The organism is Lachnoclostridium sp. An118 (assembly GCF_002160985.1).
Lineage (GTDB): Bacteria > Bacillota > Clostridia > Lachnospirales > Lachnospiraceae > Claveliimonas > Claveliimonas stercoravium.
Map to the genome: position 1 here is coordinate 54590 of NZ_NFLQ01000008.1, position 57200 is coordinate 111789.

Consider the following 57200-nt stretch of genomic DNA (forward strand, 5'->3'; position numbering starts at 1 on the left):
CATTGAGAAGTATATTCTGCGGGAACTCCGGCAGAATGAGAGACATGACAGAAAACAGAAGGAGATAGATCAATGTTAGATATTATCAAAGTCATAATCCTGGGAATCGTGGAGGGTATCACCGAGTGGCTTCCGGTCAGCAGCACCGGCCACCTGATCCTTGTGGGGGATATCCTGCAGCCAAACCTGAGTGATGCCTTTATGGAGATGTTCAACGTGGTCATCCAGCTTGGCGCCATCATGGCAGTGGTCGTGCTCTATTTCAATAAGCTGAATCCCTTCTCTCCGAAAAAGACACAGAAGCAGAAGCTCCTGACATGGCAGATGTGGATCAAGGTGCTGATCGCGTCCGTGCCCGCGGCTGTGGTGGGGCTTCTGTTCAACGACTACCTGGATGCCATCTTCTATAAGCCTCTTCCGGTGGCGGTCATGCTGATCGTATACGGTGTCCTTTTCATCGTGGTGGAGAACCGGAACAAACACGTTCGCCCGAAGGTGACAAAGATCTCGGAGCTGTCCGTCCAGATGCTGGTCTGGATCGGCGTGTTCCAGATGCTGGCTCTCATTCCCGGGACATCCAGGTCCGGTGCCACGATAGTGGGCGCCCTCATGATCGGGATATCTAGAGGCGTGGCGGCGGAGTTCACCTTCTTCCTTGCCATTCCGGTCATGTTCGGGGCGAGCTTCCTGAAGCTGATCGGATTCGGGCTCTCCTTTACGGCGAAGGAGGCGGGCCTTCTGCTGCTGGGCTGTGTGGTTTCTTTTGGCGTGTCTGTATTGGCGATCAAGTTCCTGATGGGATACATAAAGAATCATGATTTCAAGGTGTTCGGTTACTACAGGATCATTCTTGGAGCGATCATCATTGTCGCGGCTGTTGTACAGATGATCATTGCATAAAAAAATGGTGGTTTTTTCTATAGATTATATAGAAAAAGCCACTTGTTTTTTATTCTGGACATGTTAGAATATTTACTGACATGTATCTTTATGCATTAATTATGAAAAAATATATTCTGGAGGGAAAGGATTATGAAAATGAAAAAAGTTGTAAGCATGCTGCTGGTAGCTGCATGTACAATGGGACTGGCTGCCTGCGGAGGAAGCTCTGACAGCGGCTCTGAGGAGGACAACACACTCGTCATGGCCACAAACGCAGAGTTCCCGCCCTACGAGTACCACGAGGGAGACGAGGTCGTGGGCATTGACGTGGATATCGCCTCTGCCATCGCCGAGGAACTCGGCATGGAGCTGAAGGTGGAGGACATGGCGTTTGACTCCATCATCCCGGCTGTCACAAGCGGCAAGGCAGACATCGGAGCTGCCGGCATGACCGTTACACCTGACCGCGAGGAGAGCGTGGCATTTACAGACACATACGCACACGCCACACAGGTCATCATCGTAAAAGAGGGCAGCGAGATCGCAGGGCCTGACGACCTGGTGGGAAAGACCATCGGCGTACAGCTCGGGACGACAGGCGACCTCTATGCCACAGACATCGAGGATGCCACAGTAGAGCAGTACAACAAGGGCTTTGAGGCTGTGCAGGCTCTGACGCAGGATAAGATCGACGCGGTTGTCATCGACGGTGAGCCGGCCAAGGAGTTCGTGGCAGAGTCCGAGGGCCTGAAGATCCTGGACGAGGCGTTTACAGAGGAGGACTACGCCATCGCAGTGGCAAAGGACAACACAGAGCTGGTTGACAAGATAAACGATGCCCTGGCTACTCTGAAGGAGTCCGGAGAGCTGGATGAGATTATCGCGAAATACATTTCCGCAGACAGCGAAGCTGCTGCTGAGTAGAGAAGAAAAGGTGTAAGAGATGTTGCAGGATTTGCAGTCAAAATTTATCAATAATTTTATCGCAGAGGACAGGTGGAAATATCTGACAGACGGCCTTGTCGTGACCCTGCAGATCACGCTGTGCGCGGTCATCCTGGGTATCGTCCTTGGATTTCTGGTGGCCATCGTGCGCTCCACCCACGACCGCACGGGAAAGCTGAAGATACTGAACGCTCTGTGCAATCTCTATCTGACCGTGATCCGGGGCACCCCGGTGGTGGTACAGCTCCTCATCATCTACTTTGTCATATTCGGAAGTACGGATATCAGCAAGGTCATGGTCGCGGTCCTGGCTTTCGGCATCAACTCCGGTGCCTACGTGGCAGAGATCTTCCGGTCCGGCATCATGTCCATCGACAACGGACAGTTTGAGGCGGGCAGGAGCCTTGGATTTAACTACAGGCAGACCATGTTCTACATTGTCATGCCCCAGGCATTCAAGAATGTGCTGCCGGCCCTTGGAAATGAGTTTATCTCCCTTCTGAAGGAGACTTCTGTGTCCGGCTATATTGCCCTGCAGGATCTCACAAAGGGCGGCGATATCATCCGGAGCAGGACCTATGACGCGTTCATGCCTCTCATCGCGGTGGCGCTGATCTACCTTGTCATGGTGCTGGTATTCAGCAGGCTGGTGGGTCTGCTGGAAAGGAGGCTGAGAAACAGTGATCACTAACGGAGAAGTTCTGATCAGAGTTGAAGACGTACATAAGGTGTTCGGTGGTGCCCTCCATGCGCTGAACGGCGTCACCACAGAGATCCGCAAAGGGGAAGTGGTGGTCATCGTGGGGCCTTCCGGCTCCGGAAAGTCCACCTTCCTGCGCTCCCTGAACCTGCTGGAGGTTCCCTCCAGCGGACATATCTATTTTGAAGGTGTGGACATCACGGACAAGAAGGTTGACATTGACAAGCACCGCCAGAAGATGGGCATGGTGTTCCAGCACTTCAATCTGTTCCCCCACAAGACGATCCTGGAGAACATCACACTGGCGCCCATCAAGGTGCGCAGGAAGAGCAAGGAAGAGGCGGAGAAGCAGGCCATGGAGCTCCTGCAGCTTGTAGGGCTGGAGGAGAAGGCCCACTCTTACCCGTCCCAGCTCTCCGGCGGACAGAAGCAGCGTATTGCCATTGTCCGGTCTCTGGCCATGGAGCCGGATGTGATGCTCTTTGACGAGCCCACCTCCGCCCTGGACCCGGAGATGGTAGGGGAAGTTCTGGACCTGATGAAGCAGCTCGCAAAGGACGGCATGACTATGGTTGTTGTCACCCACGAGATGGGCTTTGCCCGTGAGGTGGGGACGAGAGTGATATTCATGGATGCCGGACAGATCAGGGAAGAGGCGGAGCCGGAAGAGTTCTTTACGGACCCGAAGGAGCCGAGGCTCCGGGAGTTCCTGTCCAAGGTACTCTAAAGAGGCTCTCTGACAGAAAAAAATGCAGCGGATATACATTTCCCGGAGTGTATATCCGCTTTTTTGCAGCTAAACTATTTGACATTGCGCGGAAAAACAGAGACAATGGAATAGATTTTATGGAAGGGAAGACGATAGTATGATAAGAGCAGTCCTGTTTGACATGGATGGTACGCTGATCGATACAGAGAAGTATCTGACCCGCTTCTGGCGCCAGGCCGCCCGGGAGCACGGCGTGGAGATGACGGTGGAGGACTCCTGCATGCTGCGCAGCTTTGCCAGCCGCTACGCCAGCCGGTGGTTTGCGGAGCGCTTCGGGCAGGAGGCGGACTACCGGGGGATCAGGGAGCGGCGCAAAGAGCTGATGAGCCGGCACCTTGCGGAGCACGGAGTGGAGAAAAAGCCTTTTGTGGACGAGACTCTGAAGGTCTTGAAGGAGGCCGGCTACCTGCTGGCTGTGGTGACGGCCACGGATGAGGAGAGGACCCGGCAGTATCTGACGGAGACAGGCATCATAGACTGTTTTGACAGGCTTGTGTGCGCCACTATGGTGGAGAGGGGAAAGCCTTATCCGGACGTGTACGAGTACGCCTGCCGTCAGGTGGGATGCCAGCCGGAGGAATGTCTGGCTGTGGAGGACGCCCCCAACGGCCTTAAGTCCGCCCTGGGTGCCGGCTGCCATGTGGTCATGGTGCCGGACCTGACAGGGGCGGGCGCGGAGCTGGAAGGGCGGATAGACGCAGAGCTGGGAAGCCTCCGGGACCTGCCCGCATTTCTGGAGAGGATGGCGTGACAGAGTATGAGATACGAGAGAATCTATGACGGCAAATTCCTGGAGCGGCCCAACCGGTTCATCGCCTATGTGGAGATAGAGGGTGCAAGGGAGACAGTCCACGTGAAGAACACGGGCCGGTGCGCGGAGCTCCTTGTGCCCGGCGCCAGAGTCTGCGTGCAGAAGTCGGACAATCCCCAGAGGAAGACAAAGTGGGACCTGATCTCCGTGTGGAAGGGGGAGCGCCTCATCAATATGGACTCCCAGATTCCCAACGCCCTTGTGCGGGAGTGGCTGGAGGAGGCGGAGGAGGGACGCGCCTTTCTGCCCGGCCTCACCTTCCTCAAGCCGGAGTATACCTTTGGAAATTCCAGGATCGACCTGTACGCCGAGGCGGGAGAGCGGAAGGTCCTCATAGAGGTGAAGGGAGTCACCCTGGAGGAGGACGGCGTGGTGCGCTTTCCGGACGCCCCCAGCGAGCGGGCGGTGAAGCACATGGAGGAGCTGATCGCCGCGGTGAAGGAGGGCTGGGAGGCTGCTGTCTTCTTCGTGGTGCAGATGGAGGATGTGGACTTTTTCACGCCCAACATGGACACTCACCCTGCCTTTGGTGAGGCTCTTAAAAAGGCGGCGGCAGCAGGCGTCCGGGTGACAGCCTGGGACTGCCACGTGGAGAGAGACGCCATCTCCATCCGAAGGGAAGTGCCTGTGGTGCTGGGTGAGAGGACCCTCTATGAGATACGAAAACCCCTGGTGGACTGGTATCGGGAAAACAAAAGGGACCTTCCCTGGCGGGAGCACCCGGACGCCTACCGGGTGTGGGTGTCTGAGATCATGCTGCAGCAGACCCGGGTGGAGGCGGTGAAGCCCTACTATGAGAGGTTCCTGGCGGCCCTGCCGGACGTGAAGGCGCTGGCGGAGGCGCCGGAGGATGTGCTGCTGAAGCTGTGGGAGGGCCTGGGCTACTACAACCGGGTGCGGAACATGCAGAAGGCGGCCCGGCAGATCATGGAGGAGTACGGGGGCGTGTTCCCGGACAGGTACGAGGATATCCTTTCCCTGGCAGGGATAGGGAGCTACACGGCAGGGGCCATTAGCGCCTTTGCCTTCGGGCTTCCACGGCCGGCGGTGGACGGCAATGTGCTGAGGGTGGTCTCCCGGCTCCTGGCCAGCAGGGAGGACATCATGAGGGCCTCTGTGAAGAGGAAAACAGAGGAGGAGCTGCAGGAGGTGATCCCCGCCGACGCGGCCAGCGACTTTGACCAGGGGCTCATCGAGCTGGGAGCTCTCGTGTGTCTCCCCGGCGGGGAGCCAAGGTGCGGCCAGTGTCCCCTGGCGCACCTGTGCAGGGCAAAGAGGGAGGGAGTGCAGGGAGAGCTGCCGGTGCGGACAAAGGCGAAGAAGAGGCGGGTGGAGAAGAAGACCGTCTTCATCTTCCGGGACGGGGACACGGCGGCCCTCCGAAAGCGCCCGGCAAAGGGCCTCCTGGCAGGGCTTTACGAGCTCCCCAGCGTGGAGGGACACCTGACCCTGGAGGAGGCGGTGGCCTACAGCAAGGGCATCGGCCTTGCCCCTGTCCGGGTGCAGGAGCTGGGGGAGGCCAGGCATATCTTCAGCCATGTGGAGTGGGACATGGTGGGATATCTGGTGCAGGTGGACGAGCTGGAGAAGTCCTGCCGGGAGGAGCTGGTCTTCATCCAGCCCAGGACAGCCCAGGAGGAGTACGCCATCCCCTCCGCCTTTGAGAAGTACGCCGGATATCTGCAGATACGGCTGGGAAATGAGAGGTACAGAGAATAGATATCAGAGAGGTCAGAACATCATTTAGAGGTGCTGGCCGGTAAAAGTTTTGATAAATTATAGGAAAATAAAATCGCTGAGGTCGTAAGACTTCAGCGATTTTACTGATATCAATAAATATAGGGCCCTATACACTTTACTGGATATGCAGCGTGTAGCCGGCTCCATCCTCTGTGACAGGGGCCAGGAGTGTCTCGATCACTGTCTGTGCCTGCTCCTTTGCCTGAGCCAGGATATCGCTCTGACTGGTCTTTGCCTGCGCGTCCTCCATGGCATAGTCCATGGCCTTCACCGTGTCCTCCCTGTCGGTCCAGTTGAAAAGAGCGAACTGCTCATCGTAGAACTCCAGAGAATCCGGGTCAATGGTGATGTCCTGGATGGCAGGCTCAGGAAGAGTGATGCTGATATCGCTGCCGTGCACCTCCACCTGGGCGTTTCCCAGGTCAATGCCAGCGCTGATCTGGGCGTCGTAGATCATGGAGAAGGCCTTCTTGTTGATGAGAGGGATATCGCCCTCCTCGTACTTTACAAGCCCTCTGTACTCCAGGCGGGCGGTGGTGAGGGAACTGCAGCGGGTCAGCCGCTCCTCGATGGAGGTGGCGCTGACTGTCACCTCCGGGCCGCTCTCCAGGAGGCGGGAAGCCAGAAAGCCCACCGCGATCAGGGCAATGGAGGCCACTACAACAAGAATGACCTGTAGCTTTTTCATCTGTACGGCTCCCCCTAGAGACGCTCGTTGTTCTCGCGCATGAACTTATACTCTGCCACAGAGCGGTCAAATCCCTGGATGTGGACATAGAGCCACTCGATGACCTTCTCCTGCACCTTTTGCACAAAGGCTGGTGAGGGACCTTCCTCCTCCTGCAGCATCTCCTGCAGGTCTGAGATGGTCTGCTTGAAGATCTCATGCTGCTCCTTGTGCTTCTGGAAGCCGGGATAGTCGATCTCTCTCTGGAGCTGCTCCTCGGCGGAGAAGTGGTAGTTTGTGTAGTCCTCCAGATAGTCCAGAGTCCTGACAGCAACGGATTTGTCGTTGCTCTGCTCGCAGCTCTCCATCACCGCGTTGATCTTCTCTATGAGCTCCTTGTGCTGAGAGTCGATCATCTCGTTACCTGTTACCAGATTATCTGTAAATTCTGCGTACATGATTTTTCCTCCTTAAAGTAAACATTTATAGCAAAGGCTGCCCTTTGTCTCATTGGGATGCCGGCGTCTATGTCGGCTGATGGGAGAGGCTCGGAGCCTTTTTCCCGGCTGGCACATACACGAACGGATAGATCACGCCCGCCATGACCATGGCTGCAAAAACGTCTGTTACAGAGTGCTGCTTCAGGAACACGGTGGACAGGATGATGAGCCCCGCCAGCACGAAGGCTGCAGGCTGTACCCACCTCTTTTTCCTGAGAGCGTGGCTGTGGCCGATAGCAAAGGCGGCGCCCAGCGAGTTAAAGACATGGATGCTGGGCAGCACATTGGTGGGTGTATCTGTCTGGTACAGCCATCTCACTGCGTCTGTAAATATATTATCCCGCGGAAAGACCTCCGGACGGAGTGCCAGGCCGTTGGGAAAGATGGTGCATATGATAAGAAAGATGGTCATGCCTGAAAACATGAACGTACACAGTCTGTAAAAGCCCCGCCTGTCTGTAAAGAAAAAATAGAGCCCTGTTGCCGCGATAAATACAAACCAGAGAAAATACGGGACGATAAAGTATTCTACAAAGGGTATATAGTCATCCAGCGGAGAGTGGATCAGGTAATAGCCCTGCCGTACATGCTTTTCCAGCCAGATGAACCAGGGCATATAGATAAACCCGTAAAGCAGCACCCAGGCATGACGGTACTTTTTCATGAAGTTTTTTGCCTTTTTCCACATATTGATACGTCCTTCCGATCTAGTGCATGATCTTCATATAAAAGTTATATTTTCAATTCAATCGGATTATAACACGAAAAAAAATATTCAACAAGGCGCTTCACCGTTTCTTAATAAAATTCAGCCTCTTTTTCAAAAATCTGCATTTCATATCCGGAAATGCCCCTTCTCATGGCGTTTTCCGTGTTCAGTGTCCACACTGCTACCGGTGTGCGGAAGAGCACCCGGCACAGCCACACGCCCGGCTCCGGAAGGTCCTTCAGCTTGTAGGAGATGAAGTCCGGTCTGCCCAGGAAATTGGACAGCATGTGCTTCACGAGGAACCTCAGGATATAGGGGGCGGTGTCGTCGTCTGCCGTCAGGTTGGAGGAGAGCTGGCCCCGCAGGATGTGGGGGGCGTGGATGCGGAACCAGCGGAGCCCCAGGGTGTTAAAGGACTGGATCAGACAGGGGCCCCTGTAGTCCTGGAGCAGCTCGTAGGTCTTCTCGCACAGCTTCACGGACCGGCCGGGCAGCTTCAGTTCAATGAGGAGAGGCACCCGTCCGTTTACACAGGAGAGCACGTCGGCCAGAAGAGGGATGCGCTCGGCTGTGTGCTGGAGGAACAGCTTCCGGAGCTCGCTGTAGGTGTGGGACTCCACAGAGCCGGGGACACCGCAGACCCGCTCGAGCGTGTCATCGTGGAAGACTGCTACCTGCCCGTCCTTTGTCAGGTGGACATCCAGCTCTATGCCATAGTGGCAGTCAAGGGCGGCCCTGAAGGCGGCCAGGGAGTTCTCGGGGATCCTCCTCGCCGCGCAGTGGTAGCCCCTGTGGGCAAATTTGGTCTTCATGAACCTGCGCATCTCCCGCAGGCGGGACCTGCGTGGCGATATGGAGAAGAGATACAGGCCTGCGGCGGCAGCCAGCAGGGCAATGAAGATCACAAGATACATAGACATAGTCATGTGCGACTCCTTTCTTTTGTTGTCTTGTCAGGGGCCCCGGGAATGGGGGCGCTGTCCCGGGGGACGATGACCCGCAGGCGCTCCTGGAGCAGGGAGGCATCCATACGCCGCTGCAGGAACACGGGCTCTCCGTCGGTGTGGACAGGGAGGGATGTGTCGCTCTCGATGCGGACCCGCCTGCAGGAGCGGATGAAGATGCCGCGTGCTCCCGTGTGGGCGGCTTTCTGTGACAGGAGCAGGAGAAGGACCGCTTTGAGCCGGGAGATGCCGGACACCACGATGACGTCCAGCCTGTCATCGCAGGGGTCTGCGCCAGGACAGAATTTAAACCCGCCGCCCTCGTAGGGATGGTTCATGGCAGTCACAAAAAGTGTGTCTGTAAAAGAGAGGGAGGTGCGGTCATCAAATGTGACAGTGACCCTTGCGGGCCGCAGGAAATGCAGTCTGTCCAGAGCGATCAGCGCATAGGTCAGCTTGCCCAGGTGCAGTCTGTTCAGGACCGGCTTCAGCCTGGAGATGACCGCCTGATGGCAGATGGCGGCGTCGAATCCCAGCCCGGCGCTCACGGCAAACCGCTTTTCCTGTCCCCTGAATACAAGATTTCCTATATTCATGTCCGCATACGACGGGTGGCAGTCCAGTATGAGTGAAAGGGCCTCTTCCGGGTCAGAGGGGAAGTGGAAAAACCGGGCGAAATCATTTCCCGACCCAACGGGGATATAGCCCAGCGTGGTGCCGGAGAAGCACTGTATCCCATTGACGACTTCGTTTAGTGTGCCGTCCCCTCCGAGGACCACGAGCGTCTGCTCCCTCCCGTCTGCCGTGAGCTCCCGGGCCAGCCGGGTGGCATGGCGCTGGCAGCAGGTCATATACGCTTTGTAGGAAATGCCGCGCCTGTCCAGGACCGGCTCCAGACGCTCCCATACCTGCCGCCCCAGGCCGGAGCGGGAGGCGGGGTTTATGATAAAAGTAAACATGGTTTTCTCCTTTGTGCGGGGACATTTTGTGAAAGGACGTCCCGACATGTAAGATTATACTGCGAAAAAGAGTGGCAGGCAAGAAGTACGCTTCCTTGACATACGTCTGCGGGGGTGCTATATTAAAGGAAATTGTATACATAATAGGAAGGGCGGCAGAGCGTGCTCTGCCAGAGGGGAAAAGGTCATGTTCAGAAGAAAGATACGTCCGGCTCAGGAGGAGATGAGAGGGACGGCTTTTACCGTTGTCTTCGTGCTCATCTGGTATGCGAGCCTGATGAGGGGGATCCTGTATGCCGGATTTCAGAATACCTACCTCCTGTTCCTGGCAGCCGGTCTCCTTCCTGTATTTACCGCGGTGCAGGGAGTCAGGAGAGCCCTGTTCTACCGCAGGCAGGGGCGGGAGATAAAAGGATCCGGAAACGCAGCCAGGGGGAGGATCGTGAATGTCATCATGAAGAGCGAGCCCTACGAGGACAGCCATCACAGGGCCAGGTACCGGCGGTACTATGTGCTGGTGGCGGAGGTGGCGGATCCGGTGACCGGGGTTGTCAACCGGATCGAGAGTCCTGCCTACAGCCGCCCGATACACCGTTTCCTGGCATCGCCGGAGGTGACGGTCTACACGGACCGGACCGGATGGAAGCACTACATGGATGATTTTCAGTGGAAGGAGAGGAAGAGCGACCCCGGGATTTTTGAGGGGGACCAGGTGTTTGATGAATACGGGACAGGAGCCCTGTTCGGCAAAGTCCTTGTCATCCTTGTCATGCTCCTGATGCTCTACAATATATTTTTTCACTAGAATGCGGCGGAGCGTGTAAATAGCAGCATAGAAGAAAGAAGAAGGTTGATCGATGATGGAAAAGAGAAATTTAAGGCCCTGGATGGCCGTCATATTTGTACTTGCATTTGCGCTGGATATCTTTGTAGTGAGCGGTTTTCTGGGGATGTGGTTCGGGGTGTGGGGCACCCTGCTCCACGAGCTGTTGCTGGCTCTCCTGGCAGTCCTGCTGGCGGCCCTGTTCCGGGCGGACCTGCGCAGAGTCTTCCCTTTTAAATGGCCACGGGCGTCCAGGGTGGCGGGCACGCTGATCCTGTGGCTTGGCACCTTCCTTGCGGCCATGGCGGTGACTATGCTTGTGTCCTACTTCTTCCCACAGGAGGTGCTGGGTGCCGGGCAGGGCGTGCAGGATATCGTGGTGAGCATCCCTGTGCTGCTGGCCCTGTTCCTTGTGGCCCTCACTCCGGCCGTCTGTGAGGAGCTGGCCTTCCGGGGCGGCTTCCTTGGCTGTCTGCGGGGCATGAAGAGCAAGTGGGCGGGCATCCTCATCGTGGCAGTGGTGTTCGGCGCCTTCCACGGAAGCGTGTGGAGGATGATCCCCACCGCCATCCTGGGAGTGGCTCTGGGCTATCTTCTGGTGGAGACGGACAACCTGTTTTACAGCATGCTCTTCCACTTTGTCAACAATGCGGTGCCTGTGCTGCTCCTGGGGCTTTTGTCCCTCGTGCCGGTGCAGGAGAGCGCGGGGGACATAGAGGCGGTGCAGACCGCCATGTCGAGCCATCTGCCCCTTTTCACCGTGGCGGTCTACATGCTGTACGCCTGCGGGGCCCCCTTCCTTATCTATATCGGCAACTATCTGATCCACAGGGGACAGCCCGGATATGACCGGGGGCTGTTCCCGAGAGAAAAGAGAAAGACGCTGCTCGCCCTTGTGGGGAGCAGCGCCTATATCCTTGTGATCGGTGTGATCATGTTCCTCGCATCCTTCGGTGCCATCATGCGCGGCCTGATGCCCTACTAGCTCTCCTGCGGTGTCTGCCGGAGGCTGTCTGCAAGGGGCTTAAGGCTCCGCTCCAGGATGCCGTTCATGTGGGCGATGGCGATGCCATAGTTGGTCATGGGGACGCCGGCGTCCCTTGCGCAGGCCATCCGGAATTTCATCTCCCGCTCATTCAGCATGCAGCCGCCGCAGTGGACGACCGCCTGGAACGGGGAGAGGTCTGAGGGAAACTCCGTGCCGCTGGTGAAGGAGAAGCGAAGATTCTCCGGGCCCGCGAGGCCGGTGTGCCGCCGGATGAGGGCGGGCAGTTTGACCGTGCCGATGTCTCCGCACTGTCTGTGGTGGGTGCAGCCCTCGCATATCAGTATATGGTCTCCTTGCTTCAGTGTATCCAGAGCCCTGGCGCCTTCTGCCAGGGCTTTTAGATTGCCCTTATACCGGGCAAAGAGGATGGAGAAGGAGGTGAGGGGGAGCTCCGGGGGCACCACCGAGGAGACGTAGGCGAAGGCCTGGCTGTCGGTGATGACAAGGGCGGGCTTCAGGCCCGGCTTTCCGTCTCTTCCCTCCAGCGTTTCCCTCAGCTCCGTGTCCCGCACCGCCAGGGCAAGGGCCCCGGTGTCCAGGATGTCCCGTATGGTCTGCTGCTGGGGCAGGATGAGCCTGCCCTTGGGAGCGGCCTTGTCGATGGGGATGACGAGACAGACAAGGTCCATGGGGGAGAGAAGGTCTCCCACGATGCGCCGGCTCTCGTCCTCCCTGGGTGCCAGGGCGGCGATGCGCTCCTTCAGCTCCTGTATCCCCTGGCCTGTCTTTGCGCTGACAGGCAGCGCAGGGACAGCGGTTCCTGACGGGGCTTCTGCCTGCCTGGCTATGTTGTTTTTGAGGGCAGCAGAAGCTTCGGCCGTCTCCGGGAGGAGGTCCGCCTTGTTCACGGCGATCAGGCAGGGGATATGCTTCTCCTGTATCCGGGAGAGTATCTGACGGTCCTCCTCCGTCAGCCCGTCAGGGCCGTCCACCACCAGGACGGCGATGTCGGTCTTGTTCAGCATCTGGTAGGCCTTCCGAACACGCAATTCCCCCAGCTCTCCTGTGTCATCCAGGCCCGGCGTGTCGATGAGGACCACCGGACCTAAGGGCAGCAGCTCCATGGCCTTTGTCACCGGGTCGGTGGTGGTGCCCTTGATGTCCGAGACAATGGCCAGGCTCTGGGAGGTGAGGGCGTTGATGAGGCTGGATTTGCCGGCGTTGCGCCGTCCGAAGATGCCAATGTGTGTCCGCTCGGCGGAAGGGGTGTTGTTTAAACTCATAGTGTCCTCCTGTTCATGCTGTGTTCAGTTCATGCGGTGTTCAGTTCGTGATACGTATCAGAGGCTGCGCATCAGAAGCGGAAATCCCGCCGGTTGTTCTCCCGGATGAGACGGAGATTTTCCTCCACCACGGCCCGGGCTTTGGGGTTTGGCACATTCTGGATCTCCCGGTCGATGAGCCGGTCGCCGATGGCCTTTGTCTCCGGGGAGGCGTAGTCCATCAGGTACTCCTCCAGGGTCATGAGGGCGTTGGGGTGGCAGCAGTTCTGGATCTGGCCGCTCTTGCACAGGGACATGAAGCGGTCGCCGGTGCGGCCCTCCCGGTAACAGGCTGTGCAGAAGCTGGGGATGTAGTCCATCTCCATGAGCCAGCGCACCACCTCGTCCAGGGTGCGGCTGTCGATCACGTCGAACTGCTCGGAGCGGGCGTCTTCCGGCTCCGGCTCGCAGTAGCCGCCCACGCTGGTGCGGGAGCCGCCGCTGATCTGGGAGATTCCCAGGTGGAGGACTCTCTCCCGGCATGCTTTGCTCTCCCGGGTAGAGATGATCATGCCGGTGTAGGGGACGGCGATGCGGATGCAGGCCACCAGCTTGGCAAAGGTGTCGTCGTCAATGCCGTTCTTGAAGGAGCTGGAGTCGATGTCGTCCGCGTCACGGAGGCGGGGCACACTGATCGTGTGGGGGCCTACGCCGAAGGCTGCCTCCAGGTGCTCCGCGTGCATGAGGAGCCCGGTGAACTCATACCGGTACTTGTCCAGGCCGAAGAGAACACCGATGCCCACATCGTCGATCCCGCCCTCCATAGCCCGGTCCATAGCTGTGGTGTGGTAGTCGTAGTCGTGCTTTGGACCTGTGGGGTGAAGCTCCAGATAGCTCTGTTTGTGGTAGGTCTCCTGGAAGAGGATGTAGGTGCCGATGCCGGCCTCCTTGAGGAGCCGGTAGTTGTCCACTGTGGTGGCGGCGATGTTGATGTTGACCCGGCGGATGGCACCGTTTTTGTGTTTGATGCTGTAGATGGTGTTGATGCTGTCCAGATAGTAGTCCATGGTGTTGTGCACCGGGTCCTCGCCGGCCTCGAGAGCCAGACGCTTGTGTCCCATGTCCTGGAGGGCGATGACCTCACGCCGGATCTCCTCCTGGGAGAGCTGCTTGCGGGGGATGTGCTTGTTCTTCAGGTGGTAGGGGCAGTAGGTGCAGCCGTTGATGCAGTAGTTGGACAGATAGAGAGGGGCAAACATGACAATGCGGTTGCCGTAGAAGTCCTTCTTTATCTGCTCTGCCAGCCGGTAGATCTCCTGGTTTTTCTCCTCAATGTCGCAGTCCAGCAGGACGGCGGCGTCCCTGTGGGAGAGGCCCTTTCTCTTTCTGGCCTTCTCCAGTATTTCGTCTATGAGCGTTTCGTTGTGCTTGTTCTCCTCCGCAAAGGCCAGAGTTTCCATGATTTCCTCGTGATCGATAAATTCATCCGGGTGTGTGGAATTTACATCATACATTTCTATATCCTCCTTACTGTAAGTCCTTCCCTGTGGGGAAGCAGATCCATTTACGACTGGTCAGGGCAGGGACGCCAGTCTCCCCGGCAGACCGCCACGTGGCAGCCGGTCTGTTCCACGCGCCGGGACAGGTCCGCCAGTCCCTCTGCCGACTCGGCGCCGGTGTTCAGCTTGTTGTCGTAGAGGGAGTAGTCCTTTCTGTGGCCCCTGGGGGACAGATTGGGCATGACCACGTTGGCACCAGCCAGGATGCCCAGCTCCCGCCCGCCTTCGCAGATGGAGCCAAGGGCGGTGGTGGCGGGCAGAAGGACGTCCGGCAGCATGAGCCGCAGAAGACCCAGCATGTACAGAGTCAGCTCCAGGGTACCCGCCTGTTTCCCGGCGAAGGGCGTGTCCCTGTGGGGGATGAAGGGGCCGATGCCTACCATGTGGGGCCGGAGCTCCTTGAGAAAGAGCATATCCTCGGCCAGATGCCGGGTCTCCTGGAAGGGGGAGCCCACCATGAAGCCGGCCCCCACCTGGTAGCCGATGGACTTCAGGTCCAGGAGACAGGCCTTCCTGTGAGCGGCGCTCAAGGACGGCGGATGGAGCTTTCTGTAGTGGTCGCTGCTGCTGGTCTCATGGCGCAGCAGGTAGCGGTCCGCTCCGGCGTCAAAAAAGGCCTGGTAGGAATCGTGCCCCCGCTCGCCGATGGAGAGGGTCAGCGCGCAGTCCGGAAATCCGGCCTTGATGCTCCGGATGAGACAGACCATCCTCTCGTCTGTGAACCAGCCATCCTCCCCGCCCTGGAGCACAAAGGTGCGAAATCCCAGCTCATAGCCCTGGCGGCAGCAGTCCAGGATCTGGTCCTGGGACAGCCGGTAGCGCTGGACGTGAGGGTTGCTCTTTCGGATGCCGCAGTAGTAGCAGTCGTTCCGGCAGTAGTTGGTGAACTCGATGAGTCCCCGGATGTAGACATCCTTCCCGTAGACGGCCTGCCGCACCTCCCGGGCCAGTCTGAAGAGATGCTCCGCCGCCTGCGGGGTGCGCCCGTCAATGACCCGGACCCACTCCTCCCCGGAGAGGGCCCGCTCCCTGTGCAGTTTGTCGATCAGTGTCTTAGTGTCCATAATCCTCCTGTCTGTCCTCTGCGGCATAAAAATAGTCTGCACCCGAAGGCGCAGACTAAAAAAGTATAAAATACTCCCGCTTGTCCATTTGTAAATGCGCCTTTTTGCTCAGGTGTCACCCTTTGCAATCAGTACGTAAATTTTATTTATTATACCATACCTGTAAAAAAATAGAAATACTTTACAGGAACTTAACATTTTTCTGTTTGCAAATTGATATCACGGAGGTATACTTGTAGAGATGTGATTTTATGAGAACAGGGCGGGAACAGGCCGCGCTGTGCAAAAGGAGAGAACGGAAAATGAAGAAATATACTTCCCTGGAAAAGGCGTGGATCCTGTATGACGTGGGCAACTCCGCCTTCACCCTGCTTGTGTCCACCATCATTCCCATCTATTTCAACTATCTGGCAGAGGAGGCAGGGCTGTCCTCTGTTGCATACCTGGCTTACTGGGGGTACGCGGCCTCCGTGGCCACCCTCGCTGTGGCCTTCATCGGTCCTGTGTTCGGCGCTGTGGCGGACACGAAGAACTACAAGAAACCGGTCTTCCTGGCTACCCTTCTGGTGGGGGCGGTCGGATGCGTGGCCATGGGCATCGCCACCACCTGGCTGAGCTTCCTGGTCATCTTCGTGATCGCCAGGATCGGCTATTCCTCCAGTCTTGTGTTCTATGACTCCATGCTCCACGACGTGACAGAGCCGGACAGGCTGGACGAGGTCTCCTCCCAGGGCTATGCCTGGGGCTATATCGGGAGCTGTATCCCCTTCATCGTAAGCCTGGGGATCGTGCTGGGAGCCGGGAGCCTGGGGCTCTCCATGCAGACGGCCATGGGGATTTCCTTCCTCATCGTGGCTGCCTGGTGGCTGCTGGCTTCCACGCCGCTCCTCAAGAAATACCGCCAGATCCACTATGTGGAGAAGGAACCGGGCATGGTCAGCGAGAGCTTTGGCCGGCTGTGGCGCACTCTGAAGGAGCTGGCAAAGGACAGGAAGATCCTTATCTTCCTTGTGGCCTACTTCTTCTACATCGACGGCGTCTACACGATCATCGACATGGCCACAGCCTACGGGACTGCCCTCGGGCTTGACACCACCGGGCTTCTCCTGGCCCTTCTGGTGACCCAGATCGTGGCCTTCCCATCGGCCATTGTCTTTGGAAAGCTGACAAAAAAATATCCCTCCGCCAACCTGATCACAGTCTGTATCCTGGCCTACACCGGCATCGCCATCTTTGCCATGTTCATGGAGAGCCAGTTCCAGTTCTGGATCCTGGCGGTCTGCGTGGGACTCTTCCAGGGCGGCATACAGGCCCTCTCCAGGTCCCACTTTGCCAAGCTGATCCCGCCGGAAAAATCCGGTGAATACTTTGGCCTTCTGGATATCTGCGGCAAGGGGGCGTCCTTTATCGGAACCACCCTCGTGGGCGTGGTGTCCCAGCTCACAGGCAGTACCAACCTGGGTGTGTCCGTGCTGGCGGTGGTGTTTGTGGCAGGACTTTTCCTGTTCCGGCTGTCCGTGAGGAGGATGAGGGCGTAAATAAAAAAGAAAAGAGTGTAAAATATCTGAACAAGGGGCTGTCGGCAAATAGACAGCCCCTTTAGCTTTTTGCTGAGAAATGTTTTTCGACAATATGATCCAGTTCATCTGCAATTTCTTTGAAATCCCTATTTAAATCCAAGGCCTGAACAGAAATTTGATTTCCACTCATTAGATATGAACTATTTGGAACTATTTCTTCATCTGTTTTGGCATATAGAATCATTCCTGATACAGAGTGTTTTTGCTGTCTGAGTTCAAATTCCTTGTTTTTGACATAGGTGAAAATTTGATATAAATTGCCCGAATGTAATGTGTTGCGCCCATACTGCCTCTGGGTCATATCTGCGATGCGTTAACAATGAGCTCGGGATGTTCCTTTCGATAGTATCCGAGAAGGAATTTTTCGTATAAACGAGACATAACATAGATTGGTTTTATTTCTCTCATTGTTGAAGAATAATGAAGTCAGTAAATCTTTGCCAGTGAGAGACATTAATTGTTCAGTCCCAAATTGATTTACGAAATCAGCCTGTAATTGTTTGGCTTTTTTATCAAATTCTACGTATTCACGAGTTTGTGCTATTTCATAAAACCATTCGGGAGAATATTTTTCCGATATAGCCCTTGACTGTTTATCTGACATGATATGCCTCCATGTGTACAATTTAAATTAAACGAAGTATACCATTTAACAATATCATTGTCATATGTTAAATGAGAAGGAGGATGACATATTTAAGAGAAGCTATGAAAATGAAATAAATACATATTTATGTCATATGAGAAAATCAGGAGCTAAAAAGTAGAATTTTGACCCTTGATAACAAAAATGCTCCTGTGTCTTGTTATATGAAAGACACAAGAGCGATTTTTCTTGCAAAATTATCCCCGCAGCCGTCTGACGAACTTCTCCAGCCGTCCGATGGCTTCCTTTAAGTCCGCCAGCGAGTAGGCGTAGGAGATGCGCAGGAACCCTTCGCCGCAGTCGCCAAAGGCAGTCCCCGGCACCACGGCCACCTTCTCCTCCTGGAGGAGGCGGGTGGCAAATTCCTCGGAGGTCATGCCGAACTCCTGGATGGAGGGAAAGGCGTAGAAGGCGCCGTAGGGCTCAAAGCACTGAAGGCCCATCTTCCGGAACTCGTTCATGAGGAAGCGGCGTCTCTGGTTGTAGGACTCCCGCATCTGCTCCACATCCCTGCCGCAGTTTCGCAGAGCCTCCACGGCGGCGTACTGGCTGGTGGTGGGAGCGCACATGATGGCGTACTGGTGGATCTTGGTCATCTGCTCCACGATGGGGGCTGGGCCGCAGATGTATCCCAGGCGCCAGCCGGTCATGGCAAATCCCTTGGAGAAGCCGTTGATGACCAGGGTCCGGTCCCGCATGCCCGGCAGGGAGGCGATGGAGCAGTGCTGTCCGCTGTAGGTCAGCTCAGAGTAGATCTCATCGGAGACCACATAGAGGTCGTGCTCCATGACAGCCTGCGCGATGGGTTCCAGGTCCTCACGGGTCATGACTGCGCCGGTGGGGTTGTTGGGAAAGGGGAGGACCAGGATTTTCGTCCTGGGGGTGATAGCTGCCTCCAGCTCCTCCCTTGTCAGCTTAAAGCTGTTTTCATGCTGCAGGGGGATGGTCACAGGGACTCCGTCTGCCAGCACGGCGCAGGGCAGATAGGATACATAGCTGGGCTGAGGGATGAGCACCTCGTCCCCGGGGTCCAGCATGGCCCGGAAGGCCAGGTCGATGGCCTCGCTCCCGCCCACGGTCACCAGCACCTCCCTGCTGTAGTCGTAATCCACCTGGATGGTCCGCGCCAGATAGCGGCTGATCTCCAGCTTCAGCTCCTTGAGTCCTGCGTTGGAGGTGTAGAAGGTGCGCCCTCTCTCCAGGGAGTAGATGCCCTCTTCCCGGACTCTCCAGGGGGTGTCAAAATCAGGCTCCCCCACGCCCAGGGAGATGGCGTCCTCCATCTCGCTCACGATGTCAAAAAACTTCCGGATGCCGGAGGGGGCCAGGGAAACAGCTTTTTTAGATAATGGATTTCTTGTCATGGCGTGATCAGCATCCTTTCTCCCTTGGAGGGCTTTGTCAGGATGGTCCCGTGGTCCTTATATTTTTTCAGGATAAAATAGGTGGCCGTGCTGATGACCTCGTCGATGGGGGACAGCTTGCCGGAGACAAAATGTGAGATTTCCTGCAGGGTGCGGCCCTCTATGGTCACGAGCAGGTCGTAGCCGCCGGATATGAGATATACGGCGGAGACCTCCGGGTAGTTGTATATGCGCTCTGCCACTTTGTCAAAGCCCTGGTCTCTCTGGGGCGTGACACGCACCTCTATGAGGGCGTTGACGAGAGATTCGCCTGCCCTGTCCCAGTCGATCAGCGTGTGGTAGCCGCAGATGATATGTTCCTTTTCCATAGCTGCCACTTCATTTGCGATGGTCACCTCATCAGTGCCAAGAAGAACAGCCAGTTCATTCAGATCGATCCTGCTGTTGGTCTCAAGAGTCAGCAGGATCTGTTTCCTGATTTTGTCCATGTAGTCTCCTCCTTCAGTCATTTCATGATATACGCACAATTATAAGACAGGTTACCCCCTTTTGTCATTCCTTGATTGAAAAAAATATGCTATAGTAATGCATAAATATGATGAGGAGGCGACAGGTCATGGTCATTTGCGGCATACAGAAGCTGACTCTCCTGGACTATCCGGGCAAGGTGGCGTGCACGATATTTACCGGGGGATGTAATTTTCGGTGTCCCTTCTGCCACAACAGGGACCTGGTGACGGGAGAGGCGGAGGAAAGGCTGGACCCGGAGCAGGTCTTCCGGTTCCTGAAAAAGAGGCAGGGCATACTGGACGGGGTGTGCATAAGCGGGGGCGAGCCCCTCATGCAGCCGGAGCTGGAGGATTTTATCCGGGAGGTGCGCTCCCTGGGGTACTGCGTGAAGCTGGACACCAACGGAAGCCTGCCGGACCGCCTGGAGTATCTGGCGGACCAGGGACTGCTGGACTATGTAGCCATGGACCTGAAGAATTCACCGGAGCACTATGGCCGGACTGTGGGGGAGGCCCTCTGTGATGTGGAGCGGATCGACAGGAGCATCCGGCTCCTCATGGGCGGAGATATCCCCTATGAGTTCCGCACCACGGTGGTGAGGGAGCTCCACCAGAGGGCGGATTTTGAGGCTATGGGGAAATGGATCGAGGGGGCGGACCAGTATTTCCTCCAGCAGTTTGTGGACTCAGGGCATGTGCTTGCGCCCGGCCTCCATGCCTACGACAAAAAAATCCTCCTCCAGGCGCTGGAAATCGTCAAAAGGTACGTGAAAACCGCACAGCTCCGGGGAATATGACAATTACGTAAAGAATACATAATAACAATATATTGTGTGCGATTGAAAAAACGGCACACAATATATTGTTATTTTTGTTGACTGCGCTGTGATGTGATGCTATCATAAAGGAGTACGAACGCAAAAATGAGCAAAAGCCAAGGAGCAAACAGATAAAAAGGGGAGGTTGTCACATGTACCAGGTAGTAAAAAGAGACGGCCAGATCGCGGACTTTGACATAGCCAAGATCAGCGCGGCCATCACAAAGGCCTTTGAGGCGCAGCAGAAGCAGTATCATCCCACCATCATCGACATGATGTCGCTGAAGGTGACGGCGGATTTTGAGCCGAAGATAAGAGAGGACCTTGTCCAGGTGGAGGAGATCCAGGACAGTGTGGAGCGGGTGCTTGTCCAGGCGGGCTATGCGGACGTGGCCAAGGCCTACATCCTCTACCGGAAGAACCGGGAGAAGATACGCAATCTGAATTCCACCATGCTGAACTACAAAGAGATCGTGGATAACTATGTCAATATCAATGACTGGAGGGTAAAGGAGAACTCAACGGTCACCTACTCCGTGGGGGGACTCATCCTCAGCAACTCGGGGGCCATCACAGCCAACTACTGGCTTTCGGAGATTTACGATGAAGAGATAGGGCAGGCCCACAGGAATGCGGACATCCACATCCACGACCTGTCCATGCTGACCGGCTACTGCGCGGGCTGGTCCTTGAAGCAGCTGATCCAGGAGGGACTTGGGGGGATCCCGGGAAAGATTTCCTCCTCTCCCGCAAAGCACTTAAGCGTGCTGTGCAACCAGATGGTGAATTTCCTGGGCATCATGCAGAACGAGTGGGCCGGAGCCCAGGCATTTTCCTCCTTTGACACCTACCTTGCCCCCTTTGTGAAGACCGACCACCTGGACTACGAGGGTGTGAAGAAGTGCATAGAGTCCTTCATCTACGGCGTCAATACGCCTTCCCGCTGGGGGACCCAGGCGCCTTTTTCCAATATCACCCTGGACTGGACCGTGCCCGACGACCTGGCGGACCTGCCGGCCATCGTGGGCGGCAGGGAGATGGATTTCACCTACGGGGACTGCAAAGAGGAGATGGACATGATCAACAAGGCGTTCATCGAGATCATGATCGAGGGGGACGCCCACGGGCGTGGCTTCCAGTACCCCATCCCCACCTACTCCATCACCAGTGATTTTGACTGGTCCGACACAGAGAACAACCGGCTCCTCTTTGAGATGACGTCCAAGTACGGAACGCCTTATTTCTCCAACTACATCAACAGCGATATGGAGCCAAGCGACGTGCGCAGCATGTGCTGCCGTCTGCGCCTGGACCTGCGGGAGCTGCGCAAGAAATCCGGCGGCTTCTTCGGGAGCGGGGAGAGCACGGGCTCCGTGGGCGTGGTCACCATCAACATGCCCCGGCTTGCCTATCAGTCGGCGAACGAGGAGGAGTTCATGGAGCGGTTGGACCATCTGATGGACATCTCCGCCAGGTCCCTCCACGTGAAGAGGACCGTTATCACAAAGCTGCTGGAGGGCGGGCTCTATCCCTACACCAGGAGATATCTGGGGAGCTTTGAGAATCATTTCTCCACCATCGGCCTTGTGGGCATGAACGAGGCGGGGCTGAACGCAAAATGGATAGGAAAAGACATGACCTGTCCGGAGACCCAGGAATTTTCCAAGCGAGTGCTGAACCACATGCGGGAGCGCCTCTCCGGCTACCAGGAGGAGTACGGAGATCTCTACAACCTGGAGGCCACCCCGGCGGAGTCCACGGCCTACCGGTTTGCCAAGCATGATGTGGAGCAGTTCCCGGACATCATCACAGCGGCGGAGGGGGACGGGACTCCTTACTACACCAACAGCTCCCATCTGCCGGTGGGATACACGGAGGATATCTTTGATGCCCTGGACATCCAGGACGAGCTGCAGACGCTGTACACCTCGGGAACCGTCTTCCACGCCTTCCTGGGAGAGAAGCTGCCCTCCTGGAAGTCGGCGGCGGCCCTGGTGAGAAAGATCGCGGAGAACTACAAGCTCCCCTACTATACACTGTCTCCCACCTACTCTATCTGCAAGGACCACGGCTACATCGCAGGCGAGCACTACACCTGCCCGGAGTGCGGCGGGAAGACCGAAGTGTACAGCCGTATCACCGGTTACTACCGCCCGGTGCAGAACTGGAACGATGGAAAGGCTCAGGAGTTCAGGGACAGAAAGGTCTACGACCTGAACCATTCCCATTTCCATGCCCATACCCATGACCAGGGGGATGCCCCGCAGAACAGGACGGAAGAAAAGGAGGCGGCAGCGGGAGAGGATTCTGGAGCGCCGGCAGCTCCCGTGAAGCTGCTCTTTACCACCAAGACCTGCCCCAACTGCGCCATCGCAAAGCAGGCCCTGGAGGAGGCGCACATAGAGTACCGGGTGGTGGATGCCCAGGAGCACAAGGACCTGGCAAAGAAGTACCATATCATGTCCGCTCCCACTCTGGTGGTGATAGGAGAAGGCGGAGTGGAGAAGCTGACCAACGCGTCCAACATCAGGAAGTACGCGGAGGGATAGAAGAGTGCGTACAGAAGCTGAAAAGTGGATTAAAAGATCCGCAGACAGCAGGGCTGTTCCAAGCCTTGCGTCTGCGGATCTTCTGCAGATACCTAAAAATCTTTGCACATCTGATAGTAGGGGAGCTCCCCGTAGCCCAGCCTCTCGTAGAGGGAGATGGCCCGGGTATTTTCCTTCGTGACCTCCAGACGGATACGCTTTACGTCAGGATAGTGCTCCTCGATCCACTGGAAGACCTTTGTCCCGCAGCCCTTTCCTCTGGCGGCGGCCTTCAGATACAGCTCATCGAACCAGATCTGATCCCCCCCGGCCTCATTGTTCCATGAGACGGTGAAATGAGCGTAGCCCAGGGCGGCCGGCTCTGTCTTGGGAGCCGCCTCGTCCCTCTCCTCCAGGATCAGGACTTTGACGCAGGGGTTTCCCACTGCGGCCTCCGACAGGGTGCGCCGGAAGTTCTCCTCCGGGATCGTGTGGAGGCAGGCGGGACTGTTGTAGAAGTCCTTCATCATCTCCAGGATGACTGTCTCGTCTCTTTGTTCCATGTCTCTGATGATCAGCATAATATATAACTCCTTTGCCCGGCACTTCTCGTGTGCTGTGCCGGTCTCTGCCCACATCATAGCATGGGGGAGAGGGGAAAGCAAGCTCAGAAAAGACCGTCCAGGTAGGTGGTGAGAAGACGGCGCATATTGCCCTCAAAGTCGGACCGTCCCATCTTCAGGCACCAGTCAAATACCACGCCTATGACAATGGTGCGGATGTCGCTCGTGACCTCCTCCAGCGGGTACTTCAGATGGACCGCCCCCGCATCCAGGGCCCTCTGCAGATAATTCTGCACGGTGACGATGGGGTAGGGACGCTCGGTCCGGATATCCGGGTTCAGCGACTGGTTTTTTGGCGTGTAGTAGTTGGAGACAAAATCCAGGCCAAGCTCACGGCAGTATTTCACATAGTTCAGATAGACGTGGATGATGGCTGTCTTGGCCTCCTCCGCATTGGCGGGCAGGTCCAGGCAGTCCGCATCCACGCTGGGCTGTTCCTCGATATAGTAGGACAGAAGGTCGTCCTTTGTCTTAAAGTGGTGGTAAAAGCTGCCGTTGGAGACCCCGGCCTCCTCGCATATATTTTTGATGGACAGACCCTCGTAGCCCTTCTTGCGTAGGATGGTCTTTGCAGCCTGGAAGATCCGGTCCTTTGTCTCCTTTGATTTCTGCTGCTGTCTGGATAATTCCTGTGTTTCTCCCATATTAATAAATCCCCTTTTGTGACACTGTTCTTTTTTGTATCATAGCATATTTCCGGTCTGGTTTCAAGAAAACAGAGTGAACTCGGTATTCCGGCTCTCGTTGCGCATCTGCCCCGTTTCCGGTATAATGGACTATACATGCCCGCCCGGGCCGGCCTCCGGTGGAGCCATGCGGCCGGGCGGATCTGATTCAGGATAGGAAATGAGGAATAGCAGGAGAATGGACATTAATCAGAAGATAACAGAGGAACTCGGAGTGAAGAGATGGCAGGTGGACGCCGCTGTAAAGCTGATCGACGAGGGGAACACCATCCCCTTTATCGCCAGATACAGAAAGGAGGCCACCGGAACCCTGGACGACGCCCAGCTTCGGACTCTCCACGAGCGGCTCCAGTATCTGAGAGGACTGGAGGAGAAGAAGGAGCAGGTCCTGTCCACCATAGAAGAGCAGGGCAGGCTGACAGAGGAGCTGAGAAAGCAGATCCTCTTAGCCCAGACCATGGTGGAGGTGGAGGACCTGTACCGCCCTTACCGTCCCAAGAGGAGGACAAGAGCCATCATAGCCAAGGAGAGAGGGCTGGAGCCCCTGGCGGCGTTTATCTGTCTGCAGAGTGCCAGGGAGCCCCTGGAGCGGGAGGCGGAGAAATATGTGGACCCGGAAAAAGAGGTGGCCTCTCCAGAGGACGCCATCGCCGGAGCGAGAGACATTATCGCGGAGAATATCTCTGATGATGCGGACTACAGAAGCCATATCCGGAAGCTGACAAGGCAGAAGGGGAAACTGGTTTCCAGGGCAAAGAATGAGGAGGCGGAGTCTGTGTACGAGATGTACTACGACTTTGAGGAGCCGGTGACAAAGCTGGCGGGCCACCGGGTCCTGGCTCTCAACCGGGGGGAGAAGGAGAAATTCCTCTCTGTGAAGATTGAGGCACCCCAGGAGGACATCCTCCGGTATCTGGAGAAAAAGACTATACACAGGGATGATCCTTTTACCTCGCCGGTGCTTAAGGAGGCCGTGGAGGACAGCTATAAGAGGCTCATCGCCCCGGCTATCGAGAGGGAGATCCGGGGGGAGCTGACAGAGAGTGCGGAGGACGGAGCTATCCGGGTATTTGGAAAGAACCTGCAGCAGCTCCTCATGCAGCCGCCCATCGCAGGACGCACGGTGCTCGGCTGGGACCCGGCCTTTAGGACCGGCTGCAAGCTGGCGGTGGTGGACCCTACAGGCAAGGTCATCGGCACTACAGTCATCTATCCCACGGCTCCCACGACAGCCCAGAAGATACAGGCGTCCAAGGACCTGCTGAAAAAGATCATTCCGAAGTACAACATTTCTCTGATCTCTCTTGGAAACGGAACAGCCTCCAGAGAGTCGGAGCAGTTCATCGTGGAGCTCCTGAGGGAAATCCCCCAGAAGGTAGAGTACGTCATTGTCAGTGAGGCCGGAGCCTCCGTGTACTCGGCCAGCAAGCTGGCCTCCGAGGAGTTTCCCAAGTTCGACGTGGGGCAGAGGAGCGCGGCCTCCATCGCCAGGAGGCTCCAGGACCCGCTGGCGGAGCTGGTGAAGATCGATCCCAAATCCATCGGCGTGGGACAGTACCAGCACGACATGAACCAGAAGAAGCTGAGCGACGCTCTCTGTGGGGTGGTGGAGGACTGTGTGAACAGAGTGGGAGTGGACCTGAACACGGCCTCCGCGCCTCTTCTCTCCTATATATCGGGCATCAGCGGGACCATCGCAAAGAACATTGTGGCTTACCGGGAGGAGAATGGAAGATTTACGGACAGAAAGCAGCTCCTCAAGGTGCGGGGGCTTGGGCCGAAAGCGTTTGAGCAGAGTGCGGGATTTATGCGGATCACGGGAGGGACGAACCCTCTGGACGCCACAAGCGTCCACCCGGAGACATACGAGGCGGCGCAGAGACTTCTTGCGAAGCAGGGATTTACCCCGGAAGATGTATCCCGGGGAAGACTGGCAGGTCTGTCCCTTACCATCAAAAATGAGAAGGAACTGGCACAGGAGCTGGGCATCGGGAAGATCACCCTGCATGACATCGTAAAAGAGCTGGAAAAACCGGCCAGAGACCCGAGAGATGAGATGCCAAGGCCTATCCTCCGCACAGACGTGCTGGAGATGAAAGATCTGAAAGAGGGTATGATCCTGAAAGGGACTGTGCGGAATGTCATTGACTTCGGCGTGTTCGTGGATATCGGAGTACACCAGGACGGGCTCGTGCATATTTCCCAGATCACGGATAAAAAGTTTATCAAACATCCCCTGGAAGTGGTGAGTGTGGGAGATATCGTGGACGTGAAAGTGATGAGCGTGGATCTGAAGAAAAAGCGGATCCAGCTTACCATGAAGGGGATTTCGTAAGAGGAAGAGACAATGAGTGAGAAAACCATCGGGACGCTGTCAAAATTTACCGGTATTCCCGCCCACACGATAAAATATTACGAGAAGATCGGGCTCCTCTCCTCCAACCGGAAGGAGCACTCCAATTATCGGTCTTACGATATGAGGATATGCACGGATATATACGAGTGCGTGAAATACAGGAATATGGGATTCTCCCTGAAGGAGACAAAGGAGCTGGTCAAGGAGGCGGACGACAGGAGGCTGGAGGAGCTTTTGGCTGAGCGGAAGGAAAGGATAGACGAGGAGATCCGCAGCCTCACGGAGCAGAAGAGAAGGCTGGAGATTTTCCGGGGAGAGATAAAGGAGCTGGAGGAGCGCCTGGGGAAATGGTATATAGAGGAGTGCGGTGACTTCTATTTCCGCTCCCAGACAAAAGAGCTGGACTATGACGGCGGAGACTATCTGGAGTCCAACGGCCTCAACCTGTCCGCCCTCCTGCCGGTGAGCAAGACTACCGTGCATATGGAAAAGACCTACCTGAACGGCGGGAGAAAGGGATACTCCTGGGGCATGGGGATCTTCCCGGGGAAGGACAGAGCCTGGATCGAGGGGCGGGCAGGCTACCGCCACGTCCCTGCCGGCAGGGCCTTTGTCTTCTATCTGAAAATTACCGGACCCTATGTGTCGGACGGCTCCATGGCGGAGGAGATAAACGGACATTACCGCCGGTTCCGGTCCGGCACGCCGGAGGAGGCCTTTGGAGTCAGGCTTAAGATCACATGCGATGAGGAGGGGAACGACTGGAATTATTTCAAGATATTCATTCCCCTGGAGGAAAAATAGGAGAATGACTCTCTGGTGAGAGAGGTCAGGCTGCAACCTGGAAGCTGCTTTCAGGTTGCGGCTTTTTTTGTGGGAAAAGAGGCGGACAGAAGGGGGAAATCCGGCAAAACAATAGAAAAGACAAACGAAATCCGGCTTAGGGATTGACAATTCATAGATTACGGGAATGAAAAGGAGATTGACCTGAAAGCGAGAAATAGTTATAAAATTAACAATATCAAGAGATTGGCAATAAAATATGTAGTGAAAGGAATGACAAGAATGACGCGAGAAGAAGTGAAAAGCATGGATCTTGAAACCTTCAGGGCAGCCCTTCCCACTATGGAGGACGTGCATTTCCTTGAGGCGGACGGCACAGAGGTGTACGGCATCTACAAGCATGATGTGTGCTACATGGAGAAGGACGGCATACAGCGCACCCTGCAGATGATCGTGCCGGAGATGAAGCCGGACAAGAGCTACGTCTACCCGGCCATCCTGTACGTGCAGGGCTCTGCCTGGATGAAGCAGGACAATTATAAAAGGCTGGGTGTCATGGCAAGGCTGGCCCAGAGGGGCTATGTGACAGCCATCCTCCAGTACAGGGAGAGCGCCCTTGCCTCCTACCCGGCGCCGGTGGAGGATGCCAAGACAGGCGTGCGCTTCCTCCGCATGCACGCGGAGGAGTACCACATTGACCCGGAGAACATTGTGATCATGGGCGACTCCAGCGGCGGGCACACGGCCCTGGCAGCAGGACTCACTGCGGATGAGGACTGCCTGGACGGGAAGATTTACCCGGAGGTCTCCTGCGGCGTGAAGGCCATCGTGGACCTCTACGGCGTGACCGACATCTGCCAGAAGGGGGATTTCCCCACAACGCCTCATCAGGGAGAGGCGGACAGCCCGGAGGGCATGCTCATCGGCGGCAACAATGTGTACGAGCACCCGGAGCTGTCAGGTCCGGTCATCCTGACAGGCTATGTAAAGGCCGACAGGGCAATCCCTCCTGTCCTGATGATGCACGGCACAGCCGATGACATGGTTTCCTGTAACCAGAGCATCCGCCTGTACAAAAAATTCCTGGAGGAAGGCAAGGATGTGGAATTCTACCTTGTGAAAAACGCATCTCACGGAGACGTTGCGTTCTGGACAGAGAAAAATATGGACATTGTAGACGGATTTATCCGGAAACATATCAGCAGATAGAGGGGAGGAACAGTAGATATGAATACGGTTTTATTAATGGCTATCGTTCTGATCCTGATCGTGGTGGCTACGGTTATCACGAAAAAAGTTCCATTTAACTTTGTGCTCCTCATCGTACCCGTTGTCTGTGCACTGATTTTAGGATACAGCGTGGAGGAGACAAGTACTTTTGTCGTGGAACAGCTATCTTCCATGATGCAGTCGGCAGGCTTTATGCTCCTGTTTGCCTTCCTCTATTTCCAGATGCTGACGGAAGCCGGCGTGTTTGACACCATCGTGACAGCAGTGACAACGAAACTGGGAAACAAGATGAATGTTGTCGTTATCATGGTCCTGACCTCCCTGATCGGCGGCTTCAGTATTCTGACAGGCAACTTCACCCCTGCCTACCTGATCACCTTCCCCATCCTTGTGCCTCTGTACAAGAAATTCGACTTTGACAGGGAGGCGGCCTTCATCATCGCCCAGACAGCCATGTCCGCCCTGTGCTTTATCCCCTGGGGCATCGGTATGGCCTACACGGCTTCCTCTGCAGGACTGGATGCCAATGAGCTGGCTGCGGCTTCCATGCCCTGGGGCCTTTGCTTCATCCCGGCCATCATCCTCCAGTGGGTGTACTTTGGATGGAAGCACAAAAAACGTGTAGGCACCTTCCAGGCTGTGGCAGAGGTGGAGACGGCAGAGGAAAAGAAGGAGGGGAATCCTAATCTGCGGCCAAAACTTTTCTGGGTCAATCTGCTTATCTTTGTGATCGCGCTGGCAGCCCTGGGCGTGTTCGGCGTTGACCCCTACTTCGTGTTTATCGTGGCAACGGTTGTGACCGCCATGCTCAACTACCCGAAGAATTTCGGCGAGATTTTTGCCAAGGTGGGCCCCATGTATCTGAACATCCTTGTCATGCTGATCGCCATCAACGTGTATCAGGCCGTGTTCAACAACACCGGTATGGTGGGAGCCATCTCGGACGCTCTCATGCAGTTCTGCCCCGAGTTCCTGCTCCGCTACATCCATATCATCCTGCTGCTTCTGTGCGTTGTGATCATCTACGTGATCCCCTTCCAGATCTTCAATGCACTGTACCCGATCTTCATTTCCATCGGGGCAGGATTTGGCATTCCGGCCGTGGCAGTCATCGCACCCTTTGTCTGCAACCTGTCACTGGCTACCAGCTCCACGCCGACCAACTCATCCACATACACGGGATGTGCGCTGACGGAGACGGATGTGCAGCACTACTGTAAAAAGGCTGTGCCCATCCAGACCGTGACCAACGCAGTTGTCGTGCTGACAGCGGTGATCTTCGGGGTGCTGCAGCTGTAGCAGAAAATGCGTAAGATACAGTTTTACAATGAATATCATAAGGCCTGTGAAGATCCACGGGGCTCCGTCTGGGAGCGCCGTGGATCTTTTTGTTGAACAAAAATGGCAGTCAGATTATAAAAAGTGACAATTATACTGGAAAGAACAGGTTATGGATTGTATAATATTTACAATACAGCTTATGGTGAAATACAGAAAAACCAGAGGGAGGGAAAATGAGCGGAATCCAGCAGCGGAAAAAGACAGGAGAGTATTGCCGGGACGGGGCAGTGGTTTTTATCAACTGCTCTAATCATCCTTCAGAGGGATGGGGAGAAAGGCAGAGGGAAGAGGCGGAAAAATACGGGGAAATTGTAGATGTTCCGTTCCCGGAGGTGGATCCGGCATGGCCGGAGGAGAGGATAGGCGAAGAGGCTGAGAATATATGCAGGAAAATCTGTCAGTACAATGTGGCGGCAGTCATGTGTCAGGGGGAATTCACCCTCTCCTACGCCATTGTCAGCAGGCTGAAGGAGAGAGGAGTTCCTGTTTTTGCGGCCTGCAGCAGTCGGAAGGCTGTGGAGACTGTGAATCCGGACGGAAGCACGCGAAAGGAGGTGCTCTTTTGCTTTGAAAGATTCAGAAGGTACTGACAGATCCCGGGGAGGAACCGCAATGGAACAAAAGATATCATTTGATATACCATATATCAGGCTTCGCTTTCGGTCGGAAATCCTGGCTGACACAGGTATGCCCGCAGCCAAGACGGCGGCTCTGCGGGGCGGAATGGGGGAGATGCTCCTCAGACAGAATTGCGTGATGGACAGAAAATGCGAGGACTGCCAATTCAGCAAAGCCTGTGTCGTAGGGCACACCTTTTATTCTTATATGGAAAAAAAGCCGGCCTATGTGACAGGGCCGGAAAGCGTGGGGTATCTGATCGAGTGTACAGATAACCGCACGAAATTCAGGAGGGGCAGCTGTTTTGTATTCGACCTGGTCCTGTTTGGAGAGAGCATTGTCTTCTTTAACATATATCTGCAGGCCTTCTGTCAGCTTGGCATGACCGGACTGGGAAGAGAAAAGGCCCGTTTCCATATCAAAGAGGTGCGCAATACCCAGGGAGAGCTGGTCGTAAAGGAGAATGAGGTCGATATGAGCCACTACCGGGTAGGGAAAATCAGCGATTATATCAGAGACAGAAGGAAAGAGCTGCTGGGCGGTGACGGAGAATGGTGGCTGACGTTCACAACGCCGCTGAGTATGAAATATCAGCAGGAATATATGAGCTGCTTTTACAGCGAAGCGCTGGTAAAGGGAGCGGCCAGAAGAGTGCAGATGCTTGACTTCTATATGGGGACAGAGGCAGCCGTGCCGGAGCTTCCACATTATCCGGACATTGTGGGGCAGACAGCTGCCTGGGAGACGGTGAAGCGCTACTCCGCCACAAAGGACATGCATATGACGCTGCGGGGGATTGTCGGAGCAGTGTCATTCCGTGATATGCCGGAGGAATGTCTGGACTATCTGATCGCCGGCGAGCTGACCCACATTGGAAGAAATACGAGCTTTGGATTTGGAAAATATACGATCAGCAGAGAGGGAAAGGAGCACAGAGGACATGAGTAACAGCTATATCCTTGCAATGTATGACATTCGGGGAAAACAGGATTACATTTACAGGAGCAGCAGGATCAAGGAGATTGTCGGGGGATCCTATATTATTAAGGACTGCTTTGACGACTTCCTTTTCCCGGCGGCCAGGGAGGCGTCTGAGGAAGAGCTGGGAAGCGGCCAGGGAAAAGGGATATTCAGCTACAGAAGGACGGGGGATACCGGGGAGCCGGCAGAATTTACCCCTGAGAATTTTGCGGACCGCATCCGCCGAGGCTACATCGGGGAAGTGATCTATGACGGGGGCGGCAATTTCTTTGTACTGTACAGAGACAGGGAGATTTACCGGGAGGTGAACAGGCGCTTCTATCACAGGCTTCTGGATGGAACCTATTCTCTGCGAGTTCTGACTACCTGTATTGATGAAGTCCACTTTGACGATTACCGGTATGATCAGAGGAGCCTGTACGAAAAGCACAGAAGAAGAGAGCAGAGGGAGAGTATGACAGGTCCGGTGAATACGCTGCCCGTCGTCCAGACGGATTACGGGACATCCATGCCCCTGGAGGCTCTCCAGAGGATCGGAGAGCGCATGGAAAAGGTAAGCTATGAGAGCAAGAAGAAATATGAAAAATACGAGAAGGTCAAAAAGGATTCCAGAAGCTATGAGATACAGATCCAGATGGAGGGAAGCGAGATACTGGACAAGCTGATAACAGAGAAAGGGGAGGAGAGTCTCCTGGCGGTCGTCTATATAGACGGCAACAGCATGGGAGCCCGGGTGGAGAGCTGTCTGAAGCAACTCCGGACAGCGGACGGCGAGGAGGACCGATCCTATGTCTCCTGCGTAAGGGCTCTCAGGAAATTCTCGGATGAGATCCAGGAGCACTATATTGACAGGCGGATCCAGGATGTGGACGCTCTTCTGGAGCAGAAGGAGAACGGGAGAAGGCGGTTCGTAGTCTATGCCGGGGACGAGGTGACCTTTATCTGCAATGCGAGAAACGCATATGACGTGGCGGTGGAATACCTGACAAGGCTGGCAGAGGAGGCGCCTGAGGGACAGCCCAGAACCTCCTGCGCCGGAATTGCGATCTTCCACAGCCATGCGCCCTTCCGTGAGGCCTACAGGATCGCGGAGGAGTGCTGTGAGTCGGGCAAGAAGCTGATGAAAGCGGAGGGGATTGAGAACGCGTCCCTGATCGATTTCCACTACTGCCAGGGCGCCTTCGGAACCTCTCTGGAGGAGATCCGGCGCGCGGAAGACACGGAGCAGAGCAGCAGGCCCTGGTTTGTAAACTGTTATGAGGATGGCAGGGAGATAACGGACGACTTCCCTGTAAAAGGAGTCTGTGTTTCCAGCAGGATCGTTGAGATGATGCGTGAGATGCTGAGCCGGGCAGGGAGAAGCAATATAAAAAATCTGGCTCTGAGCGCAAAGAGGAGCCGGGCAGAGTTCAAGTCTGAGGTGGAAAGGATCCGGGCTCACCAGCAGGAGAAGCAGATTGATTTCACGCTGGGGGGAAGGCTGGACGATGAGATGCAGCGGAAGCTGATCTATGACATGGTGCTTGTCTACGACCTGTGGTTTGATGATACGAACGTAAAAGAAAGTACGAAAGAAGGGGGAGAACAGGATGAGCGGCAGAGAGTATGAGCTGGTTATCACATTGAAATCAGACCTGTGTGCCGGGTCCGGCTACGCCTATGCCGGGATTATCGACAGCGATGTCTGCTATGACGCATATGGGTTTCCGTACATTGCGGCAAGACGGCTGAAGGGATGCCTCAGAGAGGCGGCGGAGCTGATCGGGCTAAAGAGCCGTGAAACAGGAGAGCTTTTCGGAAACCCAGGGGAAGATGCTGTCAAAGGCATTCATATTGACAACGCATATATAGAGAATTACGGAGAGCTGCGCAGAGATTATGAAATGCTGGAAGAAAAATACCGGAGGTATATCACGCCCCAGAGCATACTGGCGCAGTTTACGACAGTAAAAGCGCAGACAAGGATTGAGAAGAACGGCGTTGCGAAGGATGGATCCCTTCGGTATATCCGTACAGTCAACCATTATTCACCGTCAGATCGGGACAAGGAGATGCGGTTTTATGCCAGAGTGACGCTGCCGGAGGGCCGGGAGGAGCAGTGGCTGCAGCCGATGGAGAGGATCGCGAAGGCGCTTCGCCACATAGGAATGAACAGAAACAGAGGGCTGGGAAGCGTAAGCTGCAGGCTTCTGCCCTGTGAAGGCAGCTCTGCTGCGGGCGCAGGTCCTGTGAACGTAGAGGAAGATGGAGACTACATCCTGAAATACTGCGTCAGAAATACGGCCCCCCTGGCCATGAGCGCGGCAAGTGATCTGAAAACTGAGAAATATATCAGCGGGCGCAGCGTTCTCGGTTTTTTTGCAGGCGCCTACCTGCGCCTGGATGGGAAAAGCGCGGAGGATGAGGAGTTCAGAGATATTTTCCTGAGGAGTAAAGTGAAGTTTGGCGGACTTTATCCTGCCGGAAAGCCGCAGGGAGAGAAAGCGGACATTTATTATCCGGCTCCCTCATACATAAACCAGCTGAAGAAGACAAAAAGATATGTAAATGTCAGCAAGAAAATCCCCCGCACAGAGGAGGAGGCAGACCGCCTTGGGGTGGAAGCGGCCTGTGCCTCAGGCAATGGAAATCAGCCTAAGAGGCTGAAGGGGAAATTTATCTGCCTTAAGGAAACGGGGCAGGGAGCGGCGAAGATCCTTGTAAAGGAGCCGGACACTGATATCGTGTATCACCATACAAAGAAGTCAAAAAAACAGAGGTCTTCAGACGGCAATCTGCTCTATACAGCCGAGGTGCTCCGGGCAGGCCAGCTATTTGCAGGTGAGATCAGAGGCAGCGGAAGGTATATCAGGCTTCTGGCAGAGCTTCTGGAGGGAAGCACGCTTCGATTTGGCAAGTCAAAAAGCGCCCAGTACGGGACCTGTGTGCTGGCAGACAGGCCTGTGATCCTGAGGGCAAAGGGAGAGAAGAGGACATATAAGGGCGGGAACCGGATCCTGGCGGTGCTGGAGAGCGATGCGATCTTTACCGGCCCATACGGCTATACAGTCAGGTGTGATGAGGTCAGGGAACAGATAAAAGAGAGCCTTGGCGTGAAAGAGAAAGCCTGCACAGAGACAGACGAAGAGATCTATGCGGAGATCGAGACAGGGCTTCTCTCCGGCTACTATTCCAAATGGAATCTGCAAAGGCCGGCCGTGCCGGTCGTGAAGGCGGGAAGTACCTTTGAGTTTGAGCTGGAGGAGGAGCTGTCTGTAGAAGAGGACGCCCTGTGGACAGGGGAAAATAACGGAGAGGGCTTCGGAAGGCTGCGTATTGTGGACAACAATGCCGGGGACTGCCGCGTGGAGCTCTCGGAGGAAGAGGAGAGAACGGCAGCAGAGCCGCCGGAGCGAGCCGCCGAGCTTTTCCGACGGATCATTGTCGAAGAGGCCAGGGAGCGGCTGCTGCTCCAGGCGTCCCAGAAGAGACTGGAGCTTGCCAACCCGGCGGCTCTTGGGAGGATCATGCTGATGCTCTCGGAGAGTGTCAATGCCTGCCCGGATGATCCCCGGGGTCAGTATGAGGATTTCTCCCGGCGGATCTCCTCTATCAAATCCACTGATCCGAGAGATAAGGCAGATGGCGCCCTGCGGGAGTGGATCTGCGGCCCGGAGGGCTACGAAGGCGGCCTGAAATATGCAGAGTATGTGGAGGATTTAAGAGAGCTGTATGACGGCCTCCTCAGGGACGGACATTCGGAGGATGCGTTTGACAAAGAAATGTACAGGCTGTGGAGCACCTATCTCATGGCAGCATTTGTGCAGGAAAAATACAGTCTGAAGCAGAAGGAGGGCAGCCATGGGACAGAGAGATGATTGGAACAAGAAAAAGCTGATAAAAAAATATTACAGGATCACCTTTGAGCTGACCTCTCCCCTGACTGTGGGAAACGGGGAAAGCTATGTGACAGACCGGGATATCGTCAGAGACAGCAGGGGAGTTCCCTATATTCCGGGGAGCTCGCTGGCGGGGATATACAGGAGTCTGTTCTCATCCCCGACTGACGGACTCTATTTCGGAGCGGAGCTCACATCTGAGAAGATAGAGGAGTCTTCCGCCGGAGGGAAAAACGTGCTGACAGAGAGCAGGATTGTCGTATACGATGCTCAGATGGAGATGCCTTCGCAGACAAAATATGGAAAAGAAACAGCAAAGAGAGATATGGTCGCGCTGGATGAATATAAGACGGCCATCCCGGGGGCAAAGTTTGATTTTGAGGTTCTGGAGCCGGGCGTAAGGTTCGTCACATATATCGAACAGAATATGGACAGCCCGGATCAGCAGTATGTGATCAATGAGATCGCCCATGCCTGGATGCGGGGACGGATTGCCGTCGGCGCAAAGACAGAGAGAGGCTACGGACACACAAAGGGCATCAGGGCGGAGTCGGCGATGTATGAGCTTGACAATGCGGAGCAGCTGGAGGACTGGCTTGCCTTTGACATGTATGCGGATGAATGGGAAGGCGGCTGCACAGCGGTGGATTGCGACGACAGCTGTCTTGGTGCGGCGGAGCCATCCTCCCCGGAATATGACAGGATAAAAGGCGCCTGCCTTGCCATGAAGATTTTTCTGGCAGAGGAGGAGAAGCGCACAGTCAGGCTGCGTCTTGCCCAGCGGGGCGGAATTTCGATACGCCAGTATACAACGAATGTGGACGAGGAGGATTACCGGCAGCTCACGACCAGACCGGTCTCCGGTGAAGAGCGTGAGAATGGAGCAGAGGGGACGCCGGTTGTTCCCGGCACATCCTGGGCGGGAGCCTTCCGCGCCCAGATGGGACGGCTGGATCCCGGGTTCGGGAAGGGACAGCCGTCTGCGGAGCTGTTCTTTGGCAAGGCCAGGGGACAGCGGCAGGAAAAGAGCGGCAAGAGCCGGATCGGATTTTCAGAGAGCCGGATCACCGGGGGCAAATGGGTTGCGTATACCCGAAATGCCATTGACCGGTTTACCGGAGGAACCGTAGAGGGAGCGCTTTACTCAGAAAAGACATATTACAACGGGGAGACGGAGCTGACCATCACCTGTGATTTCAGTGACAGGGGAGAGGGAAAGGTCGAGGAACAAGACAGAAGACATCTGGCCAGGGTGCTGTCCGCCGCAGTTCTGGATCTGGACGCCGGCTATATGGCAGTCGGCGGACTGACAGCAGTGGGAAGAGGAATGTTCCGCGTGGAGCAGATCGCTGTGGATGAAAAGCTGATCTTGGACAGAAAGGCCGGACAGAGCCCGGAGCCAGAGGAAGTCTTCGCCGAGCTTGTGAAGGCGATAGCAGGGGAGGAGGAAAGGTAAATGAGCGTGGAGATAAAGAAATACGGCCCGGGCGACGAGGAGATGTTCTGTGCTGATTTCGACAGCAAAGTGCTTGCGGGACAGGACGCCGCGGCCGGTACAAGGTATATATTTGTCATGACAACCGAGGAAATCGGCTTCTGTGAGGCCCAAAGAGAGTCCTTTGACAGAAAGGAGCTTTTTGACAGTGGACTGGAGATCCGGATCTTTGACGAAAAAAGCGAGGCAAAGTGGTTCCGCACAGGCATAGACAGACCGTTCCGCTTCCGCAAGAGGCGGGACGGCGAGGAGACAGAAAAAGACAGGCTTCATCACTGGGATGAGTCCCAGTATCTGGATATTGACACGCAAAGAACAGAGGATGCGAGGAAAAGCGGAGCGCTTGAGGCTGGCTGTGTCTATGCCACAGGCGGAGGCAAATATCCTCTGCCCATAGAAGCGGGGACTGACGCAAAGATACGGATAAGAAATTATCTCGGGGAGGATCCGGACACCGGTGAGCTGTACGTGGAGGACTGGCGGCTGGCCGGATTTGGCGAATGGAAGGACGACAGGGAGGTGTAACAATGCAGAGGTTCATAAATCCATATAATTTTATATCACTCTCAGATAAGCCCCAGCGGCAGCAGGAGGCTGAGGGACAAAAGTACACCGGCTCTGTCACATACAGGCTGCGCACCCGCTCCAGCCTTTTTATACCAAACACCAGCAGCAACAAAGCCTTTTCCTACACTCCTGACAAGGAGGATGATCCGAGAAACGAGCACGGGCTGTATGACTTTTTCTCCTATGAGATCCTCGACCCGGACAAGGTGTATGACGGGCAGTATTTTGAGCCTGTCATTCCGGGAAGCGAGGTCCGGGGGATGCTCCGGAGCATCTACGAGACACTGACCAATTCCTGCCTGCCTGTGATGGACGGAGAAAAGAGGATCGGGAAAAGGACTGTGGAGCATTTTAAGCCCGCAGTGCTGAAGTGGGAGCACGGCCATATCTATCTGCATGATGTGCTGGATAAAAGGGGCAGGCCAAAGGGGGAGGCTCTGTACAGGGACCGGTCGGATTTCTCCGACAAAAAGCATCTTTCCTGTCAGATACGGGACGGTATGAAGGTGAGCTTCTCGCTGGCTAAAAAGGAAAGTGGCAATGCCTTTGCCAAACCGGATGTGGAGGAGATCTCGGAGACGCCGGGGAAATATCCTCATGAAGGGTATATCCTGAAGGGGAACCAGGGGAAAAAGCACAGCCCGGAGATCGTGCCGAACAAGAACAGTAAATGCGGTTCATGCGTGATGCGCCAGAGGGGAAAATGTCCGGGAAACAGGGACAGCAAAGTGGAGCACTGCTTTCTGGCTGAAAAGCACTGCGCCCATGTGTTCTATATACCACCCGACACAGACAGTTCTTTCCGCCTGAACACGGCAAGCAGGGAGACGCTGCGCCTCGTGCTGGAGCAGTATATGAAGGAGGATCCGGATTCCTACAGGGAGTATGAGATCTCCTATAAGGAGTTTATGGCAGGCAGAGCGGACGGCCTTCCCGTATATTATTCCAGGCTGGATGACACGGACTATGTCATGCTCTCTCCCGCCTGCATTACGAGAGAGGTCTATAAAAATACAGTAAATACACTGGTAGATGAATACAGAAGGTGCAATTCCAGGGAGAGAAAGCTGTGCCCCGCGTGCCGGCTCTTTGGTATTGTGAATTCCGATGTCGCGCAAGGCAGCAGGATCCGGTTCTCGGATCTGCACCCGTCTGCGAAAAGAGATTGTCGGGAATACTATGACAAAAAGCTGCTGACGCTGGATCCGCTGGCGGTTCCCCACCCGGAAAACACAGAGTTCTATCTCAAAAAACCGGAAGCAAAGCCAATTGATCCGGACGGAGAGGTATGGTTCTGGACCTATGACTACTACACGGTGAAAAACAGGAACAACCAGGTCATTGTCAAGTCGTACCAGCCTCAGATATCAGGCAGAAAGTTTTACTGGAATAATTTGACCCCGGTGAGAGACTGTGGGAAGAAGACGGCTCTTAACAGAACAGTGAGGACAGTCCGCCCGGGAGTGGAATTTACAGGAACCATATATTTTGATGGTATCAGTAAAAGACAGCTGGATCAGCTGCTCTATATCCTGATGTATACGTCCGATGGAAAACACGGGTACAAGCTGGGAACCGGTAAGCCGCTCGGCCTTGGAAGCGTGGAGCTGTCTATAGATAATGCACGGGACGTCTCAATCCGCATGTTTGACGAGAAGGGCTATCACTGCACGCACATGGATGATCTGGAAAAGATCCATCAAAGTACCTTTGAGGAGCTTGGAATGGATACCAGGACGGAGAAGCCCTTTGAGCTGATCACAAGATACCTCAGGGCCGAGGAGATGGCATGCATCCACTATCCGAGAACAGGCGATAAGGAGGACGAAGAGGGCTTCCAATGGTTTATGAAGAATAAGGTGTATCATAAGTATGATAAAAAGACAAGACAAGTTGGCTTTGTGGACCCAGGAGGAGTTGCGGCGGCCAGAATTCAGATGGAGGTAAAAACCAGCCTGCCCACACTGGATGGAGGCGAGGTGCCCTGGCTTCCGTCTGATCCTCAGGCGGTGAGTGAAAAAAAGCCGGATAAAGGCAGAAATGACAACAGGAAGAAGGAAAAGGATCGTACTGCATGGGAGCCAAAGAAAACCTATAGAGTGCGGATTACCTCTCAGAGCCGACCGGCAAGAAATGAATATTTCTATGAGTATGATATAGAAGTTCTGAGTGAACCGGCTCTAAACAAGAAAAGTAATATTATTACTGCAAAGAAGAAAATATTTCTGAAGCCGGGTGATGAGGTGGAAGCAGTGAAGTTTAAAGATGGGATTTTTAACCTGAAGCGATAGTGCAGCTATAGATGTATGTGGTTTGGCAGCAGGCCATTTCTGGCCTGCCGGCAAACCATCATACAAGGCATTGAAATGTGCGTAAAGAAACAAAAGGGGAGCTGACTTTCCGGAAAGCGAAGAGGTATAATACCTGTAAGGAGGCAGCGCAAAAGCAACTGCAAATATGAACAAATTGTAAACATGCCAAAAAATGTTGGAAAAACAGTTGATATCAGAATATTCTGATAAATACCTGCAAAAATGAGCCCGGGAAGCCAGTGTTTATGCGGGTTTTAGAAGGGTACTGTAGAAATGAAAGAAGCCCGTTTAGGGCGTTGACACGTTTTTTCAGGATAACGTTTTTTCATAGTTTTACTCAGTAGAAATGAAAGAAGCCCGTTTAGGGCGTTGACACACAGGAGCAACCTCAACGGGTTCCTCTACTGTTTCCGTAGAAATGAAAGAAGCCCGTTTAGGGCGTTGACACACAGGAGCAACCTCAACGGGTTCCTCTACTGTTTCCGTAGAAATGAAAGAAGCCCGTTTAGGGCGTTGACACCAATCTGTACGCCTCTATCAGTCGCAATACTGCCCCGTAGAAATGAAAGAAGCCCGTTTAGGGCGTTGACACACCCCTTTATGTAAGGTTCTAGTTGCAGCTAGGACCGTAGAAATGAGAAGAGCCCGTCCAGGGCGTTGTATTGCCAGCTCTTCACAGCATGCAGAGCGGAGAGGAGGCGCAGGATGAAAGCAATGCATAATCATTATTCTAAGGAGGTAATATATGAAACAGGAACTGATTACTATGACAGAGAAGTGGAAGGGATTAGAGCGAAAGACCGTAAAGCAGAGGGAAAAGGCTGATAATTTTTATGAGACAAAGCTCATGAAGCTTATCGAAGAAGAATTTGTAGCAAACAATAGCGAAAAGGTCTATGAGAAAGTTGAATATTTGATCATGTCCGTGGGGACGTCATACGAACCGCTTGTGCTGGATATCCAATTATTGCAGCCCAGGCGGATTCTTTTTCTCTATACAGAGACAACGGAGAGTGTCTTGAACAAGATAGCGAAATACTGCCAGCTGGATCCGGTGCGCTATTCCAAAAGACAGGTCAATGAGACGGACCCGCTGGATGTCTACAGGGAAATCAAAGCCGCGTATTTAAAGTGGAATCGTCCGGACAAGCTGTACATCGACTTTACAGGCGGCACAAAGGCCATGTCCGCAGCAGCTGCGATGGCGGGCTCGGTTATCAAGGTTCAGCTTGTTTATATCGGATCTGAGCAGTATCTCACAGATTTCAGGAAGCCGGAGCCGGGCTCAGAGAGACTGTACTATATTTCCAATCCAATAGAGATATTTGGAGACCTGGAGATAGAGAAGGCGTTAGAGCTGTTCGACAAATATAATTATGCGGGAGCCAGAGAAAAGCTGAGAGAGCTGAAGGAAACAGTGCCCGCCCCCGATATCAGGCAGCAGCTTTCATTTGTACATGATCTTGCAATGGTTTATGAATATTGGGATGCGCTGGAGTTTCCGCAGGCTTACAAGGCGATGTGTTCATTGACAAAGGATTTGGAGCGGGATTCCCGGCTCAACCCTGACTTCCTTATGATGGATTTCCTGCCGGCGCTGAAGAGACAGGAGGCAGTGCTGAAGCAGCTTGATGAGTTGTCCGGTTTGCTGAAAGAAAAGAAGAATATGGACATTTTAAGGGGAACAGAATATATTGTCCCGCTTATGTTTACGATGTATGAAAACGCTGAAATCCGGAGAAAGCAGAAGAAGTACGATATGGCTACATTGCTGCTGTACAGGCTTCTGGAAATGATAGAGCAGAGACGACTGGCTGTCTACAACCTTTATATTTCTCAGATGAATTACAGGGACATTATTTATAATACGGAGCGCTGCCCCGAGATGGAGGGAAAAGACGCCGATGAAAGAAAGCGGTTGCTGGAGAAGACGGTGTACGATATCAGGCGGCAGCTTTTCAAGAGAAATGTCAATCGCTATCTTCTGGATCAGATATCACTTCTGGAGGGCTTTATCCTTCTTCTGGCGCTGAATGACGAGATATCGGAGGCGAGAGCCGGACAGCCAATTGATAAGCTCAGGAGTGTCCGCTCCATGGTGTATTTGCGGAACAACAGTATTTTCGCACATGGGCTGGGGCCGGTATCGGAAGAGGATTTTCTGAAATTCAGAGGCTTTGTGCTTGAAATATTCAGGGAGTTCTGCGAGGTTGAGAAGATTGACTTTGACAGCTATTCCCGGGATATGGAGTGGCTGGATCCGCTGCACTCGAAGAATTATGTGCGTATGGAGGAGGCGGAGCCATGGCGGTGATCTACATTAAAGAGCAGGGAAGCTTTGTTCAGAAAAAGGGCGGACGGATCGCGGTGAGCAAGAATTCGCAGCCTCTCATGGAATTTCCGGTTTCAAATATAGAGGGGATTGCTCTCATGGGCAATGTGCAGATTACCGCACAGGCACTTCATTTTCTTCTTCAGCAAGGCATTGACATCAGCCATTATACGTACGGCGGTCAGTATCTGGGCCAGACCGCGGCAGAATCTTCAAAAAATATATTCTTACGATTTTCCCAATATGAGCTTTACAACAATGAGATAAAGAGGCTGGAGTTTGCGAAAGACATTGTGGCGAATAAAATAGAGAACCAGCTTGAAATGCTCCGCAGTCATCGCTGGGAGGGGTATCCGGAGTGGAAGGAAGATGCTGTCCGGATCCGCAAAATGAAAGAGAAGGTCTGTTCTGCAGAGACGGCAAATGAATTGCTGGGCATAGAGGGAATGTGCAGTAACATTTATTTTCGCGCATTTGGCCATATGCTCTGCTGTGAATTTGAGTTTCACGGAAGGAATCGGCGCCCGCCCAGGGATCCGGTCAATGTGATCATCAGTCTGGGATATACGTTCCTCACAAAGGAAATCTGTGCTGCTCTGGAGGCGGAGTCATTTGAACCGTACCTGGGTCTGCTTCACGGCATACGTTATGGTCGAAAATCGCTTGCTCTGGATATTATTGAGGAATTTCGCCAGCCGGTCATTGACCGTATGACCTTGAAGCTTTTCAATAAGAGGATGCTCTCAAAGTATGATTTTGATATGGAGGAGGACAGAGTAATTCTGAACACAGAGGGCTTTCGGAAATTCTGTGCGGAATATGAGAAGTGGATGTCCGGAAAAGCAGGAGGTGAAAATGCGTCTGGATTTCGGGGCGCCATACGCAGGCAGGTCGGACTTTTAAAGCAGTGTATTCAGAAAGACGTTCGGTATATCCCGTTCAGACTGGGGGTGCATGATGTACGTGGTAAGCTATGACATTTCTTCGGACCGTCTGCGAGGCAAAGCGGCCAAAATACTGGAAGGCTATGGAATACGGATACAGTACAGCGTATTTGAGTGCAGGCTGACAGAAAAGAAGTATAAAGAGCTGTATGGAAAATTGCTGGAGCTGATGGCAGGCGCAAAGGAGGGGAGTATACGCTTTTATTCTATATGCGGAAATTGTGAGGATAAGATCCTTACAATAGGGCAGGTCGCTTCCATGACAGAGCAAGCGACAGCGCCTGTGATCGTGATATGAGCCTCTCTTCTCATCGAGCACCTATGCATACCGGCCTGGGCAGTCGGCGCTGGAAGCCATAAACGTCATCGAAGAGAAGACAAAGGGACGGGATGATCTGTGGGTTCTTCAGATGGATATCTCCGCTTTCTTTGACCATATCCCACATGAGGAGCTGCTTCGTATACTAAGCAGACAAATCAGGGAAAACGATGTGCTGGAAGTGGTGAAAGCAATTTTAAAAGCAAAGGTACTAGATGAAAACACAGGAGATCTCAGTGAGAATCAGATTGGAATTTACCAGGGGTCTTCCTGTGCGCCGCTGCTGTCGAACATTTATCTTATGGATTATGACAGGGAAATGGAAAAGAGGAGCAGCTTTTATATACGTTATTCTGACGATATTCTCGCCCTGGAGTCCAGCGAAGAAAATGCAGGTCGGCTCTTTGAATATTCCAGACTTTATCTTGGGAAAATGGGGCTGGAGCTAAAAGAAAGCAAGACCAGACTCCAGCGTCTCGGGAGAGAGGGATTTACGTATCTCGGTTATCGCTTTACTGTCAATGGAAAAGCTGTGCCTGCAAAAGCAGTGTCTTCACTGACATCACGGCTGGAGACTATGTGGCTTACGTCCGGACTTGAACTGGATAAAAAAATAAAGAAAGGCCAGGAAATCCTTGGAGGATGGGAGCAGTACTATCGCGGCGAGAGGAAACCGGACAGTATGATTGAATATGTGATTATTCTCTCCATGGTTCAAAACAAAGAGAAGGAGATACGTGAAAAAATAGAGGAACAGAGATTTGCACAGGTTAATTACTATAAGGATATCGCAAAATATATGGCGGATTACTGGATCGGAAGAGAGAAGCTTAGCTTTGCGCTGAGAGAATATGAGCAGTTTTATCAGGTTCCGGAGGAGCCGGGGAAATCGGGGACGGATAAGGAGCATGACCAAAAGTATGTAAGATTTTCCGGAGAACTGGCAAAATGTTATGAGAGACTTCTGACAGAGCCCTCCGATGAGCTCTGTGCGGACATTATGCAGCTGTACACGGATATGGGCGAATATGAAAAGGCATCCTGTTTTTGGGAGATGAAGGTCAGGTATTCACAGAAATCATCTGTGGACTCCTGGGCGGACGACAGAAAAGCCCTGGATATGACGAATTTAACAGACAATAGCAAGGCGAAAATGGATATACAGGAATACATGGAGCTCTTTGCAGGGAGAGAAGATACCTATGCGGTAGAGATGCCTGGCCCGGGAGGAAAGAGGATTGCGGAACAGGTGATGGAGCCCCTTACGGAAGAAGTGATCAGGCGACATCTGGCGGGAGAGATGACAGTAGAGTCTTATGTCCAGCGGCCAAACAGTACAGCAAAATACACAGTCTTTGACATTGATATTTCTAAAAGGATACTGCTGCAGTACAGCTATGGAAGCGCTGAATTCACAGCATACAAGCAAAAAGCGGCCGGCTTTGCCCGACAGTTATGCAAAGTACTCAGGAGGATAGGGCTGACAGGCTATGTGGAGGATACAGGATTCAGAGGATATCATGTCTGGGTGTTCTTTACGGAGTGGATTCCTGTGCGGTACATTAACCAGTTTACTGACTGCGTGCAGAAGGAGCTTGAGGAAGAGGAGGAAGATATCCTCCTGGAGATTTTCCCCAATAATATAAGGGTGAGACAGGGAAAGTGCGGGCAGAGGATCAAGCTGCCGCTGGGAATACATATCCGTACCGGACAGCAGAGCTTCTTTCTGGATGAAGGCATGTCCCCGGTGGTTGACTACAAGGAGTTCCTCTCGGGAATTGCCAAATATTCTCTTGCTGCCGTCAGGAAAATACTGGGCATGTATACGATGGATGTAAAAGGACAGCCAGGACAGCCGGAGCTAAAGGTGGCGGACCAAAATCTCGAGCGCTTCGGCCCGCTTCCTGAAGCCGTCAGGATCGTGCTGGAAAAATGCAGTCTTATGCGCTATCTCTGCCAAAAGGCAGCGACCACCGGCTACCTGGCCCACTCCGAGCGACTGTCAGTGCTGTACGTATTTGGACATATGGGCGACGAGGGGAAAGAGTTCCTGCATACGGTCATGGGATTTACTATGAATTACCAGTTTGATATCACTCAAAGGTTTATCGACAAGCTGCCGGAAAAGCCGATCAGCTGTGTGAAGCTGAGAGAGCAGTATAAGCTGATCACCGCTGAATATGGATGCAGCTGTAATTTCAAAAGAACAAAGAATTGTTATCCGTCGCCTGTTCTCCATGCGATAAAAAACAGCGGGGAGGACCAGACGGAGATCACGGTACCTGTAAGCAGGACAGTATCAAGAACCAAAGAAGAAAAAATCTACGAAGAGATCAATATCCACAAGCAGACAGAAAAGCTTGCGCAGAAAATAGTTGAGCTTAAGAAGCAGAGAAGAGGACTGGATAAATCCATTCACAAGGTGGAGACGGAGCTTCAGAGGATATTTGACAGCGCGGGCATTGACTGTCTGGAGATTGAGATGGGTATGTTGGTGAGAAGGAAGCAGGGGGATGGGTATGAATGGCTGATTGAATTATAGGAAGGAATGACAATATCAAAAAGATCAAGCCCAACCTGTATGGCTGAAATATTACAGACATTTAAAGGCAGCTACTGCGCCAGGGAGTATATCCTCTCTGGCGCAGTAGCTGTTAGATCTGTAAAGGAAAATGACTGAAAACAAAACATGAGCGACTATCAGCTGAGTGGCCATCAGGACAAACATCCGGACAAAAGACTTTTCTTTGCAAAAGGTTTTAGGTATAATATTTGTGGGGATACGATGTGTAAGAGTCGAAAATATGAACAAATTGTAAACATGCCATAAAATGTCCGAAAATCAGTTGATGTCAGAATTTTCTGGCAAATACCTGCAAAAATGAGCCTGGGAAGCCAGTGTTTATGCGGGGTTCAGGAGGGTACTGTAGAAATGGAAGGAGCCCGTTTAGGGCGTTGACACAACATAGATCTTCATCTGTGCGTCATAAACCGCATAAACGTAGAAATGGAAGGAGCCCGTTTAGGGCGTTGACACATCCCTTTTATAGCATTCAGTGCATCATCTGCTGAGTAGAAATGGAAGGAGCCCGTTTAGGGCGTTGACACATGACTAATTGCCCAGCCATCTTCACAAAAGCATCTGTAGAAATGGAAGGAGCCCGTTTAGGGCGTTGACACCCAAATAGCATCATATTTACCGCGTCGGTTACTACATCGTAGAAATGAAGAGAGCCCGTTTAGGGCGTTGACACATTTCCTAAAGTGTCAAACGGTGCTGTTTTTAATGTAGAAATGAAGAGAGCCCGTTTAGGGCGTTGACACATACTTCTTTAATTTTCCGTCAAACATTTCCTCTAAGTAGAAATGAAGAGAGCCCGTTTAGGGCGTTGACACACTAAGGTTTGAGATTCTGCACCACATTTCTAATTTAGGTGCAAATGTCATAGGTTTCATGAGCAGTAGAAATGAAGAGAGCCCGTTTAGGGCGTTGACACTATATGGTTTATTAAAGTATTATACTGAAATATATTTTGTAGAAATGAAGAGAGCCCATTTAGGGCGTTGACACACTTCTCTGATTTCTTCTTTTCTCATTCTCTTTTCCTGTAGAAATGAAAGAAGCCCGCTTAGGACATATAAAGGAGAAATGCCAAAAAAACGAGACACTCCACACACGTTAGTATGGAATGTCTCGTTTTTTAGTAATGTAAATATGGAGTCCATTTTCTACGTTCAGGTTAAAGCTTCTGCATCTTCAGAAGAGTAAACGGCCAGTGCGTCTTTGTATAATGTTTGAAAATGACTGCGAAGCCGGTCAGGAGAGAGGATTTCGGCGTCTTTACCAAATTTGAAAAAATAGTATTCAGCCTGTCTGAGCGTGCAGCGGAAGATGTATTCATTTTTATCAGCCAGCTTTTCGACATATGCAGGTCTCATATAAATCTGAGAATTATATTTGTGAACGCCCTCCTCTGTTAATCGAACATGGATTTCCTCCTCTTCACCGAATAAAAACTGTACGGTTCTGCTGGAAATGGCTTCTTTGAGAAGCTCTCGTTCCGCCTGTGTAAGCTTCCCGCTCTGACGGAGAAGCTTAATATCTTTTGCGTTAGGGATCCGAAAGGATGCACAGGATTTTCGAGCATCAGGGCTCTTAATATCCTGAGAAAGTCCGGTCAGATATTCCCTTGTGGATAGAGCGTCTGCTTCCAGTGAAAAGGGCCAGACCTTATAGGTTTTGCGGCCGGTTGTGATCTTCAACAGCTTCTCCTCCCTCAGAGCCTGGGATACGATATCGTATTTGCTTTTGAAAAATATATGTTCGCGTTTTATATAAGGCAAAGCGGCATATTCTTCAAGGATGCATTTGAGATAGAGCCCGGGACGGTCCTGATAGTATTCTGCTTCTTCACATTCTTCGCTCAGCAGATATCTCAGATTTTCTGTATTGATCCGGTAAATTCTGCTGGTTTCTCCATATCTTCCTTTTGTTTTCATCTGAGAGCGCAGGTCATCCAGCAGGTGTTTCTCTTCATAGAGCAGGAAGTGCTTTACAACCTTTTCCCTGACTTCGTCATTGCCAAGGCTGCTGATGTGTTCCGGGCTGTCAGAACAGCTGAGATCGGTGGAGGCGATATGCTGCAGCTTTGCTTTCTGATCATCCATATACAGTGTGGGAGACGACCTGGCAGACGGATAGAAATTGTGAAAAACAGTGTTCATAAAAGTCGAACGACTGGAAATGTGAAACCTCTCCATATCTTCATTTATTATAAGAAAGGCTTTCTGGCTTAAGGTTATCCGGACCCGCTGCTCTTCTGAGTATAATTCAAATCCCATAGTCTGTTTGCTCCTTTAATTTGTTACCTATATAGTAACAAAATAAAAGAAAATAATCAAATAAAATGAGAAAACAGTAACAAAAAAGAAAGTTAAATGTACAACTGTTTTGTTTCGTATTGCTCCTGTATAATGACATTAGAAACAAGGAAAGAACAACAGATTTAAGGAGGAATGAGTTATGTTATGGTTTGTATTTGATCAGGTGGTACCAACTTCTATTCTGGGAACTATCGTAAGAGAAGTTGTCGCGGAGTCTGTCACAGACACGGTTGCTGACCTTTTAGGAATTGACAGGGGCCCGTCTGTCTTCGAGAAGATCGAGACAGTCCTGACAGATGTGGAGACGGAGGGAAGGAAGAGAGGCTGTACCAAGGCGGCAGAAGAATATAAATCTGCCATCAAGTACCTTGAGAAGGAGTACGATGCCGCGGTGAAATTTCTCGGGGAAATCAGGGAGCAGGCTGCCAGCGGAACAGAAAGACTTTTCGTGCAGCTGGAGCATCTGACCCGGGAAAAGGAGTCTCTTCAGGCCGAGCTGGACAAGAAGGCAGATCGCGTTGCGGACAAGTATGACATACCTGTCTGCGAGGTGAAGAAATGCTGTGTCGGAAGCCGCTTTACCGGAGGACCAGGGGCGTCCCTTGCGGTTCTGGATCTTGTATACGCATACAAGAGGCATAAGCTTCTTGAGGCGGAGCAGGCTGCCTACAGCAAGGCGAGGGAGGAATACGAGGCAAGGGTGGCAGAGCTGAGACAGCGGCTGACAGCAGTTGCTGAAAAGGCTGACAGAAACATGAAGCGGTATGTGGAGCTTTGCCAGGAGCTGCTGGATGAGATGGCCAGGGCTAAAGCAGAGGTAGTCGAACTCGGCATATTATTGAGATAGGGAGGGAAAGAAAATGAGATATGAAGAATTAGTGGAAAAAAGGAAAGTGCTTCTTGCTGATATGGATCAGGACGCTGCGGAGGCAAAGTGCGGACTTGAAGAGACAAGAAAACTCTATCACGTGGCCATCCATACGAGAGAAATACTGGATGATCTGGACCAGCAGTTCAAGGAGAAGACCAGGCTCACAGACGAGGATATTGCGTTCCTGTTCATCGCGGTGGGACTGCAGGTGATGCGCCAGTATCTGCTTACGAGATTTCCGAAGATCATGGATGATAAGACTGCGGCAAAGCGCACGCCCGGGCATCTGGAGGAACATTCCGACCGTCATCACAGGCTCTATAATCCTTCCCTGGCGGAGATTATAACAAATCCTGTGCCCTTTGACGCCATGGTCGGTGCAGACGGAGCTTTAAAAGGGGGCGGGAAAATGGGACACCGCGTGACTGCGATCGGCCATGATCCCCTTCTGGGTCTGATTTTCGGGACGGCGAACATAGCTACGTCTACCCTTACCACGTCCTCCCTTGCATCCTACCATATCTATACAAACGCGCAGAATGTGGATTACTTCCGCAGTAAGGCAAGGACTGAGCTTGTAATAGGGAAGACCATCAACAAAGCGCTGTATGAGGGGTATGAGGGGAAAGCTATAGTTGCGGCTTCTCTCGCCAAGGAAATCATCCATCTGCACTCTGATCTGTACACAAAGAACAGTCTGCCGCTTCCCGTAATCCCTGTGCTCAATTCCGAGCTGGCCGGGAGATTAGGAAGCTATGGATTACATATGGCCAATGTCCTTGCCGTCGGGAAGCAGGCTGCCGGTGCGGCTCTGATCAATTTCCTGATAGCGACAGCCCACAGACTGTACGGAGGCAATCTGCAGGGATGGGAGGCAAAGTTCTATGAAGTCAGAACCCGGAATATTGTCTCGTATTCTAATGCCATCGCAATGGGATCCAATCTGGTGGCGACAGCTGTGACCAGGGATATCCGTCTCCTTGATATAGGCGGATTTGCTGTCACTGTATACAGACTGATCACGGACCGGAAGTTTATACGGAGCGTGAAGGAGGAATTTATCTTTGGCCAGTATTTTGACATGGTCAGGGGAGAGGAAAGGAGGTGATCAAACGAAAGACTTTTATTTGTAACAGAGTTCAGGTATAATATTGATACAGATAGAGGTATAAGGGCTGTAAATATGAACAAATTGTAAACATACCAGAAAATGTCCGGAAGTCAATTGATGTCAGAATTTTCTGGCAAATACCTGCAAAAATGATCCTGGAAAGCCAGTGTTTATGCGGGGTTCAGGAGGGGACTGTAGAAATGGAAGGAGCCCGTTCAGGGCGTTGACACTCAACAGGGGTTGCAGGTTCAAGCGGAATCAATGGAAGTGGAAAAAAGAGAGCCCGTTGAGGGCATTTTTGCCGGAATATTCCGCATAGAAAAATAGATATGGCTGGAATTAAAGCAATAAAAAACATATAAGTAATCAGGAGGACCGGTATGGATGAATTGAGAAAAGTGAAATCAATGGGAGAACAGGATGAGAATGTGCTGCTTCTGGCGATGAGTACTCTGCCGCGTCAGCCCAAAATCAATACATATAAAATAGAGGACGGCGCAGAGACCTTATATTTTAAAAGTTTGTCTCAGATGGAGCCTCATACAAAATGTGTGCTGTATATGCTGGCTACCAGAGGGGAAAAGCTGGATCGGATCGTGATCCTGGAAAGCTCAAAGGTGCGTGAGGAAAAACCGGAGAACTGGAAACAGGAAACTGCCACATCACTTTTTGCAAAACGGATCTGCAACTATCTGGGCAGACATGAGGAAGTGGGAATTGAAGTGGCAGACGAACTGGAGAACCTGAAGGAGTCATCCTGCGACTGGAGCATATACGAAGAAGGTCTTCCGGATATTATCACGATCGACTTGGATAACTCAGTGTTTTTCTGGGAGGCGGCGAAGGCGATCCGGGGATCAGAGCGCGGGAAAAGGATCCATCTGTATATGGACATGCAGGGAGGCGACAGAAATGCGGTCTCTCAGATGAATGCGATCGCGGAGCTTCTGGGAAGGCAGAATGTGATCATTCAGGGGCGTTTTGCCAATGATTTTGAGCCGAAACGAGAAAAGCCGCTCCATACAATCCGGGATGCTAGCAGGGAGTACCGAACCTATGAGCTGATTTCGGCCATGGATATATTTGCCCGGTATGGCAGGGGCGACAAGCTGGAAGAATACTTCAGGGAAAGCGGCAGCGGTGATACGAAGGAAAAGAAGCTGGTGGAGGCGATCCAGGAAGCATCCCTTGCGATCAGCAGATGCAGCGGCGATGGATTTGACAGTGCCGTCCAGAAAATAGAGCAGCTGGAAAAAGAATTTGAAAATCCGGATACGATCACTGAGATGGATGTGGTTTATGAGGATATATTTGACGATTATAAACCCTTGCTCACGTCGAAGTACCGCTATGTGGCACAGATCCTCTGGTGCCTGGATAAGCAGTTCCTTCAGCAGGCGCTGACGATCCTTGAGGCGAAAATGCCATGCGAATTCGTGCGGTCAGGTCTTTTGTATTATCTTACTACAGATGAAGACAGGGAGAAATTTTTGGAGAAATGCGAAGAGATTTACAAGGAGCTGCCTGAGAAAGAAAGATACCGGATGAAGGATCTGAATCATTATCTGCTCAAGGACTATTTTTTTTATAATTATAAGCAGAAGTTTTTTTGGGATTCAAAGAAATTGCTGAAATTGAAATTTGGACTGAATAGTAAGCATCGAAAAGAAGTGGGACTTCTGTGGGAGGACTATAAAGATATTTGCAGGCTTCGAAATCAGATCAATCATGCTGCGGATGGAAGACATGATCCGGACGGCTTTTTCTGTTATATGAAGGAGAGAGCATTAGAGAAGGATTCTACTTGGAATGAAGATACGAGGGTTAATGTTGAAGAGAGGATCAGACAATTTTTAGATGACTGGACAAAGCTGGCCGACCAGGTTCCGGAAGAGACCCGGAGGAAAATTGTAGATCTGAGCTGATTTTTCACAGGGAGAGAGGAAAGTCTTCTCTATCCTCTCTCCCCCGCGCCCTCTGTCACAGCCAGAGGAAGCCACTCATTTGCCAGGCACACTGTGTACAGGGCGATGCAAAGGGGCAGCAGGGCGCAGAAGATGCTCCTGGGACCGATGAGCGTCCTGGCGGCAAAGGAGCAGGCCACACCCACATGGAAAAAGAGCAGAGTACAGCCAAAGAACTTTGCCTTTACCATGTGGGTTTTATCTTTATTCAGGAAGACCTCCGTGACAGCCATGGTGAACTGCTTCAGGTTGTTTGTGGAAAATAAAGTGGAGCTGGCAAAACCCTTTGCCCCCTTGAAGCTGTTCCACTGGAAGGCAGTGGCAAAGAAGAAGGGGTAGAGAGCCAGGACCGGGTGGATGTCCGCCGGGAAAAGTCCGGCTATGACCGCCGCGGCGCCGTCCAGGAAAATGCTGGCCACCTGAAGATTGATGGAGCTGTGGCGGGGAAGCCAGACTGTCAGGGCGATGGCAGCCATAAAGAGGAGCACGCCGCCCAGCCGGAGGAAGGCGTCCGCAAAATCGTGGCCGAGGAGGTCAGTCATAAAGTAGATCATATTGGCAGTCTGGGCGTTCCCGAACAGGTCACAGAAGCTCAGGATCGTATATACGCCGAAAAATCCTCCCACGAATGCCATCATATAGTGGAGGGGAATCTCATATTTTTTCTTATTTTCCATTTGTCTTCACCATCTTATCAAAAATATCCAAAATCGGGGCACAAACGGCCGCCTTGTGTATTATAGCATATTGCGAAGACATATAAAAATACATATAATATATGATGAAATATATAATAAAAGTATGATAAACGGCGCTCGCTGTACAGAAGATGTGCGCCGGTAAGGCGAGGAGGAGAGCTGTGTGGACATTAAATCACTGAGGTATTTCCTTGCGGTAGTACAGGAGGGAAATATCACCCAGGCGGCGAAAAAGCTGTGCATTGCCCAGCCGCCGCTGAGCAGGCAGATCCGGCTCCTGGAGGAGGAGCTGGGAGTCACTTTGTTCCTGAGAGGGAAAAAGAAGATACGGCTGACTGAGGAGGGAAGGTTTCTCAAGCAGCAGGCGGAGGAGATCATCGAGCTCATGGAGAAGACCCAGGAGCAGCTGGGACGGCTGGGCAGCAGCGTCCACGGGCTTGTCTCCGTGGCGGCTGTGGAGTCCTTTGGCATCGGCCTCCTGTCGGAGATGGTGGAGGCCTTTCACAGGGAGTATCCCCGGGTGCACTTCCAGATATGGTGCGGAAACAGCGACGAGGTCCGGGACAAGCTGGAGAGGGGGCTTGCGGATGTGGGCATCGTGAGGGCGCCGGTCTACATGGAGCAGTGTGAGCAGATTTTCCTCCGGAGCGAGCCCTGGGTGGCGGCCATGAGCCGGAACCATCCTCTGGCCGGGGAGGCGGGGGATGAGGTGCGGCTGGAACGGCTCGGCGGTGAGACGCTGATGGTCCCTGTCCGGGCCTCCCTCCAGGAGGAGATCAACCACTGGTTCAACGAGATTGCCCAGGAAAGGGAGATCCTCTGCTATTATAATTCATCCGCCTCCATGCTGCCCATGGTGGAGCGGGGCATGGGGATCGCCATCTGCCCCGGGTCAGCCCGGTATTTTACAGGGGGAGAGGGCATCGTGTACAAGACCATCGTGGAGCCCAGGAAGGAGTCCCGGCTGTACATGGTGAAGCGCAGATATCAGATGCTCCCCCAGGCCGCCGGGGCTTTCTGGGACTTTGTCTCCTCTACTTTCCTGCCTGCTTGATGATCTGGTTGACGTAGGTGGAAAGGCCTGCCACCAGCACGCCCTGGACAATGGCGGTGAACACGGCCATTGCTATCTCCGGACCGGTGTGGAAGGGGCAGGTGGCCAGGACCCAGACAGCGCACAGAGCGATGCCGAGCGCACCCAGGATGAGAGGGATATACTTGTCGTTTACGGTCTGCGCCTGCTTGAGCCAGACGCCGATGAAATACAGGATGACTGCCACAATGAGCAGCTCTGGCTTGATATACTGAACGATCTGTTCCATAGGACTGTCCTCCGCGGTTCGTTTTCTGACAGCTGTGTGGTGCTGTCCCTTTATCCTATGCGGCTGGAGCCCGGGAGGTGAGGAGGGCTGTGAAGATAAAAAAGAGCTTCCGGCTGAATGCCGGAAGCTCCTGTCTGATATGGAGCATACGGGATTCGAACCCGTGGCCTCCACAATGCGAATGTGGCGCGCTCCCAACTGCGCTAATGCCCCATAAGGAAATTATACCACTTCAGGTGAAGAAATCAAGATGAATTTATGGCAGGATCCTTCTGAGTTAAAGACCGTGATCAGTGTGTAAAATCCATTGCATTTTCTGAGAAAAAATAATATAATTTCTTTATATTTACTACAAAAGACAGACAAAACAGAGGTCTTAGAAGTCATAGAGGCGTAAAGGAGAAAGAGCGATGAAAAAAAGAGTAGTTGTTGCATTGGGACACAGAGCGCTGGGGATCACACTTCCGGAGCAGAAGGAGGCCGTGAAGAGGACGGCAGTATCTATTGCTGACCTTATTGAGGAGGGGTATCAGGTGGCCATCACCCACAGCAATGCCCCCCAGGTGGGAATGATCCACACGGCTATGAATGAATTCGGCAAAGTACATCAGGACTATACACCGGCTCCTATGTCTGTGTGTTCAGCCATGAGCCAGGGGTATATCGGATACGACCTGCAGAATGCGATCCGGGAGGCGCTCCTGAACAGGGGGATTTACCGCACGGTCAGCACCATACTGACACAGGTGACTGTGGATCCTTACGATGAAGCCTTCTACACACCCACCAAGGTTCTTGGGCGCTACATGACAGCCGAGGAGGCGAACGAGGAGCGCAGGAAGGGTAATTATGTGATCGAGGAGCCTGGGAAGGGCTTCCGCCGTGTCGTTTCAGCTCCCAATCCGGTGGGCATTGTGGAGATTGACGCTATCAAGGCGCTCATCAATGCGGACCAGGTGGTCATCGCCTGCGGCGGCGGCGGTATCCCTGTGATGGAGCAGGACCACCGGCTGAAAGGGGCCAGTGCAGTGATCGAGAAAGACCTGGCAGCCGGCAAGATGGCAGAGGCTATTGACGCAGATGAGCTGATCATCCTCACGAGCGTGGAGAAAGTCCACATCAATATGAACACGCCCCAGGAATCCGAGCTGGGAGAAATTTCCCTTGCCGAGGCAAAGCGGTATATGGAGGAGGGCCACTTCGGCGTGTACAATATGCTGCCAAAGTTCAAGGCATCTGTGGAGTTCATTGAGAAGAGAGAGGGAAGAAGCGCCCTGATCACCTCCTTTGACAAGCTGAAGGACGGACTCAGAGGAAAGACCGGTACCATTATCCGCTAGGCGCCCTGTGTCGGCAGGCCAGGGATGGCGGAAATGCAGAAGCTGTATACAAGAGAAAAGCCCCGGCCGTGGGAGACCACGGCCGGGGTTTTTTGAGGGGTGTGTGAAAAATATAACAGGTAACGTAATACTTTTGAAAAGTATTACGTCCGGAATGAATAAATGTAAAACTTGCTTGACATTTTTTGTAAAGCTGACTATACTAAAAATGTAAAGCAAACTATACGATCGTGAAAGGAATGTCAAGCCTATGAAGACCCGGATCCAGGAACTGCGCCGGAAATACAAGCTTTCGCAGGAGGAGCTTGCCCTGGCGGTGGGAGTCACCCGGCAGACGATCATTTCGCTGGAGAAGGAGAAGTACACGGCTTCCCTTGTGCTGGCCCACAGGATTGCCAGATATTTCGGTGTGACCATTGAGGATGTGTTTGATTTTTCAGAAGTGGATAAGGAGGAGATGTGAGATGAAGGACTACAGAGCAAAGCTAAAAAGGCAGATCATCTGGATGACGGTGGGTATCATTTTTTCCTGCATGGTCATCGTGATCTGCTGCGTCAGCGCCATGCGGCTGGGAGTAGATGAGCATGAGGCCAGCTTTATGAGAGGCTTTCAGGGCGGCCTGTTCTTTGCCTGGGCTGCCATCGCTGTCTGCGGGATCGTGGTAAATGTCCGGGCTCTGCGGGATGAGAAACGGCTGCGGGCGCTCTACATCAAGGAGCATGACGAGCGGCTGCAGACTATCCAGAGGGAGTCGGGCCGTGCGGCTTACGTCATCAGCCTGTTCGGCCTCCTGACAGCAGCCATTGCGGCCGGATTTTTCAGCATGACCGTGTTTGCGGCACTGATCGGAGCTGTGTTTTTTGTCAGCCTGGCAGGTCTGGGGGCGAAGCTGTGGTTTCACAGGACGATGTGACACGGGCCGGGGCGGTTGGAACCCAAGATCGTGTAAAATTTCAAACAAAAGGTATTGACAAATTTCCGGGGGGAGATATATTATTGTACTAAAGTAATAGTACAGACGTCTGAGAGAACAAAAATAGATCATCCCATGAGGGGAGAAAGGAAGCAGAGGTTATGATCGAGATCAGAGACCTGACCAAGGTGTACAGACTGAACAAAAAACAGATGGCTGAGTCCCACACGAAAAATCCGAAGAAGACGGCTGTGGACCACCTGAGCCTGACAGCGAAAAAAGGTGAAATCTATGGACTTTTAGGTCCCAATGGAGCGGGCAAGACAACGACCCTGCGCTGTGTTTCCACGATCATCAGGCCTACCGGCGGAGAGATTTACGTGGATGGGCACGAGGTGCAGAGGGAGCCTGAAGAAGTGCGGAACTGCATCGGGTTTCTCACAAGTGACATCAAGCTGGATGACCAGTTTGACCCGGACTATATGTTCCGCTTCTTTGGCCGCCTTCACAGAGTGCCGGAGGATGTGCTGCGGAGGCGCAGGGAGGAGCTGTTTGACTATTTTGGCATCAGTGAGTTCGCCCACAAGAAGATACGGGAGCTGTCCACTGGCATGAAGCAGAAGGCGGCCATCGCGGTCAGCCTTGTACATGACCCGGATATCGTTATCTTTGACGAGCCCACCAACGGGCTGGATATCATCACTGCGAGGAGTGTGACAGACTATCTGAAGAAGCTGCGGGATGAGGGAAAGCTGGTCATTGTCTCCACCCATATCATGTCCGAGGCCCAGAAGCTCTGCGACCGTATCGGCATCATCATTGACGGACAGAAGGTGGCGGAGGGCACTCTGGATGAGCTGCTCG

General features: G+C 53.2%; 52 protein-coding genes, 1 tRNA gene and 1 pseudogene (2 of these 54 running past the window's edge). 36 read left to right on the forward strand and 18 right to left on the reverse strand.

Features of this window, described 5'->3' with window-relative positions; genetic code table 11:
- The 7 genes from B5E62_RS08645 to mutY form a co-directional block, all read left to right on the forward strand.
- Positions 1 to 79: the final stretch of a Cof-type HAD-IIB family hydrolase gene (locus tag B5E62_RS08645; protein WP_087174288.1), read on the forward strand. It extends 800 nt beyond the left edge of the window; 79 of the gene's 879 nt are visible here — the last part of the coding sequence; the start codon falls outside the window, past its left edge; it ends in the stop codon at positions 77 to 79.
- Positions 73 to 900, forward strand: a complete 828-nt coding sequence (locus B5E62_RS08650) for an undecaprenyl-diphosphate phosphatase (RefSeq protein ID WP_087174197.1) — start codon at positions 73 to 75, stop codon at positions 898 to 900. Before B5E62_RS08645 ends, B5E62_RS08650 begins: the two co-directional genes overlap by 7 nt.
- Before the next feature lie 180 nt (positions 901 to 1080).
- Positions 1081 to 1806 (forward strand): basic amino acid ABC transporter substrate-binding protein, encoded by a 726-nt coding sequence (locus B5E62_RS08655; protein ID WP_442911354.1) that lies wholly within the window; start codon positions 1081 to 1083, stop codon positions 1804 to 1806.
- A gap of 19 nt (positions 1807 to 1825) precedes the next feature.
- Positions 1826 to 2518: an amino acid ABC transporter permease gene (locus B5E62_RS08660; RefSeq protein WP_087174199.1), complete on the forward strand. Its 693-nt coding sequence runs from the start codon at positions 1826 to 1828 to the stop codon at positions 2516 to 2518.
- On the forward strand, positions 2508 to 3254 hold the full coding sequence (locus tag B5E62_RS08665) for an amino acid ABC transporter ATP-binding protein (protein ID WP_087174200.1): 747 nt from the start codon (positions 2508 to 2510) through the stop codon (positions 3252 to 3254). Before B5E62_RS08660 ends, B5E62_RS08665 begins: the two co-directional genes overlap by 11 nt.
- A gap of 139 nt (positions 3255 to 3393) precedes the next feature.
- Positions 3394 to 4047 carry an HAD family hydrolase gene (locus tag B5E62_RS08670; protein ID WP_087174201.1) on the forward strand — a complete coding sequence of 218 codons (654 nt, stop codon included), beginning with the start codon at positions 3394 to 3396 and terminating at the stop codon, positions 4045 to 4047.
- 6 nt (positions 4048 to 4053) lie between these two features.
- On the forward strand, positions 4054 to 5826 hold the full coding sequence (gene mutY / locus B5E62_RS08675) for an A/G-specific adenine glycosylase (RefSeq protein ID WP_087174202.1): 1773 nt from the start codon (positions 4054 to 4056) through the stop codon (positions 5824 to 5826).
- A 136-nt stretch (positions 5827 to 5962) separates the two neighbouring features.
- Here mutY and B5E62_RS08680 read toward each other — a convergent pair whose 3' ends face one another.
- The 5 genes from B5E62_RS08680 to B5E62_RS08700 form a co-directional block, all read right to left on the reverse strand.
- Positions 5963 to 6535 (reverse strand): DUF4230 domain-containing protein, encoded by a 573-nt coding sequence (locus B5E62_RS08680; RefSeq protein WP_087174203.1) that lies wholly within the window; start codon positions 6533 to 6535, stop codon positions 5963 to 5965.
- Positions 6536 to 6549: 14 nt separating this feature from the next.
- Positions 6550 to 6972, reverse strand: coding sequence for a bacteriohemerythrin (locus tag B5E62_RS08685; protein WP_087174204.1), 423 nt, complete (start codon positions 6970 to 6972; stop codon positions 6550 to 6552).
- A 67-nt stretch (positions 6973 to 7039) separates the two neighbouring features.
- The gene (locus tag B5E62_RS08690) at positions 7040 to 7678 is read right to left on the reverse strand and encodes a phosphatase PAP2 family protein (RefSeq protein ID WP_330398074.1); all 639 of its coding nucleotides are present in this window, start codon (positions 7676 to 7678) and stop codon (positions 7040 to 7042) included.
- A 134-nt stretch (positions 7679 to 7812) separates the two neighbouring features.
- Positions 7813 to 8649, reverse strand: a complete 837-nt coding sequence (locus B5E62_RS08695) for a glycerophosphodiester phosphodiesterase (RefSeq protein ID WP_242957791.1) — start codon at positions 8647 to 8649, stop codon at positions 7813 to 7815.
- Positions 8646 to 9626 carry a diacylglycerol/lipid kinase family protein gene (locus B5E62_RS08700; protein ID WP_087174207.1) on the reverse strand — a complete coding sequence of 327 codons (981 nt, stop codon included), beginning with the start codon at positions 9624 to 9626 and terminating at the stop codon, positions 8646 to 8648. Before B5E62_RS08700 ends, B5E62_RS08695 begins: the two co-directional genes overlap by 4 nt.
- Positions 9627 to 9813: 187 nt before the next feature.
- On the opposite strand from B5E62_RS08700, the gene B5E62_RS08705 reads away from it, so the two are divergent.
- Together B5E62_RS08705 and B5E62_RS08710 are read left to right on the forward strand one after the other, a co-directional pair.
- Complete coding sequence (locus tag B5E62_RS08705; RefSeq protein WP_087174208.1) at positions 9814 to 10431, forward strand: hypothetical protein; 618 nt, start codon at positions 9814 to 9816, stop codon at positions 10429 to 10431.
- Between the two features lie 52 nt (positions 10432 to 10483).
- Complete coding sequence (locus B5E62_RS08710) at positions 10484 to 11434, forward strand: type II CAAX endopeptidase family protein (RefSeq protein ID WP_087174209.1); 951 nt, start codon at positions 10484 to 10486, stop codon at positions 11432 to 11434.
- Here B5E62_RS08710 and hydF read toward each other — a convergent pair.
- The 3 genes from hydF to hydE all read right to left on the reverse strand — a co-directional run bounded on the left by hydF (position 11431) and on the right by hydE (position 15322).
- The gene (hydF, locus tag B5E62_RS08715) at positions 11431 to 12720 is read right to left on the reverse strand and encodes a [FeFe] hydrogenase H-cluster maturation GTPase HydF (protein WP_087174210.1); all 1290 of its coding nucleotides are present in this window, start codon (positions 12718 to 12720) and stop codon (positions 11431 to 11433) included. The two genes, B5E62_RS08710 and hydF, sit on opposite strands and share 4 nt — an antisense overlap.
- Positions 12721 to 12791: 71 nt before the next feature.
- Positions 12792 to 14213 carry a [FeFe] hydrogenase H-cluster radical SAM maturase HydG gene (hydG, locus tag B5E62_RS08720; protein ID WP_087174211.1) on the reverse strand — a complete coding sequence of 474 codons (1422 nt, stop codon included), beginning with the start codon at positions 14211 to 14213 and terminating at the stop codon, positions 12792 to 12794.
- Between the two features lie 50 nt (positions 14214 to 14263).
- Positions 14264 to 15322, reverse strand: a complete 1059-nt coding sequence (gene hydE, locus B5E62_RS08725) for a [FeFe] hydrogenase H-cluster radical SAM maturase HydE (protein ID WP_330398075.1) — start codon at positions 15320 to 15322, stop codon at positions 14264 to 14266.
- A 302-nt stretch (positions 15323 to 15624) separates the two neighbouring features.
- Here hydE and B5E62_RS08730 point away from each other — a divergent pair, with 302 nt between their 5' ends.
- Positions 15625 to 16860 carry an MFS transporter gene (locus B5E62_RS08730; protein WP_087174213.1) on the forward strand — a complete coding sequence of 412 codons (1236 nt, stop codon included), beginning with the start codon at positions 15625 to 15627 and terminating at the stop codon, positions 16858 to 16860.
- A 61-nt stretch (positions 16861 to 16921) separates the two neighbouring features.
- Here the strand turns inward: B5E62_RS08730 and B5E62_RS17535 are convergent, their stop codons facing one another.
- The 4 genes from B5E62_RS17535 to B5E62_RS08745 form a co-directional block, all read right to left on the reverse strand.
- The gene (locus B5E62_RS17535) at positions 16922 to 17086 is read right to left on the reverse strand and encodes a hypothetical protein (protein ID WP_330398076.1); all 165 of its coding nucleotides are present in this window, start codon (positions 17084 to 17086) and stop codon (positions 16922 to 16924) included.
- 129 nt (positions 17087 to 17215) lie between these two features.
- Positions 17216 to 17506, reverse strand: a complete 291-nt coding sequence (locus B5E62_RS16910; protein WP_162610284.1) for a hypothetical protein — start codon at positions 17504 to 17506, stop codon at positions 17216 to 17218.
- A 239-nt stretch (positions 17507 to 17745) separates the two neighbouring features.
- Complete coding sequence (locus tag B5E62_RS08740; RefSeq protein ID WP_087174214.1) at positions 17746 to 18912, reverse strand: aminotransferase class I/II-fold pyridoxal phosphate-dependent enzyme; 1167 nt, start codon at positions 18910 to 18912, stop codon at positions 17746 to 17748.
- Positions 18909 to 19400: an Lrp/AsnC family transcriptional regulator gene (locus B5E62_RS08745; RefSeq protein WP_087174215.1), complete on the reverse strand. Its 492-nt coding sequence runs from the start codon at positions 19398 to 19400 to the stop codon at positions 18909 to 18911. The genes B5E62_RS08740 and B5E62_RS08745 overlap by 4 nt, the downstream gene beginning before the upstream one ends.
- 128 nt (positions 19401 to 19528) lie before the next feature.
- Between B5E62_RS08745 and B5E62_RS08750 the strand changes: the two genes are divergently transcribed.
- Positions 19529 to 20218 carry an anaerobic ribonucleoside-triphosphate reductase activating protein gene (locus B5E62_RS08750; RefSeq protein ID WP_087174216.1) on the forward strand — a complete coding sequence of 230 codons (690 nt, stop codon included), beginning with the start codon at positions 19529 to 19531 and terminating at the stop codon, positions 20216 to 20218.
- Between the two features lie 173 nt (positions 20219 to 20391).
- The gene (locus B5E62_RS08755; protein WP_087174217.1) at positions 20392 to 22788 is read left to right on the forward strand and encodes a ribonucleoside triphosphate reductase; all 2397 of its coding nucleotides are present in this window, start codon (positions 20392 to 20394) and stop codon (positions 22786 to 22788) included.
- Positions 22789 to 22880: 92 nt separating this feature from the next.
- On the opposite strand, the gene B5E62_RS08760 is transcribed toward B5E62_RS08755, so the two are convergent.
- Positions 22881 to 23348, reverse strand: a complete 468-nt coding sequence (locus B5E62_RS08760; RefSeq protein WP_087174218.1) for a GNAT family N-acetyltransferase — start codon at positions 23346 to 23348, stop codon at positions 22881 to 22883.
- Positions 23349 to 23434: 86 nt separating this feature from the next.
- On the reverse strand, positions 23435 to 24034 hold the full coding sequence (locus tag B5E62_RS08765) for a TetR/AcrR family transcriptional regulator (protein WP_087174219.1): 600 nt from the start codon (positions 24032 to 24034) through the stop codon (positions 23435 to 23437).
- 220 nt (positions 24035 to 24254) lie between these two features.
- Here B5E62_RS08765 and B5E62_RS08770 point away from each other — a divergent pair, with 220 nt between their 5' ends.
- From B5E62_RS08770 to B5E62_RS08840, 16 genes and pseudogenes are all read left to right on the forward strand, one after another.
- The gene (locus B5E62_RS08770) at positions 24255 to 26411 is read left to right on the forward strand and encodes a Tex family protein (protein WP_087174220.1); all 2157 of its coding nucleotides are present in this window, start codon (positions 24255 to 24257) and stop codon (positions 26409 to 26411) included.
- Between the two features lie 12 nt (positions 26412 to 26423).
- Positions 26424 to 27236: a helix-turn-helix domain-containing protein gene (locus B5E62_RS08775; protein WP_087174221.1), complete on the forward strand. Its 813-nt coding sequence runs from the start codon at positions 26424 to 26426 to the stop codon at positions 27234 to 27236.
- A 261-nt stretch (positions 27237 to 27497) separates the two neighbouring features.
- Positions 27498 to 28424: an alpha/beta hydrolase gene (locus B5E62_RS08780; protein WP_087174222.1), complete on the forward strand. Its 927-nt coding sequence runs from the start codon at positions 27498 to 27500 to the stop codon at positions 28422 to 28424.
- Positions 28425 to 28442: 18 nt separating this feature from the next.
- Positions 28443 to 29744: an SLC13 family permease gene (locus tag B5E62_RS08785; protein WP_087174223.1), complete on the forward strand. Its 1302-nt coding sequence runs from the start codon at positions 28443 to 28445 to the stop codon at positions 29742 to 29744.
- 215 nt (positions 29745 to 29959) lie between these two features.
- A complete protein-coding gene (locus B5E62_RS08790; RefSeq protein WP_087174224.1) occupies positions 29960 to 30376 on the forward strand; it encodes a hypothetical protein in 417 nt (138 codons plus the stop codon).
- Between the two features lie 22 nt (positions 30377 to 30398).
- Positions 30399 to 31352, forward strand: coding sequence for a CRISPR system precrRNA processing endoribonuclease RAMP protein Cas6 (gene cas6 / locus B5E62_RS08795; protein ID WP_087174225.1), 954 nt, complete (start codon positions 30399 to 30401; stop codon positions 31350 to 31352).
- The gene (locus B5E62_RS08800; RefSeq protein WP_087174226.1) at positions 31345 to 32994 is read left to right on the forward strand and encodes a Cas10/Cmr2 second palm domain-containing protein; all 1650 of its coding nucleotides are present in this window, start codon (positions 31345 to 31347) and stop codon (positions 32992 to 32994) included. The genes cas6 and B5E62_RS08800 overlap by 8 nt, the downstream gene beginning before the upstream one ends.
- On the forward strand, positions 32975 to 35242 hold the full coding sequence (locus B5E62_RS08805; RefSeq protein WP_087174227.1) for an RAMP superfamily CRISPR-associated protein: 2268 nt from the start codon (positions 32975 to 32977) through the stop codon (positions 35240 to 35242). The genes B5E62_RS08800 and B5E62_RS08805 overlap by 20 nt, the downstream gene beginning before the upstream one ends.
- Positions 35226 to 36719, forward strand: coding sequence for an RAMP superfamily CRISPR-associated protein (locus B5E62_RS08810; protein WP_087174228.1), 1494 nt, complete (start codon positions 35226 to 35228; stop codon positions 36717 to 36719). Before B5E62_RS08805 ends, B5E62_RS08810 begins: the two co-directional genes overlap by 17 nt.
- Positions 36720 to 37283: a type III-D CRISPR-associated protein Csx19 gene (gene csx19, locus B5E62_RS08815; RefSeq protein WP_087174229.1), complete on the forward strand. Its 564-nt coding sequence runs from the start codon at positions 36720 to 36722 to the stop codon at positions 37281 to 37283.
- A 2-nt stretch (positions 37284 to 37285) separates the two neighbouring features.
- A complete protein-coding gene (locus B5E62_RS08820) occupies positions 37286 to 39616 on the forward strand; it encodes a TIGR03986 family type III CRISPR-associated RAMP protein (protein WP_162610287.1) in 2331 nt (776 codons plus the stop codon).
- Positions 39617 to 40382: 766 nt separating this feature from the next.
- Complete coding sequence (locus tag B5E62_RS08825; protein WP_087174231.1) at positions 40383 to 41951, forward strand: TIGR02710 family CRISPR-associated CARF protein; 1569 nt, start codon at positions 40383 to 40385, stop codon at positions 41949 to 41951.
- Complete coding sequence (cas1, locus tag B5E62_RS08830; RefSeq protein WP_087174232.1) at positions 41942 to 42946, forward strand: CRISPR-associated endonuclease Cas1; 1005 nt, start codon at positions 41942 to 41944, stop codon at positions 42944 to 42946. The genes B5E62_RS08825 and cas1 overlap by 10 nt, the downstream gene beginning before the upstream one ends.
- The gene (gene cas2, locus B5E62_RS08835) at positions 42924 to 43211 is read left to right on the forward strand and encodes a CRISPR-associated endonuclease Cas2 (protein ID WP_087174233.1); all 288 of its coding nucleotides are present in this window, start codon (positions 42924 to 42926) and stop codon (positions 43209 to 43211) included. Before cas1 ends, cas2 begins: the two co-directional genes overlap by 23 nt.
- 13 nt (positions 43212 to 43224) lie before the next feature.
- A pseudogene (locus B5E62_RS17405) lies at positions 43225 to 43734 on the forward strand (reverse transcriptase domain-containing protein); the annotation flags it as partial.
- Positions 43735 to 44031: 297 nt separating this feature from the next.
- Complete coding sequence (locus tag B5E62_RS08840) at positions 44032 to 45774, forward strand: CRISPR-associated primase-polymerase type A1 (protein ID WP_275532582.1); 1743 nt, start codon at positions 44032 to 44034, stop codon at positions 45772 to 45774.
- A 1193-nt stretch (positions 45775 to 46967) separates the two neighbouring features.
- Here B5E62_RS08840 and B5E62_RS08845 read toward each other — a convergent pair.
- A complete protein-coding gene (locus B5E62_RS08845) occupies positions 46968 to 48074 on the reverse strand; it encodes a WYL domain-containing protein (RefSeq protein WP_087174235.1) in 1107 nt (368 codons plus the stop codon).
- A gap of 181 nt (positions 48075 to 48255) precedes the next feature.
- Between B5E62_RS08845 and B5E62_RS08850 the strand changes: the two genes are divergently transcribed.
- The 3 genes from B5E62_RS08850 (at position 48256) to B5E62_RS08860 (ending at position 52023) form a co-directional block, all read left to right on the forward strand.
- Positions 48256 to 48963: a hypothetical protein gene (locus B5E62_RS08850; protein WP_087174236.1), complete on the forward strand. Its 708-nt coding sequence runs from the start codon at positions 48256 to 48258 to the stop codon at positions 48961 to 48963.
- 13 nt (positions 48964 to 48976) lie between these two features.
- Positions 48977 to 50095, forward strand: coding sequence for a hypothetical protein (locus B5E62_RS08855; protein ID WP_087174237.1), 1119 nt, complete (start codon positions 48977 to 48979; stop codon positions 50093 to 50095).
- 383 nt (positions 50096 to 50478) lie between these two features.
- Positions 50479 to 52023 carry a TM1812 family CRISPR-associated protein gene (locus B5E62_RS08860; protein ID WP_087174238.1) on the forward strand — a complete coding sequence of 515 codons (1545 nt, stop codon included), beginning with the start codon at positions 50479 to 50481 and terminating at the stop codon, positions 52021 to 52023.
- 29 nt (positions 52024 to 52052) lie between these two features.
- Here B5E62_RS08860 and B5E62_RS08865 read toward each other — a convergent pair whose 3' ends face one another.
- Positions 52053 to 52739, reverse strand: a complete 687-nt coding sequence (locus tag B5E62_RS08865; protein ID WP_087174239.1) for a YoaK family protein — start codon at positions 52737 to 52739, stop codon at positions 52053 to 52055.
- 184 nt (positions 52740 to 52923) lie between these two features.
- On the opposite strand from B5E62_RS08865, the gene B5E62_RS08870 reads away from it, so the two are divergent.
- Positions 52924 to 53814 (forward strand): LysR family transcriptional regulator, encoded by an 891-nt coding sequence (locus B5E62_RS08870; protein ID WP_087174240.1) that lies wholly within the window; start codon positions 52924 to 52926, stop codon positions 53812 to 53814.
- Here the strand turns inward: B5E62_RS08870 and B5E62_RS08875 are convergent.
- Together B5E62_RS08875 and B5E62_RS08880 are read right to left on the reverse strand one after the other, a co-directional pair.
- Complete coding sequence (locus B5E62_RS08875; RefSeq protein ID WP_087174241.1) at positions 53795 to 54082, reverse strand: phage holin family protein; 288 nt, start codon at positions 54080 to 54082, stop codon at positions 53795 to 53797. The two genes, B5E62_RS08870 and B5E62_RS08875, sit on opposite strands and share 20 nt — an antisense overlap.
- Before the next feature lie 140 nt (positions 54083 to 54222).
- Positions 54223 to 54295 (reverse strand) — tRNA-Ala (locus tag B5E62_RS08880).
- 197 nt (positions 54296 to 54492) lie between these two features.
- Between B5E62_RS08880 and arcC the strand changes: the two genes are divergently transcribed.
- From arcC to B5E62_RS08900, 4 genes are all read left to right on the forward strand, one after another.
- Positions 54493 to 55422, forward strand: coding sequence for a carbamate kinase (gene arcC, locus B5E62_RS08885; protein ID WP_087174242.1), 930 nt, complete (start codon positions 54493 to 54495; stop codon positions 55420 to 55422).
- Between the two features lie 250 nt (positions 55423 to 55672).
- The gene (locus B5E62_RS08890) at positions 55673 to 55885 is read left to right on the forward strand and encodes a helix-turn-helix transcriptional regulator (RefSeq protein WP_087174243.1); all 213 of its coding nucleotides are present in this window, start codon (positions 55673 to 55675) and stop codon (positions 55883 to 55885) included.
- A gap of 1 nt (position 55886) precedes the next feature.
- Positions 55887 to 56336, forward strand: coding sequence for a hypothetical protein (locus B5E62_RS08895; RefSeq protein ID WP_087174244.1), 450 nt, complete (start codon positions 55887 to 55889; stop codon positions 56334 to 56336).
- Positions 56337 to 56497: 161 nt separating this feature from the next.
- Positions 56498 to 57200 carry the 5' portion of an ABC transporter ATP-binding protein gene (locus B5E62_RS08900; RefSeq protein ID WP_087174245.1) on the forward strand. It continues 71 nt past the right edge of the window, so the window shows 703 of its 774 coding nt (coding positions 1-703); its start codon is at positions 56498 to 56500; the stop codon falls past the right edge of the window.

What these genes read in the sequence shown, in the direction of transcription:
- B5E62_RS08890 (WP_087174243.1), top strand. Translation starts at nt 55,673, where the DNA reads ATGAAGACCCGGATCCAGGAACTGCGCCGGAAATACAAGCTTTCGCAG.
- B5E62_RS08850 (WP_087174236.1), top strand. Translation starts at nt 48,256, where the DNA reads ATGTTATGGTTTGTATTTGATCAGGTGGTACCAACTTCTATTCTGGGA.
- cas2 (WP_087174233.1), top strand. Translation starts at nt 42,924, where the DNA reads ATGATGTACGTGGTAAGCTATGACATTTCTTCGGACCGTCTGCGAGGC.
- B5E62_RS08790 (WP_087174224.1), top strand. Translation starts at nt 29,960, where the DNA reads ATGAGCGGAATCCAGCAGCGGAAAAAGACAGGAGAGTATTGCCGGGAC.
- B5E62_RS08855 (WP_087174237.1), top strand. Translation starts at nt 48,977, where the DNA reads ATGAGATATGAAGAATTAGTGGAAAAAAGGAAAGTGCTTCTTGCTGAT.
- hydG (WP_087174211.1), bottom strand. Translation starts at nt 14,213, where the DNA reads ATGTATGATGTAAATTCCACACACCCGGATGAATTTATCGATCACGAG.
- B5E62_RS08730 (WP_087174213.1), top strand. Translation starts at nt 15,625, where the DNA reads ATGAAGAAATATACTTCCCTGGAAAAGGCGTGGATCCTGTATGACGTG.
- B5E62_RS08755 (WP_087174217.1), top strand. Translation starts at nt 20,392, where the DNA reads ATGTACCAGGTAGTAAAAAGAGACGGCCAGATCGCGGACTTTGACATA.
- B5E62_RS08825 (WP_087174231.1), top strand. Translation starts at nt 40,383, where the DNA reads ATGAAACAGGAACTGATTACTATGACAGAGAAGTGGAAGGGATTAGAG.
- B5E62_RS08780 (WP_087174222.1), top strand. Translation starts at nt 27,498, where the DNA reads ATGACGCGAGAAGAAGTGAAAAGCATGGATCTTGAAACCTTCAGGGCA.
- hydF (WP_087174210.1), bottom strand. Translation starts at nt 12,720, where the DNA reads ATGAGTTTAAACAACACCCCTTCCGCCGAGCGGACACACATTGGCATC.
- B5E62_RS08820 (WP_162610287.1), top strand. Translation starts at nt 37,286, where the DNA reads ATGCAGAGGTTCATAAATCCATATAATTTTATATCACTCTCAGATAAG.
- B5E62_RS08765 (WP_087174219.1), bottom strand. Translation starts at nt 24,034, where the DNA reads ATGGGAGAAACACAGGAATTATCCAGACAGCAGCAGAAATCAAAGGAG.
- B5E62_RS08895 (WP_087174244.1), top strand. Translation starts at nt 55,887, where the DNA reads ATGAAGGACTACAGAGCAAAGCTAAAAAGGCAGATCATCTGGATGACG.
- B5E62_RS08700 (WP_087174207.1), bottom strand. Translation starts at nt 9,626, where the DNA reads ATGTTTACTTTTATCATAAACCCCGCCTCCCGCTCCGGCCTGGGGCGG.
- B5E62_RS08695 (WP_242957791.1), bottom strand. Translation starts at nt 8,649, where the DNA reads ATGACTATGTCTATGTATCTTGTGATCTTCATTGCCCTGCTGGCTGCC.
- B5E62_RS08845 (WP_087174235.1), bottom strand. Translation starts at nt 48,074, where the DNA reads ATGGGATTTGAATTATACTCAGAAGAGCAGCGGGTCCGGATAACCTTA.
- B5E62_RS08760 (WP_087174218.1), bottom strand. Translation starts at nt 23,348, where the DNA reads ATGCTGATCATCAGAGACATGGAACAAAGAGACGAGACAGTCATCCTG.
- B5E62_RS08745 (WP_087174215.1), bottom strand. Translation starts at nt 19,400, where the DNA reads ATGGACAAAATCAGGAAACAGATCCTGCTGACTCTTGAGACCAACAGC.
- B5E62_RS08680 (WP_087174203.1), bottom strand. Translation starts at nt 6,535, where the DNA reads ATGAAAAAGCTACAGGTCATTCTTGTTGTAGTGGCCTCCATTGCCCTG.
- B5E62_RS08650 (WP_087174197.1), top strand. Translation starts at nt 73, where the DNA reads ATGTTAGATATTATCAAAGTCATAATCCTGGGAATCGTGGAGGGTATC.
- csx19 (WP_087174229.1), top strand. Translation starts at nt 36,720, where the DNA reads ATGAGCGTGGAGATAAAGAAATACGGCCCGGGCGACGAGGAGATGTTC.
- B5E62_RS08670 (WP_087174201.1), top strand. Translation starts at nt 3,394, where the DNA reads ATGATAAGAGCAGTCCTGTTTGACATGGATGGTACGCTGATCGATACA.
- B5E62_RS08865 (WP_087174239.1), bottom strand. Translation starts at nt 52,739, where the DNA reads ATGGAAAATAAGAAAAAATATGAGATTCCCCTCCACTATATGATGGCA.
- B5E62_RS17535 (WP_330398076.1), bottom strand. Translation starts at nt 17,086, where the DNA reads ATGATTCTATATGCCAAAACAGATGAAGAAATAGTTCCAAATAGTTCA.
- B5E62_RS08800 (WP_087174226.1), top strand. Translation starts at nt 31,345, where the DNA reads ATGAGTAACAGCTATATCCTTGCAATGTATGACATTCGGGGAAAACAG.
- B5E62_RS16910 (WP_162610284.1), bottom strand. Translation starts at nt 17,506, where the DNA reads ATGTCAGATAAACAGTCAAGGGCTATATCGGAAAAATATTCTCCCGAA.
- B5E62_RS08775 (WP_087174221.1), top strand. Translation starts at nt 26,424, where the DNA reads ATGAGTGAGAAAACCATCGGGACGCTGTCAAAATTTACCGGTATTCCC.
- B5E62_RS08690 (WP_330398074.1), bottom strand. Translation starts at nt 7,678, where the DNA reads ATGAAAAAGTACCGTCATGCCTGGGTGCTGCTTTACGGGTTTATCTAT.
- B5E62_RS08685 (WP_087174204.1), bottom strand. Translation starts at nt 6,972, where the DNA reads ATGTACGCAGAATTTACAGATAATCTGGTAACAGGTAACGAGATGATC.
- arcC (WP_087174242.1), top strand. Translation starts at nt 54,493, where the DNA reads ATGAAAAAAAGAGTAGTTGTTGCATTGGGACACAGAGCGCTGGGGATC.
- B5E62_RS08805 (WP_087174227.1), top strand. Translation starts at nt 32,975, where the DNA reads ATGAGCGGCAGAGAGTATGAGCTGGTTATCACATTGAAATCAGACCTG.
- mutY (WP_087174202.1), top strand. Translation starts at nt 4,054, where the DNA reads ATGAGATACGAGAGAATCTATGACGGCAAATTCCTGGAGCGGCCCAAC.
- B5E62_RS08875 (WP_087174241.1), bottom strand. Translation starts at nt 54,082, where the DNA reads ATGGAACAGATCGTTCAGTATATCAAGCCAGAGCTGCTCATTGTGGCA.
- B5E62_RS08740 (WP_087174214.1), bottom strand. Translation starts at nt 18,912, where the DNA reads ATGACAAGAAATCCATTATCTAAAAAAGCTGTTTCCCTGGCCCCCTCC.
- hydE (WP_330398075.1), bottom strand. Translation starts at nt 15,322, where the DNA reads ATGGACACTAAGACACTGATCGACAAACTGCACAGGGAGCGGGCCCTC.
- B5E62_RS08785 (WP_087174223.1), top strand. Translation starts at nt 28,443, where the DNA reads ATGAATACGGTTTTATTAATGGCTATCGTTCTGATCCTGATCGTGGTG.
- B5E62_RS08750 (WP_087174216.1), top strand. Translation starts at nt 19,529, where the DNA reads ATGGTCATTTGCGGCATACAGAAGCTGACTCTCCTGGACTATCCGGGC.
- B5E62_RS08770 (WP_087174220.1), top strand. Translation starts at nt 24,255, where the DNA reads ATGGACATTAATCAGAAGATAACAGAGGAACTCGGAGTGAAGAGATGG.
- cas6 (WP_087174225.1), top strand. Translation starts at nt 30,399, where the DNA reads ATGGAACAAAAGATATCATTTGATATACCATATATCAGGCTTCGCTTT.
- B5E62_RS08710 (WP_087174209.1), top strand. Translation starts at nt 10,484, where the DNA reads ATGATGGAAAAGAGAAATTTAAGGCCCTGGATGGCCGTCATATTTGTA.
- B5E62_RS08860 (WP_087174238.1), top strand. Translation starts at nt 50,479, where the DNA reads ATGGATGAATTGAGAAAAGTGAAATCAATGGGAGAACAGGATGAGAAT.
- B5E62_RS08705 (WP_087174208.1), top strand. Translation starts at nt 9,814, where the DNA reads ATGTTCAGAAGAAAGATACGTCCGGCTCAGGAGGAGATGAGAGGGACG.
- B5E62_RS08810 (WP_087174228.1), top strand. Translation starts at nt 35,226, where the DNA reads ATGGGACAGAGAGATGATTGGAACAAGAAAAAGCTGATAAAAAAATAT.
- B5E62_RS08655 (WP_442911354.1), top strand. Translation starts at nt 1,081, where the DNA reads ATGGGACTGGCTGCCTGCGGAGGAAGCTCTGACAGCGGCTCTGAGGAG.
- B5E62_RS08660 (WP_087174199.1), top strand. Translation starts at nt 1,826, where the DNA reads ATGTTGCAGGATTTGCAGTCAAAATTTATCAATAATTTTATCGCAGAG.
- cas1 (WP_087174232.1), top strand. Translation starts at nt 41,942, where the DNA reads ATGGCGGTGATCTACATTAAAGAGCAGGGAAGCTTTGTTCAGAAAAAG.
- B5E62_RS08840 (WP_275532582.1), top strand. Translation starts at nt 44,032, where the DNA reads ATGGCGGATTACTGGATCGGAAGAGAGAAGCTTAGCTTTGCGCTGAGA.